A 56338-nucleotide genomic window follows, 5' to 3' on the forward strand; every position below is an offset into this window, starting at 1 on the left:
TTCTAGTGACTTTGCTCACGATTGCAGCTTCTCATGCTCGTCAAGGGTGGGGAAGTGGTGCTGATGGCTCGGTCCGGTCCGAGTCTCGCCAATAAAGTAAGCAAGCCCACGCCACCCCGGATTGGCGTTCTGGCGCGGAATCCGGCATACTTATTGAGTTGTTCAAGTGCTTTTTCGAGTCCCGACCGAGATAATGCTCGGTGCAGGGTCCAAGCTAAAGCCCAAACATAACCTTCCTTCGCATCATAGGTGTGGGTACGTGCGCGAATTATCCGCGACACGCCCGACCGCGGGGGTCGGAGCTTCGGTGGATTGAGGAACCCGGAATTATCCGGATTCAGTTCATTGGGAGCGTGGCTGTGAGTGCCACATATGAACCAGGAAAAGTAAACAGCGTTTACGTCAACAGCATTGCTCCTACAGGATGCTTCGTTACAGGAAAGAGAGTCACGACGCCATGGCGGGACAAAAAATCCGCATCCGGCTGAAGTCATATGACCACGAGGTTATTGATGTTTCAGCCCGGAAGATCGTTGAGACGGTCACGCGCGCAGGCGCAACGGTAGTCGGCCCGGTGCCGCTGCCCACCGAGAAGAACATTTACTGCGTAATTCGTTCTCCTCACAAGTACAAGGACAGCCGCGAGCACTTTGAAATGCGCACGCACAAGCGTCTTATCGACATCATTGATCCCACGCCTAAGGCTGTTGATTCGCTCATGCGTCTCGACCTGCCGGCCGACGTGAACATCGAAATCAAACTGTAGGGAGGTGCTGAGAAACTATGACCGCGACCCGAAACACTAAGGGCATCCTGGGCACGAAGCTCGGCATGACCCAGGTCTGGGACGAGAACAACTTGCTTGTTCCCGTAACCGTCGTCCAGGCCGACTCCAACGTCATCACCCAGCTGCGTAACGCAGAGGTAGATGGCTATGTAGCGATCCAGATCGGCTACGGCCAGATCGATCCTCGTAAGGTAACCAAGCCCTTGGCTGGTCACTTCGCAAAGGCAGGCGTCACGCCTCGCCGCCACGTCGTCGAGCTGCGCACCGCAGACGCTGACACCTACACCCTCGGCCAGGAGCTCTCCGTTGAGATCTTCGAAGCCGGCCAGAAGGTCGACGTCGTCGGCACTTCAAAGGGTAAGGGCTTCGCCGGTGTCATGAAGCGTCACGGCTTCAAGGGTGCTCCGGCTTCGCACGGTGCACACAAGAACCACCGCAAGCCCGGTTCCATCGGTGGCGCGTCCACTCCTGGCCGCGTTTTCAAGGGTATGCGCATGGCAGGCCGTATGGGTGCCGAGCGCGTAACCACCATGAACCTCACGGTTCACGGTGTTGACGCCGAGAAGTCGCTGCTGCTGATCAAGGGTGCCGTCCCCGGCGCCCGCGGCCAGGTCGTATTCGTACGCGCCGCCGTGAAGGGAGCATAAGTAAATGACTACTGTCAAAGTAGATCTGCCCGCAGAGATCTTCGACGTACAGACCAACGTGCCGCTGTTGCACCAGGTTGTCGTAGCTCAGCTCGCTGCCGCCCGCCAGGGTACCCACAAGACCAAGACCCGCGCCGAAGTTTCTGGTGCAGGCCGTAAGCCGCATGCACAGAAGGGTACAGGTCGCGCCCGTCAGGGTTCCATCCGTGCTCCTCACATGACCGGTGGTGGCGTTGTCCACGGTCCGACCCCTCGCGATTACAGCCAGCGTACGCCCAAGAAGATGAAGGCTGCAGCTTTGCGCGGCGCCCTCTCTGACCGCGCACGCAACGGCCGTATCCACGTAATCTCTGAATTGGTTTCCGGCACCACGCCGTCCACCAAGGCTGCAAAGGCTGTTTTGGCCGCCGTTACAACGCGCAAGAACTTGCTCGTTGTCATCGAGCGCGCCAACGACGCCACTGCACTGAGCGTACGTAACATCACCGACCTTCACGTTCTGTACGTTGACCAGCTCAACACTTACGACGTGCTTGTTTCTGATGACATCGTCTTCACCAAGGCTGCCTACGACGTTTTCGTCTCAGGCCGTGCCGCTGCTGAGGCTTTCGCTTCCAGCATGTTGCTGGTTGAAGACGTGGTTTCCGAAGATGCTGAAGATGACGCCGAAGGCACCATCAAGGGCAACAAGGACTCCATGAAGTACCACGTGCCTGGTTCACGCTGGTACGACGCCACTGTGGCCGAGGTTTGGTTCTCAACGGTTGAGGAAGCCAAGGCCGCTGGCTTTGTTCCCGCCGGTGGCGAAGCTGCCCAGACTATTCAGGAGGACGCCAAGTGAGCGCCGTCACCATCAAGGATCCGCGCGACGTAGTGCTTGCACCCGTCGTCTCGGAAAAGAGCTACGGCTTGATCGACGAAGGTAAGTACACCTTCTTGGTCGACCCCCGCTCAAACAAGACCGAGATCAAGTTGGCCGTGGAGAAAATTTTCTCCGTCAAGGTCGACACGATCAACACCATCAACCGTGCCGGTAAGCGCAAGCGCACCAAGTTCGGATGGGGACAGCGTAAGAGCACCAAGCGCGCAATTGTCTCCCTCCGCGAGGGCACGATCGACATCTTCGGCGGTCCGCTTTCATAAGCGGAGACCACTTTAACGAGGAAATATACTATGGGAATCCGTAAATACAAGCCGACAACCCCGGGCCGTCGTGGCTCGAGCGTTGCCGACTTCACAGAAATCACGCGGTCGACTCCAGAGAAGTCTCTGGTTCGTCCCCTGCCCAAAAAGGGTGGCCGTAACAACACTGGTCGTATCACGACTCGTCACAAGGGTGGTGGCCACAAGCGCCAGTACCGCCTGATTGACTTCCGTCGTCACGACAAGGATGGCGTAAACGCTCGCGTTGCTGAGATCGAATACGATCCCAACCGCACCGCTCGCATTGCCCTCCTGCACTACGTTGATGGCACCAAGCGTTACATCATCGCCCCGAACAAGCTCAGCCAGGGAGACTTCGTAGAAGCCGGCCCCGAAGCTGACATCAAGCCTGGTAACAACCTTCCGTTGCGCAACATCCCCGTGGGTACTGTTATCCACGCTGTGGAGCTGCGTCCCGGTGGCGGTGCCAAGATGGCTCGTTCGGCTGGTGCCTCGGTTCAGCTCGTCGCCAAGGAAGGCAAGTTCGCCCAGCTGCGTCTGCCCTCCGGCGAAATCCGCAACGTTGATGCGCGCTGCCGCGCGACCATCGGCGAAGTTGGTAACGCTGAGCAGTCCAACATCAACTGGGGTAAGGCTGGCCGTATGCGCTGGAAGGGCGTACGCCCGACCGTCCGCGGTGTTGTCATGAACCCGGTCGATCACCCTCATGGTGGTGGTGAAGGTAAGACTTCCGGTGGACGTCACCCGGTTAACCCGAACGGTAAGCGTGAAGGCCGTACCCGCCGTCCCAACAAAGAGAGCGACAAGCTGATTGTTCGTCGCCGCCGTACTGGCAAGAACAAGCGATAGGAGCCTGGAGACATGCCACGTAGCCTGAAGAAGGGTCCCTTCGTTGACCAGCACCTCTTTGTAAAGGTAGCTCGGGAGAACGAAAATGGAACCAAGAACGTAATTAAGACCTGGTCCCGCCGCTCGATGATCGTCCCCGATATGTTGGGTCACACGATCGCCGTGCACGATGGTCGCAAGCACATCCCCGTGTTTGTAACCGAGTCGATGGTCGGGCACAAGCTCGGCGAATTCGCCCTCACGCGGACATTCCGCGGCCATGTCAAGGACGACCGTAAGGGCAAGCGCCGCTAGGCGCCTGCATTTACGGCTAAGACGAGAGAGAGATAGCAATGGAAGCCAAGGCAAGTGCGCGTCATCTGCGCGTAACGCCTATGAAGGCCCGGCGCGTCGTCAACCTGATTCGTGGCAAGCAGGCGAATGAGGCATTGGCGATTTTGAAGTTTGCCCCCCAGGCAGCTTCGGAGCCGGTATTCAAGGTAGTCCAGTCCGCAGTGGCTAACGCCCGCGTTCTGGCAGATCGCGACAGCATCGCGTTCAACGAAAACGATCTGTACATCAGCGAAATCTTCGTTGATGAAGGCCCCACCATGAAGCGGTTCCAGCCGCGAGCACAGGGCCGTGCATTCCAGATCAAGAAGCGCACCAGCCACGTCACCGTGGTTGTCGCTACCCCCGTGAAAGAGGAGGCTCGCTAAGTGGGACAGAAAGTAAACCCGCACGGTTTCCGTCTCGGGATCACCACGGACCACCGTTCACACTGGTTCGCGGACAGCAACAAGCCCGGTCAGCGCTACAAGGACTTCGTAAAAGAAGACATCCAGATCCGCGCACTCATGTCCACGGGCATGGACCGAGCTGGCATTTCCAAGGTTGAGATCGAGCGCACCCGTGACCGTGTACGTGTGGATATCCACACCGCACGCCCCGGTATTGTCATCGGTCGTCGTGGAGCAGAAGCAGACCGCATCCGCGGCGAGCTTGAAAAGCTCACCGGCAAGCAGGTTCAGCTGAACATCTTGGAAGTCAAGAACCCGGAAGCTGACGCTCAGCTCGTTGCCCAGGGCATCGCAGAGCAGCTGACTTCTCGTGTGGCTTTCCGCCGTGCGATGAAGAAGGCCATGCAGTCCGCACAGCGTACCGGCAGCGTCAAGGGCATCCGTGTCGCTTGTGCTGGTCGCTTGGGTGGCGCTGAAATGTCACGCACCGAGTTCTACCGCGAAGGTCGTGTGCCCCTGCACACCCTGCGTGCCAACATCGATTACGGCTTCTTCGAAGCCAAGACCGTGTTCGGCCGCATTGGTGTCAAGGTCTGGATCTACAAGGGCGATGTCACGTCTAAGGAACTGGCTGCTCAGGCAGCTGCTGCTCCTGCACGTGGCCGTGGCCCGCGCCGTGACGGCGATGACCGCGGAAACCGCGGCCCTCGCGCCGGTGGCGACCGTCGTCGTAACGACCGTCCTGAGCGGACCGAGGCTGCTGCCGCGGTTGAGGCTCCTGTAGCTGCTGCTCCCGCAGTAGAAGGAGGAGAGGCTTAAATGCTTATCCCACGTCGAGTAAAGCACCGCAAGCAGCACCACCCGGGTCGTTCCGGGCAGGCTACTGGCGGCACCACGGTTTCGTTTGGTGAGTGGGGCATTCAGGCTCTTTCGCCGGCCTACGTAACCAACCGTCAGATCGAGTCCGCTCGTATCGCCATGACTCGTCACATCAAGCGTGGCGGAAAGGTGTGGATCAACATCTACCCTGACCGTCCCTTGACGAAGAAGCCTGCCGAAACCCGCATGGGTTCCGGTAAGGGTTCGCCCGAGTGGTGGATTGCAAATGTCAAGCCGGGTCGTGTTCTCTTCGAACTCTCCGGTGTATCAGAAGAGGTAGCACGCGAGGCATTGCGCCTGGCAATCCACAAGCTGCCGTTGAAAGCACGCATCGTGCGTCGCGAAGGTGGTGAGTAGAGATGTCAATTGGTTCCAAGGAACTTGCCCCTGCACAGCTTGATGGGTTCGACAATGCACGTCTTGTTGAAGAACTCCGTAAGGCTAAGGAAGAACTGTTCAACTTGCGCTTCCAGTCGGCTACCGGCCAGCTGGAAGGCCACGGTCGCCTGCGCGTTGTAAAGCGCGACATCGCCCGTATCTACACAGTGCTGCGTGAGCGCGAGCTGGGCATTCGCCCGGACGTCGTTGCTGCAGCACCTGTGGAGAAGGCCTCCAAGAAGGCTGACAAGGAAGCCAAGAAGGCCTCCAAGAAGGCTGAAACATCTGAGGAGGACGCCAAGTGAGCGATTCTGTAAACAACACCGAAACTGGCGCGGAGACTGTTGTCCGTAACGAGCGTAAGAAACTGCGCGGTTACGTTGTCTCCGACAAGATGGATAAGACCATCGTTGTTGAGGTTGAAGACCGCGTAAAGCATGCTCTTTACGGCAAGGTTCTTCGCCGCAACAAGAAGATCAAGGCTCACGATGAAGAGAACAGCGCCGGCATCGGCGACCTGGTCGTCATCAGCGAGACTCGCCCGCTCTCCGCAACCAAGCGTTTCCGCCTGGTTGAGATCGTAGAGAAGGCTAAGTAAATATTTCTCGCACTTGTGCGTGATTGATTACTAAAACGTTGGGCCCGTTGCCACTTGTGGCGGCGGGCCCAACGTCGTTTAAGCAGCACCTGCGGGTGTGAATCCTTCATCAAATTCTGTTAAGCAGTACCGGTGGGTGTCACGGCAATTTACCCACCGGTGCTGCTTAATGAGTTAAGAGATTCGTGATGGCCGACGGCGTTGCTTCCGACGTGCTGAGGCCGGCAGCGGAATGGCCAGCCCCGGAGGTGTGCGCGAGGTAACGAATTTGGTAGGACGACTGCGTAAGGTATGGTATCGGCGTCGTGCTAGGATTGTTTATTGCTGCGCTTTTTCTGTGCAACCGTTTACGGTCGCGGCAGTTAAGTGCGCAATTTACTCGTAAATGTCTCGTGCCACTTCAAACTGCCTTCCAGAGCGTGAAAATATTCACGCACATAACTGGAGTGGAAAGTGCAGTTGGCATGAAACGTTTAGGCGTGTTTTGGCAAAATCCAGGCACGTCGAGAGACATCCCGAACTATACGTTCCGCAAGGCTTATCCATAGATAGATTATGGCCAAGAACCGGCGCGACGAACAGGAGAAACTAGTGATTCAGCAGGAGTCGCGGCTTAAGATCGCTGACAACACGGGGGCCAAGGAAATCTTGACCATCCGCGTTCTCGGTGGATCTGGGCGCCGCTACGCAGGCATCGGTGACACCATTGTCGCCACCGTCAAGGATGCAATTCCCGGCGGTAACGTTAAGAAGGGTGACGTCGTCAAGGCTGTCATCGTTCGTACCAAGAAGGAACGCCGCCGTGCGGATGGTTCCTACATCAAGTTCGATGAGAATGCAGCTGTCATTCTCAAAGCTGACGGGGACCCCCGCGGTACCCGTATCTTCGGCCCGGTTGGCCGTGAACTTCGTGACAAGAAGTTCATGAAGATCATCTCGTTGGCTCCGGAGGTGCTGTAACTTATGGCAAAGATCAAGAAGGGTGACCTGGTTCAGGTCATCACAGGCGCTAAGGCTGAACGTGGCGGCGACCGTGGCAAGCAGGGCAAGGTCCTGAAGGTCTACACCGATACCAACCGCGTGTTGGTCGAGGGTGTAAACCGCGTCACCAAGCACACCAAGGCTGGTCAGACCGAACGTGGCACCACAACTGGTGGCATTGAGACGGTTGAAGCACCTATTCACATCTCCAACGTTGCTGTAGTGGATCCGTCCACGAAGAAGCCGACCCGCGTTGGCTACCGCATCGAAACCGTTGAGCGCGATGGCCGCGAACGTCAAGTACGTATTCGCTTCGCCAAGACCTCGGGGAAGGATCTGGCATGAGCGCCGCAGTTGCAGAGAATGCACCCAAGATCACACCTCGCCTGAAAGCCCGCTATGCAGCGGAAATCAAGGCTGGTCTGGTTGAGGAGTTCAAGTACTCAAACGTTAACCAGGTTCCGCGCTTGGTCAAGGTTGTTGTCAACATGGGTGTTGGAGATGCCGCTAAGGACTCCAAGCTCATCGACCACGCCGTCCGTGACCTCACCGCCATCACCGGTCAGAAGCCTCAGGTAACTAAGGCTCGCAAGTCGATCGCACAGTTCAAGCTGCGCGAAGGCATGCCGATCGGTTGCCACGCAACTCTGCGTGGAGATCGCATGTGGGAATTCCTGGACCGCTTGGTCACGCTGGCTTTGCCCCGTATCCGCGACTTCCGCGGCCTCAGTGGCAAGCAGTTTGACGGCAACGGTAACTACACCTTCGGTCTGACCGAACAGGTTATGTTCCACGAGATCGACCAGGATTCCATTGACCGCCCCCGCGGTATGGACATCACTGTCGTGACCACAGCCAAGACCGATAACGAAGGCCGCGCGCTGCTTAAGGCACTTGGCTTCCCGTTTAAATCCGAAGATAAATAATCTACGTAAAAGGTCCGTTCTGCGGGTCCACAGCGCTGAAATCTGATTTTCACGCTCTGGTACTACGCGAAGGAAACCGTTACGAGGAAGGGCAAGCGCCCAAATGACAATGACAGATCCTGTCGCAGACATGCTTACGCGTCTGCGCAACGCAAACTCGGCACACCACGACACCGTGTCCATGCCGTTTAGCAAGCTTAAAGGCCACATCGCCGACATCCTCAAGGCACAGGGTTACATCTCTGCCTGGAAGGTTGAAGACGCTGAGGTTGGCAAGAAGCTGACCATCGACTTGAAGTACGGCCCCGCACGTGAGCGTTCAATCGCTGGCCTGCGCCGTATCTCCAAGCCCGGACTGCGCGTTTACGCAAAGTCCACGAACCTCCCCAACGTTTTGGGTGGTTTGGGTGTCGCTATCCTGTCGACGTCTTCAGGTCTGCTGACCGACCGTCAGGCTGCCAAGAAGGGCGTGGGTGGGGAAGTCCTCGCCTACGTCTGGTAGTAGAGAGAGAAGGGAAAGAACTTATGTCACGTATTGGACGTCTCCCCATCTCCGTGCCTGCCGGCGTTGAGGTCAAGATTGAAGACAGCCTTGTTTCCGTCAAGGGCCCGAAGGGTACGCTGGATCTCACGATCGCCAGCCCCATCACGGCAGCCCTCGAAGAAAACACCATCACGGTTAGCCGCCCCAACGATGAGCGCAACTCGCGTTCACTCCACGGCCTTACCCGTACCCTCATTGACAACCTGATCATCGGTGTCACTGCAGGCTACGAGAAGAAGCTGGAAATCGTTGGTACCGGTTACCGCGTAGTTGCCAAGGGCAAGGACCTTGAGTTCGCTCTCGGCTTCAGCCACCCGGTCCTCATTGAGGCCCCGGAAGGCATCACACTGGCCGTAGAGAGCCCCACAAAGCTCTCCGTGTCAGGTATTAGCAAGCAGCAGGTGGGCGAAGTTGCTGCCAACATCCGCAAGCTGCGCAAGCCCGACCCGTACAAGGGTAAGGGCGTTCGCTACGCTGGCGAGATCATCCGCCGCAAGGTCGGAAAGGCTGGTAAGTAACCATGGCACTATCCATTCGAGGAAAGTCCAAGGCCGCAGCACGCGGCCGTCGTCACCTGCGAGTCCGCAAGCGCGTCAGCGGAACCACTGTGCGTCCGCGCCTGGTCGTCAACCGTTCAGCTCGCCACGTATTTGTTCAGGTCATCGATGACACTCAGGGTCTGACCCTGGTATCGGCATCGACCCTGGAAGCAGACATGCGCGCATTTGACGGTGACAAGACCGCCAAGGCAAAGCGCATTGGTGAGCTCGTTGCCGAGCGCGCCAAGGCTGCAGGCATCGAAGCTGTTGTCTTCGACCGTGGCGGTAACCGCTACCACGGCCGCGTTGCAGCTATCGCTGACGGCGCACGTGAAGGCGGTCTGGCACTGTGACCGAGAACATCAACAAGGAGAACACTGTGTCAGAAGCAACTGCAGCTGACGGTGCAACCGCGAAGACTGAAACTGCTGCAGGCGCTGATAGCGCCCGTGGCCGTGGCGGTCGCGACGGTGCTCGTGGAGGCCGCGAAGGCGGTCGCGACGGCGGCCGTGGCCGTGGCGGTCGTGACGGTGGACGTGAGGCTGAAAAGAGCCAGTTCATCGAGCGCGTTGTCAACATCAACCGCGTTGCCAAGGTTGTCAAGGGTGGTCGTCGCTTCAGCTTCACCGCTCTGGTAATCGTCGGTGACGGCAACGGTTTGGTTGGCGTCGGCTACGGCAAGGCCAAGGAAGTTCCCGCAGCTATTGCCAAGGGTGTTGAAGAAGCTAAGAAGTCCTTCTTCCGCGTTCCCATGATTGGCAAGACCATTCCGCACCGCGTACAGGGTGAAGCCGCTGCCGGCGTCGTTCTGTTGCGTCCGGCTGCTGCTGGTACCGGAGTTATTGCCGGTGGCCCGGTTCGCGCGATCCTGGAATGCGTTGGCATCCATGACGTGCTGTCCAAGTCACTCGGTTCCTCAAACGCCATCAACATTGTTCACGCAACTGTTGCTGCTTTGAAGGGCCTGGAAGATCCCAAGGCTGTTGCGGCTCGCCGTGGCTTGCCTTTGGACGAAGTTGCTCCGGCTGTGCTGTTGCGCAACATGCAAAAGGCAGGTCTGTAATGACTACACCGAAGAATGTTCAGGTTTCCGAGAACAAGCTGGAAATCACTCAGGTTAGGGGCGTCGTTGGCGCCAAGCAGTTCCAGAAGGACACCCTTCGTTCACTCGGCCTCAAGCGCATCGGTCACACTGTTGTCCGCACCGCTGATGCAGTGACCGTTGGTATGGTCAACACGGTTCCGCACCTGATCAAGGTTGAGGAGACGAAGTAAAGTGGCTGAGAAGACTACTGAAACTGCTGAAAAGCAGAACGCACTGAAGGTCCACCACCTGCGTCCCGCACCTGGCGCCAAGACGGCTAAAACCCGTGTTGGCCGTGGTGAAGGATCCAAGGGTAAGACCGCAGGTCGCGGTACCAAGGGTACCAAGGCTCGCTACCAGGTTAAGGCTGGCTTTGCCGGTGGCCAGTTGCCGCTGCACATGCGCCTGCCGAAGCTGCGTGGCTTCAAGAACCCGTTCCGCGTTGAGTTCCAGGTTGTAAACCTGGACAAGCTGAACGAGCTCTTCCCCGAAGGTGGCGTTGTCACCGTCGAGGCACTCGTTGAGAAGGGCGCCGTTCGCAAGAACCAGCCCGTGAAGGTGCTTGGCACCGGTGACCTGACCGTCAAGGTTGAGGTTACCGCCCACGCATTCTCTTCCAGCGCAGTTGAGAAAATCGCCGCCGCAGGTGGAACCACCACTGAACTCTAAACAGTTCATAAATGCGCGCATTTAGCGACTAGACTCTTGGTGAGCGGAGCTCCGGTTCCGCTCACCAGGGGTCTTTCGTTTTATGTAGAATGTTTCGGAAAGCTTGGACAATCCAAGAATGTTATCCGTCACAGTTCCGGTGCGACCTGAATCACCACTAGAATTATTCCTTGTGCTTCATTTGAGAAGCCAACTTCATTACTAGACATCAGGAGGACGCTTGCTTACCGCATTTGGCCGCGCCTTTCGCACGCCTGATCTGCGACGCAAGTTGTTGTTCACGCTGGGAATTATTGCCATCTTCCGCATGGGTGCTTTCATCCCATCGCCCGGAATTGATTACCGAAATGTCCAACAGTGCGTGAACGCTGCTGACACGAGCCAGGGTATTTACCAACTGGTCAACTTGTTCAGCGGTGGCGCCTTGCTTCAGGTTTCCATCTTCGCGTTGGGGATCATGCCGTACATTACGGCCAGCATCATTGTTCAACTCCTGCGTGTTGTGATCCCTCGCTTCCAGGAACTGCACCTTGAAGGTGCTCAGGGCCAGGCCAAGATGACGCAGTACACGCGTTACCTGACCATCGCCTTGGGCCTGCTGAACGCCACCACCTTGGTAACCCTTGCCCGCTCCGGCCAACTCTTTGCCGGGTGTGGCGCTGCAGGTTCCGACGGTGCGCTAATCCCGAACGATAACCTCATTACGATCCTGCTACTTGTCATCACTTTGACGGCCGGTTCCGGCTTGATCATGTGGATGGGTGAGCTCGTAACCGAGAAGGGTGTCGGCAACGGCATGTCCTTGCTGATCTTCACGGCCATCGCCGCGCAGTTCCCCACCTCACTCGGTGCCATCTTGAAGACGCAGGGCTGGGGCACGTTCCTGGTTGTCCTAGCTATTGGTTTGGTTGTTGTTGCCTTGGTTGTCTTTGTTGAACAGTCACAGCGCCGTGTTCCGGTTCAGTACGCCAAGCGCATGGTGGGTCGCCGCACGATGGGCGGCACCAGCACCTACATCCCGATCAAGGTGAACATGGCCGGTGTTATTCCGGTTATTTTCGCCTCCTCGATGCTGTACCTGCCAGCGCTGCTGGCACAGTTCGCCACACCGGCAAACAGCACCGACATCCCTGGCTGGGTCGAATGGATCAACAACTACCTCACCCGTGGAGATCACCCGATCTACATGCTGATGTACTTCCTGTTGACCATTGGATTCACCTACTTCTACGTCGCGATCACCTTCAACCCTGAAGAGGTCTCCGACAACATGAAGAAGTACGGCGGCTTCATTCCCGGCATCCGTGCCGGACGCCCCACCCAGGATTACTTGCAGTACGTTATTTCGCGCATCACCTTGCCGGGCGCGTTCTACCTGGCTTTTGTCGCCTTGATTCCTCTCATCGCCCTGGTCCTAGTTGGGGCAAACCAGAACTTCCCGTTCGGTGGTACCTCGATCTTGATTATTGTGGGTGTTGGTTTGGAGACGGTCAAGCAGATTGATGCGCAACTCCAGCAGCGCCACTATGAAGGGTTATTGCGATGACAAGAATGCTGATCATTGGACCTCCCGGGTCGGGCAAGGGTACACAGGCAGAACGAATCGTTGGTGAGTTGGGAATTGTCGCCATCTCCACCGGTGACATCTTCCGTGCCAACGTCAAGGGTGAAACCCCCTTGGGCCTTGAAGCCAAGCAGTACATGGACAACGGTGACTTTGTTCCGGACAGCGTCACGAACAGGATGGTTCGGGATCGCCTCGCCCAGAGCGATGTGGCTGACGGCTTCCTGTTGGACGGCTACCCGCGCACCTCGCCTCAGGTCGATGAATTGGATGACATCTTGGCCAGCGCTGGCGCCAGCATGGATATTGTTGTTCAGCTGACGGCCGACGATGAAGAACTCGTCAAGCGCTTGTTGGGCCGGGCCTTGGAAACAGGCCGCAGCGATGACACGGAAGCTGTTATCCGCCACCGCCTTGATCTGTACCGTGAACAAACTGAGGTTGTAGTGTCCCGCTATGCGGAGCGCGGCATTTTGGCCAAGGTTGACGGGCTCGGCGAGATGGATGATGTGACCGCCCGGGTCATGGAAGCCATCAAGAACGTCAAAACCGCCTAAGTCAAGGCAAATGCATTTTCCAACGGCACAGTAGTTGCCTGGTTGTGAAGGAGGGCTCCTTCCCGCATTTCGGGGAGGGGCCCTTGTTCATTTCCTTATTGAAAGGATTCTTCATGGCGTTCGGCCAGCAGAAGATTGAATACAAGACCATCGATCAAATGCGCATCATGCGCCGCAGCGGGCTCATCCTTGATGCTGCGCTGAACACCACCATCGCAGCGGTTTCCCCTGGCGTCACCACGGGTGACCTCGATGCCATCTTCGCTGCCGAGCTCAAGAAGGCCGGGGCCACCTCCAACTTCCTTGGCTACTACGATTTCCCCGCGACGATCTGCACCTCGGTGAATGAAGAGGTTGTTCACGGCATCCCCGGTTCGCGCGTTCTCAAAGCAGGTGACCTCGTCTCCATCGACGGCGGAGCCATCATTGAGGGCTGGCACTCCGACTCCGCACGCAGCGTGATTGTCGGCGGACCCTCTGCTGAGGACCCGGCCGATCGCCGCCTGAGCGACATCACGGAGGAATGCATGTGGGCCGGCATCGCTGCCATGGCCAACGGCAAGTACGTTGGCGACATTGGCGATGCCATCGATGAGTATGTGACCTCCCAGCCCGGCAAAGAACTAGGCATCCTCGAGGATTACGTTGGCCACGGCATCGGATCCGCCATGCACATGCCGCCGGACGTCTTGAACTACTCGTCCAAGCACCGGGGCCCCAAGCTCAAGGCGGGCATGTGCCTGGCCATCGAGCCCATGCTGGTTCGTGGTGGACTGGAGACCATCACCCTCCAGGATGATTGGACAGTTGTCACCGCAGATAAGGCCCGCGCAGCTCACTGGGAACACTCTGTAGCCTTCCACGCCAAGGGTATTTTTGTTCTTACCGCGGCCGACGGCGGTGCGTCGCGCCTTGCGCCGTACGGCGTGGTCCCGGTGGAGATCTAGCAGAACCCTTCCCCGCTGGCCCGCAGCTAATGGCTGGAATCGTCGATTTCGCGACGATTCCAGCCATTAGCTGCGGGCCAGTTGTGTTTGGAGGGACTATTTAAGCGGTGTTTGCCTCGTGTCCACCTTGACGCCACCAGAACGCGCATTGCACTCCGTAACTTGGTCACTGAAGCCGAAGGGGCGCACGCCGAGACGCGCAGCCAGCCCCTCTGAGATCAATCCTGAGGACTGCAAAATATGCGTATCTATGCCCACCGCGGAGTGTCTGCCCACCTGCCCGAAAATACGCTGGCCGCATTTTCCCGCGCCATCGATTTGGGTGTTGATGGCATTGAATTGGACGTCCATCTCTCCGCAGACCAGATTCCCGTCGTGATCCATGACGATACCGCGGATCGCACGACCAACGGCACCGGCAGTATCGCGGAATTCACGGCCCGCCAGCTTGGCCTGCTGGATGCTGGCAGCGGCCAGTACGTACCTACCCTTGCCCAGGTCCTGAAGCTGGCCGCCGGCAAGGTACGGGTCAACATCGAACTTAAGGATGCAGCCGCAACCGGGCCCGTGGCAGATGTTGTCGCCGGGATCACCGGGCTCGATTGGTTCGCCTCATCGGCAGACTGGAGCGCCTTGGCCGAATTGGGGCGTAAGGTTCCCGGTGCGAAGGTTTACCCGCTTTGCATTGGCAAGATTGAGAAGCTCCGCGCCCTGCTGCCCGAAGACGCTACAGGGGAAGAATTCGCCGGCCGTGGACTCGCCGACGCCATCACGTTTGCGCTCAACAACGGTGGCGAGGGTGTCTCCATCTGGGAGGGCGGGTTGGACCGGGAAGATATCGAAACCATCCACGACGCTGGCCTCCAAGCCTGGGTCTGGACCGTCAATGACGCTGAGCGTACACGCGAGCTTCATGACATGGGTGCCGACGGAATCTGCACGGACGATCCGGCGCTGATCCAGACGGTCAGCCGCGACGCTGAAGCTCCTGTCACAGCGGGTCGCTAGACCGTGTCGCAACTGTCAGCCCCTGCCTTGGTGTCGGAATCCGGCGGCAAGGCAGGGAATAAGCCGGGCGGAACCCATAGCCATGGTGATGGCTCGATAGTCATGCGCAAGCGCCGTACCCCGTGGAAATCCTGGCTGCTCTTCTTGCTATTTGCGGGACCCAACGTGGCCCTGTTGGTCATTTTTACCTACAAGCCGCTTGTCCAGTCTCTGCAGTATTCGCTGCTGCAATGGAACATTGGCTCCGCCACGGCGCGTTTTATCGGTCTTGACAACTACATCAACTGGTTCACGGATCCAACCACTGCCAACGTGGTCAAGGTGACTGTCATCTTTACCCTGGTCACGGTGGTGGGTGGCATGGTGCTGGGCCTGTCGCTAGCCCTGCTGCTGAACCGCAAGCTCCGCGGTACGGGCATGGCCCGGACGGTAGTTGTCGCGCCCTATGTCCTGTCTGGGGTCGCCGTCGGACTTCTGTGGCTTTTTGTCTTTGACCCGAACTTCGGTGTTCTAGGGGCTGTCCTGAAGGGGATCGGGCTAGGCTCCCCGGATTGGTACAACGATCCGGCGTGGGCGCTGCCCATGATCATCATCGTCTACCTGTGGAAAAACGTCGGCTATGTGGCCCTGATCTACTTAGCCGCCCTGCAGGCCGTTCCGAAGGATCTTGTTGAGGCCGCCACGCTTGATGGCGCCGGTCCCTTTGCCTCGTTCCGCAACGTGGTGCTCCCACTGCTGGGTCCCACCACCTTCTTCCTCTCCGTCACCACCTTGCTGAGCTCGTTGCAGTCCTTCGACATCATTCAGGCCATGACCAAGGGCGGGCCATTGGAAGGCACCACCACCATGATGTACCAGATCTACCAGGAGGGTTTTGCGACCGGCCGTGCCGGGTACTCCTCGGCGATCGCCACTGTCCTGTTCTTTGTGCTGCTGGTCATTACGGCAGTACAGATGTTGTTCATTCAAAAGAAGGTTCACTACTGATGAGCCTAGATACGGGAAAGAAAGCCGCAGTGAAGCCCCAAGAAATAGCTCCGATGACCGACGGTGCGCAGCACCGGAAATCGGTGCCGGCCGCCCCAAGGAGCGGTTGGGCCAAGCCCCGCATCGGTGGCTACGTCATGATGGCAGTTGCCGTAGCGGCCATGATCCTTCCCCTGGTGTGGATGATGTTGGCCAGCTTCAAGCAGCGCGATGAGATCTACACGGTTCCCATCCAGTGGCTGCCGGAATCGTTTGCGCTGTCCAACTATTTTGCTGCCCTGGCAGCCGTGCCGTTTGGCAACTTCTTCATCAATTCGACGATCACTACAGTTGTTGGCGCCACCCTGAAGATCTCACTGGGGCTAACTACCGCCTATGCAGTGGTGTTCTTGGAGTTCCCCTTCAAGAAATTTGTGTTTGGGCTGGTGGTCTTTGCGCTGCTGGTGCCCCAGCAGATCGTCATCATCCCCAACTACACCTTGGTCTCCGATCTCGGCTGGATCAATACCTATCAAGGGCTGATCCTGCCGGGGCTGGCCAGCGCCTTCGGCACCTTCTTGTTCCGTCAACACTTTCTGACGTTGCCCATTTCCATCCTGGAAGCTGCCGCCCTTGACGGTGCCAGCCACTGGACCCGTCTATGGAAGTTCGTCGTGCCGATCTCGGCACCCACCATTGCGGCGGTGGCCCTGGTCTCGATCGTTTCCGAGTGGAACGAATACCTCTGGCCCCTGCTGGTGGTCGACAAGGCCGAGATGATGACACTGCCCGTGGGCCTGACGCTTTTGCAAAACAACGACGGCGTGACCAACTGGGGCGTACTCATGGCCGGAACTGTACTAATCACCGTTCCCGTGTTGATCGTCTTCTTCCTGCTCCAGCGCCGCATCGTCACCGGGCTAACCTCCGGTGCAGTGACCGGCTGACCTTTCACCCCTAGCTTTCTAACTCTTCACCTGTGCACCGCACCGCTGGGCCCGTTCGCCCGGCGGCAACCATCCAAGGAGAACTGAATGTCTGCTTCACCGTTTGCAAACCTTAACCGTCGACAGCTGCTCCAACTGGCCGCCCTTGTGGGCGGTTCGGTGACCCTGGCGGCCTGCGGGGGACCCGCCGTCGGCGAGGCCGGGGGCGCGGCAACCGAGAATGCCACCGACTGGGCCGCCATCACTCCGGCCAAGGAGATTACCTGGTGGTCCAACCACCCGGGTGCCTCAAAGGACATTGAATCCGAGATTATCAAGCGCTTCACGGCCGAGAGCGGCATCAAGGTCAACCTTGTCACCGCAGGTGCCAACTACGACGAGGTGGCCCAGAAATTCCAGGCGGCCTCGGGCTCCACCAACGTCCCGGACTTGGTCATCGCCAGCGATGTCTGGTGGTTCCGCTACATGATCAACGGCCAGATCCTGCCGATCGACCAGCTGGCAAAGCACCTGGACTTCGGCACGGACGATTTCAACACCACGCTGTACAACGATTACGAGTTCACGGATTCACACTGGGCCGTCCCGTATGCCCGTTCAACACCGCTGTTCTACTACAACAAGTCCGTGTGGGAGAAGGCCGGCCTTCCCGACCGCGCACCCAAGACCTGGGCAGAATTCGATGAGTGGGCACCGAAGATCCAGTCCGCCGGCGGTGTCACGCCGCTTGGTTTGGGCAAGGGCACCTCGTGGACGGCATGGTGGTTCTGCAACATGCTGTGGGGAGCAGGTGGCGCCTACTCCAAGGACTGGACCATGACACTGGATACGCCCGAAGCCCTTGAAGCGGCCAAGTACCTCCAGACGATCGTCTACGAGAACAAGAGCGCAGCCGTCACGGCCAAGGATCAGGTTGCCGATTTCGGTGCAGGGCTCACGGGTTGCACGATTGGTTCCACAGGTTCCCTCAGCGGTCTCCTCGAGGCGTCCAAGTTCGAGGTCGGCACGGGGTTCCTGCCTGAGGGCGCAAAGGGCGCTGCCTGCCCCACCGGCGGCACCGGCCTGGCCATCCCGGCAGGCAAGACCCCCGAGCAGCAGTTGGCGGCCGGTATGTTCCTGAAGTTCTTGACGAACGCCGAGAACACGGCCTACTTCTCCTCCAACACCGGGTACATGCCTGTCCGTACCTCGGCACTGGAAGGCGAGACCATGAAATCCGTCTACGCCAAGACCCCGCAGTTCCGCACCGCCGTCGACCAGCTGGCCGGCACCCGTGTCCAGGACTGGGGCCGCGTGTTTGTTCCTAACGGTGACAAGGACCTGACCACGGCACTCGAGAAGATCATGCTGCAAAAGGGCGATCCGGCCGAGGCCTTCGCCACGGCGTCGGCCTCGATTACGAAGTCGTACGAAGAGAACGTCAAGCCCTACCTCTAGACACTCCCTACCTCTAGTTGGATAAAAACGCTTGTCCCATGAATCAGCGCGACTCATGGGACAAGCGTTTCTTCGTTGTGGCGCTGGTGCCCTGCCCACGCAGCCGACATAATCAGGGGAAGACTCACCGGAGTATGTAGGGAGAACTACCAATGCCACGCACCGTCACACACGGAGCCATCACGGACGTGCCCGGGATCCGGGTGGGTCATGCCCAGCGCATTGGCGGGGGCTGGCTGACAGGAGTAAGCGTGGTGGTGCCACCGGCGGGAACCATCGGCTCCGTAGACGTTCGTGGCGGAGGCCCGGGAACTCATGAAACTGACGCACTGGATCCCACCACGCTGGTGCCAACCGTCGACGCCGTGGTGCTGACCGGTGGGAGCGCGTATGGGCTGGCGGCCGCCGGTGGGGTGCAACGGTGGTGTGAGGAAAACGGCCGCGGCTTTCCGGTCCCCGGAGGCGTGGTGCCCATCGTGCCTGCCGCGGCGATCTTTGACCTGGGCCGGGGCGGGGACTTCACAGCGCGGCCCGACGCGGACCTGGGGTACGAGGCAGCACTCGCGGCCGCCTCCTCAACGGAAGGGGCCGACGTCGTACGCGGGAATGTTGGGGCAGGTACCGGAGCGGCCATCGGCGCAGGGCGTTTCAAGGGCGGCTTGGGAACCTCCTCGATCCGGCTGACCGGCGAGAACCGGCACATTGTGGTGGGAGCGCTGGCCGTGGTCAACGCGGCTGGGTTGCCGTGGCAGCCGGGCACACCAGCGCCCGCAGCGGGGGAGGGGCTAAACACGACCCTCGTAGTGGTGGCGACAAATGCGCGGCTCACGGTGGCCGAGGCGAAACGAACCTCGACGGCGGCGCACGCGGGAATGGCGAGGGCGCTGAACCCCGTTCACACCATGGCCGACGGCGACACGATCTTCACGCTGGCCACCGGGACGGGAGCGCTGGTTGTGAACCCGGATGTGCCTATCGGGGACATGATTGAGCTGCAAAGTGCGGCAGCGGAGGCGGTGCGCCTTGCCGTCGGTGACGGGATTGCCCACGCCGCAGCCGTGACCACACCGGTGCGAACCTGGCTGCCGTTTCCCGGACCGCAGGAGTCAATTTAACTTATTTGCAGATTTGCACTAGAGTAGGTTGTTGGTTGTCTTTGCCTGCCTTCCGGCGGGTCTATTGGGCAAACAATAATCAGTAGCAAATCGAACGCCGATCTGAAACGGTCCCTACAGGGGCTGACTATGTCGGCGCAACAAAGTTAGCGGAGGATATGGCCAAGAAAGACGGGGTCATTGAGATCGAGGGCGTTGTGACTGAAGCGCTGCCCAACGCGATGTTTCGTGTTGAGCTGACGAACAAGCACATCGTTCTTGCCCATATCTCAGGAAAAATGCGCCAGCACTACATTCGTATCCTTCCTGAGGACCGAGTTGTGGTGGAGCTGAGCCCGTACGACCTTACACGTGGTCGTATCGTCTACCGCTACAAATAACCACAACTGCAATCACGCAAAGGAATGCCATGAAGGTCAAGCCGAGCGTCAAGCAGATCTGCGATAAGTGCAAGGTGATTCGCCGTAACGGTCGAGTCATGGTGATCTGCGAGAACCCGCGCCACAAGCAGCGCCAGGGCTAATCCTTCCTCTCTGAGGCAGGAACCCGGGCTATTGCTCACGCAAGTAAATTAATAAGGCAGCACAAGTTGGACGAAGGCGAACGAAAGTTCGCAACCGGACAATGGACCCCTGGTCGGAGGCCAGGGCCGCATTCACAAAATGTGCGGGTGTACTGCCTACGACCTCCGGTTTACACATAGGAGATGCCAAATATGGCACGTCTCGCTGGCGTAGACCTTCCCCGCGAAAAGCGGCTGGAAGTAGCGCTTACATACATCTACGGCGTGGGCAAGACCCGTGCAAAGAATGTCCTGGCCGAAACGGGTATTTCCCCGGACGTCCGTGTCAAGGACCTTTCTGACGCTGAACTCGTTCAGTTGCGTGACAACATCGAGGGTAACTACAAGGTTGAGGGTGACCTTCGCCGCGAGGTTGCAGCCGACATTCGCCGCAAGGTTGAAATCGGTAGCTACCAGGGTATCCGCCACCGTCGTGGCATGCCCGTGCATGGCCAGCGCACGAAGACCAACGCACGTACCCGCAAGGGTCCGAAGCGCACCGTCGCAGGCAAGAAGAAGGCCGGCAAGTAAAACTCGCCAGCCGGATCGAAATATGCTCGAGAGCACTTTTCACCCATCTGGCAAGCGTGGGTTTTAGCTTATGCCGACCCCTCATTAAACTTTCGTAGGAGAATAAAATGCCCCCAAAGACTCGGGGCGCGGTTCGTAAGCCGCGTCGCAAGGATAAAAAGAATATTGCGCTGGGCCAGGCGCACATCAAGAGCACCTTTAACAACACCATCGTTTCCATCACGGATCCGAACGGTGCTGTCATCTCATGGGCTTCTGCCGGTGAGGTTGGCTTCAAGGGCTCGCGTAAGTCAACTCCGTACGCTGCACAGATGGCTGCTGAAGCAGCTGCCAAGCGCGCACAGGAGCACGGACTTCGCAAGGTTGACGTTTTCGTAAAGGGTCCGGGTTCGGGCCGCGAAACGGCTATCCGTTCACTGCAGGCTGCTGGACTTGAGGTTGGTTCCATCTCGGACGTAACCCCCAGCGCCCACAACGGCTGCCGTCCGCCCAAGCGCCGTCGCGTCTAACGAGAATTAGAGCAACAGAGTTGGCCTTCACTTCGGTGGGGGCCAACTCCGCCGCCGTTAACTCTCGTCAGCCGTCATTTCCACTACCTGTGTTGCGTCATATAGCGGATGCTCGCTGAAAGGAAACCCCAGTGCTCATTGCACAGCGCCCCACCCTATCTGAAGAAGTAGTTTCCGAAAACCGTTCACGGTTCGTTATCGAACCGCTGGAGCCAGGTTTCGGTTACACCCTGGGAAATTCCCTGCGTCGGACCTTGCTGTCCTCCATCCCTGGCGCTGCTGTCACCAGCATCCGCTTGGATGGCGTTCTGCACGAGTTCACCACGGTTCCCGGTGTTAAGGAAGATGTCACTGAGATCATCCTGAACATCAAGGGACTCTCCGTGTCTTCGGAGCATGACGAGCCCGTAGTCGCCTACCTGCGCAAGCAGGGCCCTGGCGTTGTTACGGCTGCCGACATTGCTCCTCCGGCCGGTGTGGAATTCCACAACCCTGACATGCACATTGCCACGCTGAACTCGAAGGGCAAGTTCGAACTCGAACTGACCATCGAGCGCGGTCGCGGCTATGTTTCGGCTGCTCAGAACAAGAACGTAGATCAGGAAATTGGCCGTATCCCGGTTGACTCCATCTACTCTCCCGTTCTGAAGGTTACTTTCCGCGTGGAAGCAACCCGTGTTGAACAGCGCACCGACTTTGACAAGCTCATTGTTGATGTTGAGACGAAGCAGGCCATCTCCCCGCGAGATGCCATCGCCTCCGCCGGCACCACGCTGGTTGAACTGTTCGGATTGGCTCGCGAGCTGAACACCGCGGCTGAAGGTATTGAGATTGGCCCGTCCCCGACGGATGCCGCTCTTGCCGCAGACATGGCCCTGCCGATCGAGGATCTGGACCTTACGGTCCGTTCCTACAACTGCCTCAAGCGTGAGGGCATCCACTCTGTGGGTGAACTCGTTGCTCGCTCCGAGGCTGACCTGATGGACATTCGTAACTTCGGTGCGAAGTCCATCGACGAGGTAAAGGCAAAGCTGGTTGAACTAGGTCTTGCCCTGAAGGATTCCCCTCCAGGATTCGATCTGGCCGCCCGCGCCGCAGCCCTTGACGAGAACGACGACGCATACAGCGACGACGAGCTCTAAGTTCGAACAACAATTTTTTTAGCCGGCCCTGTGGACACAATTGATGTGTCCGCAGCGGTTCGGCTGACACTTGAGGAGAAACACCATGCCTACACCCGCTAAGGGTCCCCGCCTCGGAGGCGGAGCGGCTCACGAGCGTTTGATGCTCGCGAACCTTTCCGCTTCGCTCTTTGAGCACAAGCGGATCACCACCACTTTGACCAAGGCCAAGCGCCTGAGCCCCTACGCAGAGCGACTGGTAACTTTCGCAAAGCGTGGCGACTTGTCTTCACGCCGCCGCGTTCTCGGCCTGATCAGCGACAAGGGCATTGTCCACGAGCTGTTCACCGACATCGCCAAGGCTGTGGAGAACCGCGACGGTGGCTACACCCGCATCACCAAGATCGGCAACCGTAAGGGCGACAACGCTCCCATGGCTGTCATCGAGCTCGTTCTGGAGCCGGTCAGCGCTAAGCAGGCCGTTGTGAAGGAAGCTACCGCTGCTGCCGCCAAGGCTGCCCCGGTTGAAGAAGCTCCGGTTGAAGAAGTTGTAGAGACCGAAGTTGTGGAAACCGAAGTTGTAGCTGACGAAGCTGCCGCTGAAGAGACCAAGTAAGGCTTAAGCGAAAGCTTTCGTTTTGCCAAGAAGGACCCGTCGCCCCTTGTGGGAGGCGGGTCCTTCTGCGTGCCCCACTACTTTTGTGCCCGGTAGAATTGGGGCCATGCACAACCCCACAATGACCCCTGAATACCGAGGCCTGATTCGGTCCCGTTTGGATATAGCGTACGACGGCGGATCCTACAGCGGGTGGGGAATCCAGCCAGTTGAGCGTACCGTCCAGGGCGTTATCGAGGAGGCCTTGGCCGTCATCGTTCGGCGTCCCGTCAGGCTCACCGTTGCGGGGCGCACGGACGCCGGCGTGCACGCGCGCGGGCAGGTGGCTCATTTTGACCTCACGCCTGAGGAATGGGACGGTTTGCGGCGAGGGCACGATGAGGTGCCCGAGGATTCGCTCAAGAGGCGCCTGAACGGGGCGCTCGGGATGGTCTTGCGGGAGCTACGCGGGACTGTGCAGATCGTGGATGCCTCGAGGGCTCCGGTGGGCTTTGATGCACGCTTCTCGGCCCTGTGGCGCCGCTACAGTTACCGCATTGCCGATGGCTCTACGTACAAGGATCCGCTCCAAAGAGCTCTGACGCTGTGGCACGAGCGTGATTTGGACGTGGCGCTGATGAATCAAGCTGCGGCGCCACTGCTCGGGCTCCAGGACTTTGCCGCTTTTGCCAAGCCGCGTGAAGGATCCACCACGGTGCGGACCCTGCAGCGCTTTGAATTTGTCCAAGATGATGACGGTGTGATTAACCTCAATATCCAGGCCGATGCGTTCTGCCACAACATGGTTCGGGCCCTGCTCGGAGCCTCCCTCAGGATAGGGGAGGGGCAAGAGCGTCCAGAATGGATGTTTGAGCGTTTAACGGCGGGAATCCGCGACGCAAAGTCCGTTTTGGCGGCCCCGCACCCCCTGATTCTGGAGGAAGTTCACTATCCTCATGAGACGGAAATGCATGACCGGGCCGTCCTGACCAGGACTCGGCGAGCCGTTCCGGAAGGCGTTTTCGACTGAACAAGGCGCTAGCCCAAGATCCTCGCTTTGACCCGGTGGCAGTATTAACGGTATCGTAGGTAGTCGTTGTGCGTGTCCTATCTCGATACCACGCGCCCGCTACAGGTCCGGTTGCAGGACTACCACTGAGCGGGCGTCATCGGGAAGTGTAAGGATGACTGGTGTTAGAGCCCTCACCTCTGTTCCGGTAAACGCATAGATAGCAGGTGTCAACCATCTGTGACACCACCTAAGAACAAGAAACGAAGGCAAAAACCGTGCGTACGTATACCCCGAAGCCCGGCGATATCAACCGTCAGTGGCACATCATTGATGCCAACGACGTTGTCTTGGGCCGTCTTGCCAGCCAGACCGCAACACTGCTGCGTGGAAAGCACAAGCCGACCTTCGCTCCCCATATGGATATGGGCGATTTCGTCATCATCATCAACGCCGAGAAGGTTGCCCTGACCGGCGCCAAGCTCGAACAGAAGCGCGCATACCGCCACTCGGGTTTCCCGGGCGGTCTGTCCAGCGTGAACTACGCAGAACTGTTGGAGAAAAACCCGGTTCGCGCAGTGGAGAAGGCCATCGCTGGCATGCTCCCCAAGACCAAGCTGGGCAACGCCCAGATCAGCAAGCTGAAGGTTTACCGCGGTGCTGAGCACCCGCACGCCGCTCAGCAGCCGCAGACGTTTGAAATCACCCAGGTCGCCCAGTAGTCCTGGCCACCAACCCAATATTTATCAAGGAGAATCGTGGCTCAGAATACTGAAGAGCTGAACGCCGAAGCCGTCGTGGCTGAGGAAGAAGTTTTGACTAGCTACACGAGCGAAAGCTCAGCTGCAGCAGATGCAGCACCCAAGAAGGAACGCCCGGCACTGACCGTTTCCGGCGCAGCTGTTGGCCGTCGCAAGCAGGCAATTGCCCGTGTTCGCGTCGTTCCCGGCACCGGCAAGTGGATTGTTAACGGCCGCGAGCTGGACAACTACTTCCCGAACAAGCTGCACCAGCAGGAAGTAAACGATCCGTTCCGCCTCCTGGACCTGGATGGAGCCTACGATGTTTGGGCTCGTATCCACGGTGGTGGCCCCTCAGGTCAGGCCGGCGCATTGCGTCTCGGTGTTTCTCGTTCCTTGAACGAGATCGACACTGAGAACAACCGTGCCATCCTGAAGAAGGCCGGCTTCTTGACTCGTGACTCACGCGTCATCGAGCGCAAGAAGGCTGGTCTCAAGAAGGCTCGTAAGGCTTCGCAGTACTCCAAGCGCTAAATCTTATTGCGCTTCACAGAAATCCCCGGTCGCCATGCGGCCGGGGATTTTTTGCGTCCCGGCACATAGACCCTCCTGCAGATCTGGGGGTGTATTTCGAAACCCTCCTGCAGATCGGGTGGGTTGATTCCGGAGGCTCTTGGCGTGCTTCATGGCGCCCCTTGCCCCTGAGGGCGGGAGCGTTGGCCGAAAGGATCGATTATCTGGTATCTGCAGGAGCGGATTTCTTGTCAGGGACGAGTTTCTCACCTCGATGATTTAGACTGAGTCAGATGTCAAGATTATTTGGAACAGACGGTGTCCGCGGTTTGGCCAATGGCCTGCTGACGGCTGAATTGGCTTTATCCCTTGCCCAGGCCGCTGCTGTGGTCCTCGGCCATGAGCAAATGAGCGAGGGAAAACGGCCGCGTGCGGTAGTTGCTCGCGACCCACGTGCCAGTGGTGAGTTCATCGCTGCTGCCGTGGTCGCGGGGCTGGCCAGTGCTGGCGTCGATGTCTACGACGCCGGCGTGTTGCCAACCCCTGCGGCCGCCTTCCTTATCGCCGACCTCGGTGCGGACTTTGGCGTGATGATCTCCGCCTCTCACAACCCCGCACCCGATAACGGCATTAAGTTCTTTGCCCGAGGCGGTATGAAGCTTCCTGACGAGGTTGAGGATGCCATCGAGCTGCAACTTCAGCAGGATGCTTTCCGACCCGTCGGCGTCGATGTGGGACGTATCCAACGCTTCTCGGACGCCGAGGACCGTTACATCGTTCACCTCTTGGGTACCTTGCCGAACCGCCTCGACGGATTGAAGATCGTCCTTGACTGCGCCCACGGTGCCGCCAGCGGATGCTCGCCTCAGGTGTTCACCGATGCGGGCGCTGAGTTGACTGTCATTGGTGCTGAGCCCGATGGCCTGAACATCAACGATGGTGTGGGTTCGACCCACCTTGGCCTGTTGCAGGAAACTGTTCTGGCGATGGGCGCCGATCTCGGCATTGCCCATGATGGGGATGCCGATCGCTGCCTCGCAGTGGATCACGAAGGCAATGTTATTGACGGGGACCAGATCATGGCCGTTCTGGCACTGGCTCAGAAGGCCGCCGGCGAACTCAAGGACAATGTTCTTGTTGCCACCGTGATGAGCAACCTCGGGTTGAAGATTGCCCTACGTGATGCAGGGATTACTATCCGTGAAACCGGTGTGGGCGATCGCTATGTCCTCGAAGAGATGCGCCGTGGCGACTACACCCTAGGCGGCGAGCAGTCCGGCCACGTGATCTTCTCGAAGTTTGCCACCACGGGCGACGGCGTGCTGACCGGCTTGCAGCTGGCGGCCCAGGTTGCCAAGACGGGCAAGTCCTTGAAGGAATTGGCTAGCGCCATGACCAAGCTGCCCCAGGTCATGATCAACGTTAAGAACGTAGACAAGGGCCGGGCCTCCACGGTTCCGGCCATCAACGCCGCCGTAGCCAAGGCTGAAGCTGAACTTGGCGATACCGGACGGGTCCTGCTGCGCCCCTCGGGAACCGAGGCCCTGGTCCGCGTCATGGTTGAAGCCGGCGACATCGAAACGGCCGAACGAATCTGTGATGATTTGGTGAGCGTTGTGAAGGCGGAACTTTCGCTCTAAAGGTTCTTAGCCTAGAAGCTTTTAGTTCCGAAACAATCCGCACAATCAAAAGGAGGCGGCAACCCCGGTGGGGTTGCCGCCTCCTTTGTTCAGTAGGACTTAGTGAAGTCCGCCGGTGGGGCGGGCGTTGAGTGAGTCGCGGATTTCGGTCAGCAGTTCAATCTGCGGATCTACGGGGGGTTCTTCTTCCGTGATGCCGAGCTTGGCATTGCGGCGAGCAATGACGTGGTTCATGGGTACAACAACTACGAAGTAGATAGTGGCAGCAACGATGAGGAAGTTGACCAAGACGGTGAGGAAGACACCGAACTTGATGTCAACACCGTTGATGGTGAGGAGCGCAAAGCTATCGAAGTTGGCGGAACCGAACAAAGCTGCGATAAGCGGCATCAGAATGTTTTCAACGAGGGAGTTTACTACTGCCCCGAAGGCTGCACCGATGACGACGGCGACGGCAAGGTCAACGACATTGCCCTTCATTATGAAATCTCTGAATCCCTTTAACATGCCACCAAGTTACCGCACTCCATGGCAATCCGCGTGTATTACGAAAAACTTTTTTGTAGTCCTATTTGTAGCCCGGAGCGTCCGGAACTCCCAAATATTTCTCGTAGCTGGAGATACCCAGCACTTTCATGTCCTGCGCAACGGCAATCCCGACGTACCGTAAATGCCAGGGCTCGGCCAGATACCCGGTGACTGATTCGTCGCCCGGCAGGTACCGCACAAGGAAACCGAAGTCGCTGCCGTGGGCTGCAACCCACTGTGCGGCCGCGGCGTCTGCGAAACAGCTATTGAAGTCACATGCAGTGCCGGCATCCGCATCTCCAATGTCCAGGCCCAACCCGGTCTGATGCTCAGAGAATCCGGGGCGGGCCGATGTTGAGTCTGCTGCGGCCTCACCCTTGCCAGCCACGTAACCGTTGTAGACGGAAACCTGAGTTTCGTAGGAACGGTAGCTGCTCATGACGGTGATCCGGATGCCTTGGGCGGCTGCGGCGGCAAATAGCCGTTCCGTTGCGGTGGCCGCCTCGGCGCGCAGCAGCACGGGTTCACTGGATCCGGAGAGTACTGCGGGCGTCACAAGATCACTCGGCGAATAGTTGGCGGGCACCAATGGGCGTTGTTTGTTGACGAGCACCAGTGGGCTGTTGGGGTTGGCGATGTTCCGCAGCGCATTGTCTGTGGGGGCAAGGCCGTCGGTGGCGAACAACTTCTGAATGGGCGAGCCCGCGGCGGCGCCGGCAACCTTGAGGGCTGGGGCTGGGGCTGTGGTCGACGGCGGAATCGGCGCGGCGGTGAGACCCGACGCCGAGAGCGTCCCCGCTGCACTGGATGGCGGCTGGGTGGTGCCTTCCGTGGGCGCGGCGGCACCGGGCGTGGGCACCTGGGAGGGGGCCGGCGTCGTACTGGAGGAAGAAGTAGGCGCGGCAGCCATAGGGGACGGCGCATCAGTCGCGGGAGTGACAGAAAGGGCCCCTCCGAAGACCAGCGCGGCTCCGATCGCGGAGATCACGATGCCGCCCGGTCGGGGCCACGACAGCTCACGACGAAGGCGGCCGGCAGGCGTCTGCCGGGGACGTCGCGTCTGGTGGAAGCCCACAACCGGCACTAGACCTTCCTCAGTAGCATCCGTTTGATGGAATGATCGGCGTCCTTGGTGAGCACCAACTGGGCGCGGCCACGGGTGGGCAGCACGTTCTGGACCAGGTTGGGCTCGTTGATGCTCTTCCAGATCTTGTCGGCGGTGGCGGTTGCCTCCGCGTCTGACAAGTCTGCATAGCGCCGGAAGTATGAATCGGGATCGGCGAACGCGCTGGTGCGCAGGGACCTGAACCGTTCGATGTACCACTGCTCAATATGGCTGGTCTTGGCATCGACATAGATGGAAAAATCGAAGAAGTCGCTGACGGCCAAGCCGGAACGCCCATCACTGCGGGGCCGTGCCGCAGCCAGGACATTCAAACCCTCAACGATCAATACGTCGGGGCGGCGAACCACAACTTCCTTGTCCGGCAGGATGTCATACGTGAGGTGGGAGTACATGGGGGCGCGGACTTCCTCGGCGCCGCTCTTGATGGCACTGACGAAGCGTAGAAGGGCGCGGCGATCATAGGACTCCGGGAAGCCCTTGCGGGTCATGAGTCCGCGGCGTTCAAGTTCGGCGTTGGGGTAAAGGAAGCCGTCGGTGGTGACAAGCTCCACATTGGGAGTGTCCGGCCAGCGGCACAGCATCTCCTTGAGTACGCGAGCCGTTGTGGACTTGCCCACAGCAACGGAGCCTGCAACACCAATGACAAACGGGGTGCGGGTGCCACGCTCGCCGAGGAATGTGGTGGTGGCGTTGTGGAGGTGTTCGGCCGCGCCGACATACAGATTCAGGAGCCGTGAGAGTGGTAAATAGACGTCGTGAATTTCCCGCATGTTCAGCTGATCGCCCAAGCCGCGGAGGCGCTGAACGTCCTCTTCGTTGAGCGGCTGCTCGATTTTGTTGGCAAGGCGAGACCATGTCTGGCGGTCCAATTCCACAAAAGGGGAGGCGCTGACGCTGTTGCCGGACTCGGTTCTTTGAGCTGTCACACCTGCAATTCTGCCTTGTTTGGGGTTGAGTGGGAAACGGGCCTACGGAGCACCCCGGAATTCTTGACACATTTTCAGGGATAAACGCCATAAGGAGGTAGAACGTCCTGCGAACTCGTAGGGGCATATGATTGTTTTTTATGTGTGGAATTGTGGGATACGCCGGCGCTGCCCCGGCTCAAGGAACAAGTTCGTCGGCCAATCAGCGAGCCCTTGAGGTTCTGATTGAAGGTCTGCGCCGCCTGGAATACCGCGGATACGACTCCGCAGGTGTCGCCGTCGTGGGGGCCGCTGGCCTCCAGATGCGCAAGAAGAGTGGCAAGCTTGCCATGCTCTTGGAAGAACTGGAGAGCAACCCGCTCCCGGATGCCTACAGCGGCATTGGCCACACTCGTTGGGCCACGCATGGTGGACCCACCGACGCCAACGCGCACCCGCACCTTGTTGACGGCGGAGACTTGGCCGTTGTTCACAACGGCATCATCGAAAATTACGCATCACTGAAGTCCGAGCTAGTGGCCCGCGGGCACAGCTTCAAGTCTGAAACCGACACCGAGGTCGCCGCAACTCTCCTGGGTGATATCTACCGGGGATTCGCTGACAATGGATCGTCCACAGGCCGGCTGTCTCAGGCCATGCAGCAGGTTGCACAGCGCCTTGAAGGTGCCTTCACGCTGGTCGCAACGCACGCCGACGAGCCGGGCGTCGTCGTGGCTGCCCGCCGCAACTCTCCTCTCGTTGTGGGATTGGGCGACGGCGAGAACTTCCTCGGCTCGGATGTTTCCGGATTTATCGATTACACCCGCCGGGCCGTGGAACTGGGACAGGACCAAGTTGTCACCATCACGGCCGACAACGTGGAGATCACCGATTTCCATGGCGTACCGGGCGAGGGTCGCGAATACCTTGTCGACTGGGATGCTGCCGCAGCCGAGAAGGGCGGTTACCCGTCCTTCATGGAAAAGGAAATCAACGACCAGCCCGAGGCTGTTGCTAAGACCCTGCTGGGGCGTAGCGATGAAGCTGGCAACCTGACGCTCAATGAGCTGCGTGTTGACCCGGCCGTGCTAAAAAACATTAACCGCATCATCGTTCTCGCCTGCGGCACCTCTGCCTATGCTGGCCAGGTGGCCCGCTACGCCATTGAGCACTGGTGCAGGATCCCCACCGAGGTGGAGCTCTCCCATGAGTTCCGGTACCGGGATCCCATTGTTGATGAGAACACCCTGATTGTTTCCATCTCCCAGTCCGGTGAAACCATGGACACCTTGATGGCCGTGCGGTACGCGCGAGAGCAGGGCGCCAAGACGGTCGCCATCTGCAATACCAATGGTTCAACCATCCCGCGCGAATCGGACGCCGTGCTGTACACGCACGCCGGACCCGAGATTGCGGTCGCCTCCACCAAGGCCTTCCTGGCGCAGATCACCGCCGCCTACCTGCTGGGCCTGTATTTGGCACAGTTGCGCGGAAACCTGTTCCAGGGCCAGATCAAGGACATTCTGGCCGAATTGGCCAAGACACCGGCGAAGATCGCTACTGTTCTGGAGAACGCCGAACAGATCAGGGAACTGGCTCGCAGCATGGCCGATACCCGCAGCGTGTTGTTCCTTGGCCGCCATGTTGGTTACCCCGTGGCCATGGAAGGTGCCTTGAAGCTCAAGGAACTGGCCTACATTCATGCCGAAGGATTCGCAGCTGGCGAGCTCAAGCACGGGCCGATCGCACTGATTGAAGAGGGGCAGCCGGTTATTGTTGTGCTTCCCTCACCTCGAGGACGCCACTCACTGCACTCCAAGGTTGTCTCAAACATCCAGGAAGTTCGGGCTCGCGGTGCTAAGACCATCGTTATTGCCGAAGAAGGCGACGAATCCGCGCAGGCCTACGCCGAGCACGTGTTCTACGTTCCTCAGACAAGCACGTTGTTGGCACCACTGTTGACAACGGTTCCCCTGCAGATCTTCGCCCTCGAGCTTGCCTCGGCCAAGGGCTTTGACGTAGATCAGCCCCGCAACCTGGCGAAGTCGGTCACGGTCGAGTAGATAGGGTTGGTTCATGATCATTGGTATTGGCGTGGACGTTGTAGACATTGAGCGGTTTGGCCGCCAGCTGGAGAGGACTCCGGGACTGCTTGACCGGCTCTTTGTGCCAGCAGAACGTGGGCTGAACACGCGGTCGCTGGCCGCACGCTTCGCCGCCAAGGAGTCCGTGGCGAAGGCGCTCGGTGCCCCGGCCGGCATGAATTGGCAGGACTGCTGGATTGGCCTTGACGAAAACGGACCCACGATCAACGTCAAGGGCACCGTTGCTGCCGTGGCCAAGTCCAAGGGAATCAAGCACTGGCACGTTTCCATGACCCACGACGGCGGTATTTCCACAGCCATGGTGATCGCAGAAAGCTGACATGCGCCACGCCTACCAGGCATCGGCCGTCCGGGCCGCTGAGCAACCGTTCCTTGCCGCTGGGCAGGGGCCGATACTCATGCGCACGGCTGCGCACGGGCTCGGGATGGGCGTGGCGTCTGTTCTAAAGTCACAGGGCCGCCGGATCTACGGTGCACGAGTGGCCATTCTTGTTGGTTCGGGCAACAACGGCGGCGACGCCTTGTACGCGGGCGCCTGGCTGGCCACACACGGTGCACGTACGACGGCGCTGCTCGCCGGTTCCCGGACCCACCCCGACGCCCTGACTGCTTTTGAGAAAGCCGGCGGCCGGTGCCTTGCACTGACTGCCGACACCGGCGCGGCGGAGTTCCTCACTGAGGCTAGGGCGTCCGGCGTCGTTATTGACGGGCTGCTGGGGACGGGGAGCAGCGGTGGCCTTCGGGAACCGGTGGCGACCGTGGTGGAAAAGCTGGAGCAGCTGTCTGGGATGCGGCGGCCCTTGGTGGTTGCCTGCGATCTCCCCAGCGGTGTTGATGCTACGACCGGGGAGGTACACGGGCCGGTGCTGCGTGCCGATCTTACGGTGACTTTTGGTGCGTACAAGTCAGGGTTATTGAGCTCGCCAGCCGAGCAGCTGTGCGGTGCGGTAAAACTTGTAGACCTCGGGATCGGTGATCTCCTGGGCCCGAAAGACGTGAGCCGGCTTGACGACGGAGATCTGGCTGCGCTGCTGCCGAATCCGCTGGCGGCGGATCACAAGTACACCCGTGGGGTGGCAGGAATTATTGCCGGGTCCGCCCAATATCCCGGGGCAGGCCTGCTGGCCGCGGCCGCGGCTTCGGCATGCGGGCCGGGAATGGTCCGGTATCTGGGTCCGGCGCAGGTGGCGGCGGCCCTGCACGTGCGCAATCCTGAGGTGGTGTGTTCGGAAGATTCTCCTCAGGACGTGCGGGTTCAAGCATGGCTGGTCGGACCCGGAATTGACGGAGATGACGCTCAGTACGAACGTGCCCGTGAGGCGATTGCTGCCAGCTGTGCGGCGGCCATCCCCGTGGTGGTTGACGCTGCCGCACTGGCCCTCGTGGAACCGTCCGCCGACGGCGGGAACGCGCACCTTGTCCTTACCCCGCACGCAGGCGAGCTTTCGGCCTTGTTGGCGCGTTGCGGCGTGGTGCTAAGCCGCTCCAAGATAGAGGCCTCACCTCTCGCTGCGGCCCGTACGACGGCGGCGTTGTTTGGCGCCGTGGTGCTGCTGAAAGGCCCAACCACCGTGGTGGCAGACAGTACCGGTGCCGTGTACACACAGGCCAATGGGACGCCACGGCTGGCCACGGCAGGAAGCGGTGACACCTTGGCGGGCATCCTCGTGGCGCTGCTGGCCATGCGTGGCACAGCGACACTCACGGTCACCGCGGCACTCGCAGCAGCCCTGCACGGTGAACTGGCCCGTTGTGAGCTGACCCGTGACGACGCTGGCGTGCCCGCCGCGCACAACCCCTCAGAAACTTTGAATGCAGGGATGCTGGCAGCAAGAATTCCAGCGGTCTGGGCGAAGCTCTCCACACCACCCACTAGCGCAGCATAAGGGGAACCATGGAAATCTGGCCGGGACGGGACCACCCACTGGGTGCCCACGCGGATGGCAACGGCACCAACTTCGCCTTGTTCAGCGATGGTGCGGCGGCGGTGACGTTGTGTCTTTTCGACCAGCAAGGCAAGGAAACCCTGTTGCCGCTGACCGAGGTGGACGGCTACGTGTGGCATGGCTACGTCCCGGGCGTTGGCCCGGGCCAACGATACGGCTACCGGGTGGAAGGGCCCTGGGATCCAGCCAACGGGCTCCGTTTCAACGCCGCCAAGCTGCTCCTTGACCCATATACCAAGGCGGTTGACGGGGCGATCACGTGGGGCCAGCCGGTCTTTGCCTACAACCTCGGTGATCCACTGGTGCGCAATGACGAAGACTCTGCGGCCAGCACCTACAGAAGTGTGGTGGTGGATGACAGCTTTGACTGGCAGGATGCGGACGGCCGCCCCGATGCGAAACTCGATATTCCCTACTACCAGAGCGTCATCTATGAGGCCCATGTCAAGGGCCTGACGGCCCTCCACCACGACGTGCCCGAGGAGCAGCGCGGCAGCTACGCCGCCTTGGCGCACCCGTCCGTCGTCGAGCATCTAAAGAAGCTCGGTGTCACAGCGGTGGAGCTTATGCCGATCCACCAATTTGTGCAGGACGAAAGGCTCGAGCAGCAGGGTCTGCGAAATTATTGGGGCTACAACACGATCGGTTTCTTTGCGCCGCACAACGAATACGCGGCCAGCTCCGATCCCTGCGACCATGTCCGTGAGTTCAAGTCCATGGTGAAGGAACTGCACCGCAACGGGCTGGAAGTCATCTTGGACGTGGTTTACAACCACACGGCCGAAGGCAGCAACCTTGGTCCCACGCTTTCCTTCCGGGGCATCGATAACGACGCGTACTACCGGCTCCAAGAGGGCAATAAAGAGCTCAACATCGATTACACGGGCACCGGAAATTCCTTCAACGTCAGGCAGCCCCATTCGCTGCAGTTGATCATGGATTCGCTGCGCTACTGGGTCACAGAAATGCATGTTGACGGTTTTCGCTTTGATCTGGCGGCCACGCTGGCCCGGGAGTTTTTCGACGTGGACAAGCTCTCCTCGTTCTTTGAAATGGTGCAGCAAGACCCTGTTGTCTCTCGGGTCAAGCTCATCGCCGAGCCGTGGGATCTTGGCCCCGGCGGCTACCAGGTAGGCAACTTCCCGCCGCAGTGGACCGAATGGAACGGAAAATTCCGCGACACCGTCCGCGATTTTTGGCGGGGAGAACCGTCAACGCTGAGCGAATTTGCGTCACGGCTAACCGGTTCCTCGGACCTGTACGGGAATTCGGGCCGTCGCCCCGTGGCCTCGATCAACTTCGTGACCGCCCACGACGGGTTCACGTTGGCGGACCTGGTGAGCTTTAACGACAAGCACAATGAGGCCAACGGCGAGGAGAACCGCGATGGTGAATCCCACAACCGTTCCTGGAACCACGGTATGGAAGGGCCAACTTCTGATCCTGCCATCGCGGAACTGAGGGCACGCGCCCAACGGAACTTCCTCACCACGCTCATGCTCTCCCAAGGCGTGCCCATGATCCTCCATGGCGATGAACTGGGCCGAACGCAGCATGGCAACAACAATGCCTACGCCCAGGATTCGCCGCTCACGTGGATCGACTGGGAAGCAGCCGACGATGGCCTGACCGACTTCGTCTCCCAGCTGGGACGATTGCGGGAGGCGCACCCGGTGTTTCGCCGTCGTCGGTTCTTCGATGGGCGTCCTGTCGAGCGCGGGGACGACGGCGCACTGCCGGACATTGTGTGGCTGCGCTCAGACGGGGCCACCATGACGGCCGGCGATTGGGACAGCGGATTGGGGCGCTGCATCGGCGTGTTCCTCAATGGTGCAGGCATCCCCGACTGCGACGAAAAGGGCAGGGAAGTGGTTGACGATTGCTTCCTGATGCTCTTTAACAGCGGAGACGCCGCGGTGGACTTCGCCCTGCCAACCGGGGACTACGCGACACGATGGGTGGTGGAAGTAGACACCGGCGCCACCTTGTCCGGTGAGTTCTCCGCGGGGGCAACGGTGCAGCTGGTAGCGCGCTCCGTACTCGTGTTACGCGCCCCGGACCGGAATTAGATAAATCTCACACCATTGCTGGCAAGATGGTTGGTATGACTTTTCACGCCGCGGAAAACCGCTACGAAACCATGCCCTACCGCCGAGTTGGCCGCAGTGGATTGAAGCTGCCCGCCATCTCGCTGGGGTTGTGGCATAACTTTGGGGATGACAAGGGCTTCGAGGTGCAGCGTGACATCCTCCGCCGCGCCTTTGACCTAGGTGTCACACACTTCGATCTGGCCAATAACTATGGTCCGCCCGCCGGAAGTGCCGAAACAAATTTTGGCCGCCACTTCAAGGATGATTTCACCGCGCACCGCAACGAACTGGTGATCTCCACTAAGGCCGGCTACGACATGTGGCCCGGCCCGTACGGTGAGTGGGGATCACGGAAGTACCTGCTCAACAGCCTCGACGATTCGCTTAAGCGCATGGGCTTGGACTACGTTGACATCTTCTACAGTCACCGCCCGGATCCGGAAACCCCCATGGAGGAAACCATGGGCGCACTGGATCACGCCGTCCGCTCCGGCAAGGCCCTGTACGCCGGCATTTCCTCGTACACCCCGGCTCAAACCCTTGAAGCCGCGCGGATTTTGAAGGAAATGGGCACGCCGCTGCTCATCCACCAGCCCTCGTATTCCATCCTGAACCGTTGGACCGAGGACGGGGAGCCGAACCTTTATGAAACGCTCGACGCCGTCGGGGCGGGTTCCATTGCCTTCTCGCCGCTGGCACAGGGCGTACTCACCGACCGCTACCTCAAGGGTGTCCCGGCGGATTCCCGCGCCGCCAAGGAGCGCTTCCTCCACGGCAGCGATCTGACCGAGGAAAAGATGGGCCGCGTGCGGGCCCTGAATGACTTGGCCGCCGAACGTGGACAGTCACTGGCGCAGATGGCCATTGCCTGGATCCTGCGTGAACGGGCCGAGAGCAGCCCCGTCACCTCCGCACTGATCGGCGCCTCAAGCGTCAGTCAGCTGGAGAACAACGTGGCCGCCATTAACAACCTCGTGTTCAGCGAAGGTGAGCTGCGCGCCATTGACGGGTACGCCGTCGAGCCTGCCGTCTAAAGCTCGCTCCCAAGCCTGATTTGGGCCGTTAAATAGGCTGTAAAGGCCACCCGTTGTGCCCGCCTAGCGCACTCGTAGCGCACAACGGGTGGCTTCACAAGGCAGGGCATTGTCTCCCCAATGGAACAAAACCGGGCTCCCGGGTGTTGACTATTATGGTTAGGGCGCCGTAGGGGCGTCAGATCCGGCCAAGCAGCCGTCGTGTCTTTATGTCAACCGTGAAGTCGTGCGTCGACCCATCACCGCAGAGTGAGCGCCGGATCCGTGTGAGTTTTATGAAGGAGTTCCGTGTCCAATCATCCTATTCGGGTTGCCATTGTCGGTGTAGGCAACTGTGCCTCATCACTGGTCCAGGGCGTCCAGTACTACCATGATGCAGACCCGACCGTGAAGGTTCCGGGCCTGATGCATGTTGAGTTCGGCAAGTACCACGTGAACGACGTGCAGTTTGTTGCTGCGTTCGACGTTGACAGCAAAAAGGTGGGCCTTGACCTCTCCGACGCCATCGGCGCCAGCGAGAACAACACCATCAAGCTGGCCGACGTTCCGAACCTGAACGTTCCGGTCCTGCGCGGGCACACGCTCGACGGCTTGGGTAAGTACTACCGCGAGACCATCGTTGAATCCGACGCCGAGCCCGTTGACATTGTTGCAACGTTGAAGGCCGCCAAGGTTGACGTCCTCGTTTGCTACCTGCCCGTTGGCTCAGATGCTGCCGCGAAGTTCTACGCCCAGTGCGCCATCGACGCCGGCGTCGCCTTCGTTAACGCTTTGCCCGTCTTCATTGCCGGCACGAAGGAGTGGGCCGACAAGTTCACCGCTGCCGGTGTGCCGATCGTTGGCGATGACATCAAGAGCCAGATCGGTGCAACCATCACGCACCGCGTCATGGCCAAGTTGTTCGAAGACCGCGGCGTTGTTCTGGACCGCACCTACCAGCTTAACGTTGGTGGCAACATGGACTTCAAGAACATGCTCGAGCGTGAGCGCTTGGAATCCAAGAAGATCTCCAAGACCCAGGCCGTCACCTCCAACACCTCCGCTGTGCTTAGCGAGGACGACGTCCACATTGGCCCGTCGGACTACGTTGCCTGGCTGGATGACCGCAAGTGGGCATTCGTCCGCCTCGAAGGCCGTAACTTCGGTGACGCTCCCGTGTCCCTGGAATACAAGCTCGAAGTATGGGATTCCCCCAACTCGGCAGGTGTGATCATCGACGCCATCCGCGCGGCAAAGATCGCCCTGGACCGCGGCATTGGTGGACCTATCCTCTCGGCTTCCAGCTACTTCATGAAGTCCCCGCCGGAGCAGTACGCCGACGATATCGCGCACGAGAAGGTAGAAGCCTTCATCCGAGGCGACATCTAGCCTCTCCTTCTCTTCCCGACGCGGCATCACTTTCCGGCGGTTTTCTGCCGACGCCGCATCACTTTAGGGCGATAGCTTGCGGGACACTTCCTCTCGAGGGAGTGTCCCGCAGCTTTTTAACCTGTTGGAAATTTCCTATTTCTAGCCTTCGAATCCGGAAGCATGCTTAGGATCTAGCCACGCTTGGTGCAGCGCCATCCGCAGGCGCTGGACCGCGCTGTGAAAACCGTCCGCCAGATCCTCCTGGGTAAAGATCAGCACGGCCCAACCAGCATTGTCGAAGGCCTTGTCCCGGCGCCTATCACTGAACTGCTGCAACTCGTCCAGGTGATGGGCGCCGTCGTACTGCATGGCGATGCGCCGAGCGCGGTAGCCGGCGTCAGCAGATGGCCCGCCTTTGCGCCCCCAGAGGGTGAGTTGAAGTTCTGGCTCCGGCAAACCAGCCTCGGATATGGCCAGGCGCAAAAGCGTCTCGGGTGCCGAATCTGCCCCGACGCGCATGAGCACAAGGGCGTCGCGGGCCCGCACAATTCCTTGGAGATTACGGTGTCGACCGGCCATAGCGTTGAGGGATTTGAGGGTGGCGTAGGGTTCGCTGCGGCCCTCGAACTCGGCTCTGGGAATGCGAATGAGTTGGTCTCCCATGCAGATGAGATCAGGCAAGGGAAGAATACGGGCCAGATCGAGCCAGGTGCGCGAGCGAGTGCTGATCTTCAGTTCGTCTGTGGCTTCGACTTCGCCGCTTAGAGCTGTCACATTGTGGCTGACAATACCTTTTCGACGTAACTGCGGGAGTCGGCGGGGCTTACTGAGGTGAAGCTCATCCGAATCTGCCAGCCACGGCGGCAGAATTAGCCCGTGGAGCCGGGCGGCCGTGGAATGCGAAATCCAAGCACCAGGCGAAGCCGCTGAGAGCACCCGGGCTGCATCCCGTAGATTAAATTCCCATCCATCCGGCCTGTAAATCCCATGGCTAACGTTTATTTGCTGGCTGCTCTTGAGCTGGTCCGGGGTTAGGCCCGAGGCGAGACCTTCACGGTACGTAAAGGGCACCTCGGGGAGATGTAAAGCGTCGCTGGGCTCCATGGATTAATTGTGGCCTAGAGCGGACGCATGCCGCAGAAGTTATCCACAGGTAGGGAACGCCGTCCGGCCCCCACAAAATTGTGGAGGCCGGAAGGTGGTGCGGCGTTGGGGTTAGGGGGCGAGCCAGAGGGTTGTTTCGGCCCCGATTGTTGCTCCCGTCCCCGTTCCTTTGCTTGCTCCCACTGCTCCTTGACCAGCGGCGCTCTCGCCGGAGCTGAGGACCACCTTGGACAGGTCGACGCCGGATGGCAGCGCCGCGGGGGAGCCGCCAAAGTTGGTGATCACCTGCCAGCCGTTCGGGCGGCGGTAGTGCACCACTCCGGCCGCCGGTTGACTGAGCCATTCCAGTGTTTCTTCGGCTTGCAACTTGCTGCGCCACGACAACGCGGAACGGTACATCTCCAGGGTTGAGCCGGACTCACCGTCCTGTGCCGTCGCCGCCAGAGAACCGAACCATTCGGGCTGCGGCAGCCACGGGGTGCCGCCAAAACCAAAGTTGGGCTCAACAGCGGACCACGGCAGCGGCACGCGGCAACCGTCGCGGCCCTTGACGGTATTCAACGTGCGGAACCAGGTGGGGTCCTGCAGCGAAGTCGCGGGCAGGTCGGCGACCTCAAAGAGGCCCAGTTCCTCGCCCTGGTACAGGTAGGCGGAGCCCGGCAAGCCCAGCATGAACAGCGTCGCCGCCCGTGCCCGACGCAAACCGCGCGCCAGATCCAGCGCGGGGACGGCGCCGTCGGCCAGCAGCCACGCCTCGAGGTCTTCCCGGGTGCTGCCGTCCGGCAAGGCATACCGCGAGGGGTGGCGGACCACGTCGTGGTTGGAGAACACCCAGGTGGAGGACGCGCCTGAGGCAACAGCCTCGGAGAGGCACTTCTCGGCGATGGAACGGAACTCCACGGCCGAAAATGGTGCCTGCAGCAGGTCGAAGTTGAATGCTTGGCCTAGTTCGGTGGGGCGGGCATACTTCAAGCGTCGGTCGGTGAACGGGACCCAGGCCTCAGCCACGGCAGCCTTGGGCGGGTTGTATTCGTTGAGTACGGAACGCCAGCCTTCGAAGATTTCGTGGACGGCGTCGCGGTCAAAGAGCGGATCGCTGCCATCGTCGACGAGGATGTCAAGGGCCGGCTTCGAGCGCAGCGGCAGCGACATGTCCTTGACCAGGGCATGCGCCACATCGATGCGGAAACCGTCAACACCGCGGTCGGACCAGAACCGCAACGTGGCGTGGAAGTCCTCGCGGACCTCCGGGTTGTCCCAGTTGAAATCGGGCTGCTCGGTGGCGAACAGGTGCAGGTACCACTGCCCCAAGGAACCGGCATTCGGTCCGGCCTGCTCAACGACCCGTGTCCAAGCACCCCCGCCAAAGTGGGAGGGCCAATCGGACGGCGGCAGTGCGCCGTCGTCCCCCAACCCGTCAAGGAAGTGGTAGCGCGCCCGCTCGGGGGAGCCCGGCGCGGCGGCCAGCGCGGCCTTGAACCACTCGTGCTGGTTGGAGCTGTGGTTGGGCACCACATCCACGATCACGCGGATATCTGCGGCGTGCGCGGCGGCCACCATGGCATCGAAATCGTCCAGGGAGCCGAGGCGGGGATCAACGTTGCGGTAATCGTCGACGTCGTATCCGCCGTCGGCCAGCGCGGACGGATAGAACGGGCTCAGCCAGATCGCGTCGATCCCCAGGGCAGAAAGGTAGCCCATGCGGGAGGTGATGCCGGGCAGATCGCCCATGCCGTCACCGTTGGAATCGGCGAAACTGCGCGGGTAGATCTGGTAGACGGCGGCTTGGCGCCACCAGAGTGAATCGGTTGCAGGAGTAGGCATTATTTGACGGATCCTCTCATGACGCCGGAGATAACCCAGCGCTGGGCGAATAGGTAGACCAAGAGCAACGGTGCCATAGCCATGAGGTACGAGGCAAAAGCCGTTGTGTAATCGGTGTTGAACTGGCTTTGGAAGACGAACTGGACCAGGGGCAGCGTGCGCGTGGTGGGATCGGAGAGGATCACCAGCGGCAGCATGAAGTCATTCCACGCCCACAGGCACGTCAGGATGCCCACGGTGGCGTTGATGGGTGTCAATACCGGGAAGATGACCTTGCGGAACGTTGTCCACACGCTCGCCCCGTCCATGATGGCGGCCTCTTCCAGCTCTGCGGGGATGGATTTGATGAATGCCGTGTAGACGAAGATATTAAAGCTGAGGCCGTAGACCGTGTACAGCAGGAACAAGCCCACTGGGTTGTCCAAACTGAGGAGCGCCATTTGCTTGGTCACCGGCAGCATGATGATGGGGAATGGCACAAAGAGGGCTGCGATGAAGAAGTAGTACAGCGCCTTGAAGAACGGGCGGTGCATGTTCCGGGCGATCGCGTAGGCCACGAGGGAGTTGGTCAGGATGGTCAAGATCACGGCGGCCACAGTGACGATCCCTGAGATCAGCAGGGCGTTGGGGAAGTTGGTCAGTGTCCACGCGTTGGAGAAATTCTCCAGATGAATGCTGGTGGGAAGGGCCAGCGCGTTGCCGTTGAGCTGCTCGGAGGATTTCAGCGCGGTGACGATCGTGAAGTACAGCGGGATCAGGATAGTCAGCGACAGCACCGCCACCAGGACGGTCAGGGGCACGTTGACGGAGGAACGACGCCGGAGCTTGGCCGGGGTGCCTGAGTCCAGAACTGTGGGGCTTTGGGTGAGTGTGCTCATGAGAAGTCAGCCTCCTTGCGCGAGAGAACGCGCAGCTGCAGTAGGGCCAGGACAACGATGACCACCAGGTACACCACTGAGTTGGCCATTTGGTAACCGTATTCGCCGCCTTGGAAGCCGCCGCGGTAGATGACCATGGACACCGATTCGGTGGAGGTGCCGGGACCGCCGTTGGTCAGGGCAACGATCTGGTCGAAGACTTGGAGCTGACCCTTCAAGGCCAACACCATGTTGATGGTGAAGAAGCCGGAGATGAGCGGGAAGGTGATGGACCAAAACTGGCGCCACGGTGAGGCTCCGTCAAGGCTGGCGGCCTCGTAGAGTTCACCGGGAACTGTCTGCAGCCCGGCCAAGTAGATGATGACGCTGAAGGCGATGGACTGCCACGCGGTGACACCCACGATGCCCAGCCAGGCCAGATCGGGGTTTGTCAGGATGGAGGTGGACAGCCACTCGATGCCCAGTGCCTGACCGATGAGCGGCAGGTTGTTGGACAGCAGGTAGTTGAAGACGTAAGCAACAATCAGCACCGAGAGGATGTTGGGGATAAAGAAGATGCCGCGGAAGGCCGTCTGGTACTTGATCTTGGCGTTGAGCAGGATGGCAATGAACAAGGCGCCCACATTGACCACAATGGTGGCCGTGACGGCAAAGATGAGTGTGAAGACATAAGAATTCAGGATCCTGTCATCTTTGAACAGGTTCACGTAGTTGGACAATCCCACAAAATTCCACTCACCGTAGCCGGCGTAATTGGTGAAACTAAAGAAGATGCCGGTCAGAGTGGGGACAGTGTGCAGGATGACAAACAGCACGAGGGCTGGAATGACCATCCAGTAAAAAGTCTTGCTGATCCGTGATGGTCGACGGCGCTGGAGGCCGGCGGAGGTGCGGGGCCTCAAAGCCTTGGCCGTGGAGGTGGTCATGGTTTAGTCCCCTTTCTTGGTAATGGTGCGGGCGGCGACCTTTTCGAATTCGTGATCCATGCGGTTCAGGAACTCGGGTTGCTTGCGGTCAAGGATGAATTGCTGCAAAAGCGGTGCCAGCGGGATGCTGGGCGGCACGTGGTGATCGAAGTAGCCGATGACCTTGCCCTCCGCGAAGAGTCCCTGCATGCCGGCCAGTGCCGGATCGGTGCTCGGGGCCGCGTCGGTGACAGGGGTTAGCGAGGACTGGGCCGCCGCGTAGTAGTCAAGGACCTCCGGGGTCATGAGGTATTCAACGAACTTTTGGGCCTCGGCGGGGTGCTTGGTGTCCTTGCCGATCGCCAGCGTGACGTCGACGCCGGAGACCAGGGTGTTCTTGGCCGGATCGTTTGTTGTGGGGTACGGGAAAGAAGCGATCTTCGCATCCGGGTTCGCCGCGCGGATGGCCGGAATGGCGAAGCTGCCCTGCAGATACATGGCTGATTCACCGGCACCGAAGGCTGCGTTGCCGTCGTTGTAGCCGGCGCCATCGGCTCCCGGCTGGGCGTAGCTGAACAGTTTCGCCAGTTTCGTGGCGGCTTCGGAGCCGTCATGTTCGAAACCAAACTCGCCGCTGGCTGGCGTCCAGTTAGCCGAGCGGACGTCGTCGAAGAAGTCGGCGGGCATGAGATTTCCAGCCAAATTCACATAGGACGGCTGTATGGTCCAGGCATCCTTCAAGGTCATGTAGAACGGGTTGACGCCGTTGGCCTTGAAGGTGTCGGCGGCCGCGATGAACTCATCCCAAGTGGTGGGAACGGCGACACCATATTTGGTAAAGATCTCCGGGTTGTACAGGACTCCGCTGGCGTTGTTGGCAAACGGCAGCCCGTTCGTCTCGGCGCCGTGGCAGGTGCCCAGACCGTTCAAAATATCCTGCACAGAGGAGTTGACCCGGGGCGCCGACGGAAGCTCAGAAAGGTCGGCGAAGACGCAGGCGGAGGCCAGGTCGCCAAAGTTGCCGTTGCCGTTCAGGGTCAGAACGTCTGGCGTTTTGTTCTTGACCAGCAAGGTGCGGATGGCCGTATCCGGATCGGGAACGTTGTTGACGACGATGTCGATGTTCGGGTTTGCCGCCTCAAAATCGTCGACGATCTTGGTGAACTGAGCCACGGCCTCTGGCTTGAACTGGAAGAAATCGAGCTTGACGCGACCGTCATCGGCGGCGCCGCAGCCGCTCAGCCCCAGTGAAACAGTAAGGGCAAGGACGACGACGGCGCTTGCCACCGCTGTGCCAGGCGCTTTTGGGCGCGCTGTAGCTAGGTGTTGTATTGCTTTCATGCGAACTCCTTAGATGGCCCGGGCAGAATCGGCGTCGACCCTGGTGAGCATGATGAGCACGGATTGCTCGGGGAAGAGTACGGGGGACTGGATGCCCACAGAGCCCAGGACGGCGCCCGGAAGGACGGTCTCGTGCAGCGGCCAGGCAAGGGGCGATTGCCCATTGCCCACCTCGTCATCGAGCGGGTGAGATAGGGCAACCCTGTAGCGGCCTTCAGGAGCAAGGCCCGGAAGGGTGATCCGGCCGGAGGGGTAGGTGGTTGAGGCTGTTCGCTGGGTCAGCGCAAAGATGGCCCGCCCGCCGTCGTCCGAGACGACACCGCGCACATCCAGGGCCGGGTCCGGCACATCGGCGTGCACGCTGATGCCCGTGTGGAACAGTTCGCGGTTCTCCTTGTGGAACTGTACCCAGCTGGCCAATTCTGCCGTTTGTGCGTCGCTGATGTCGGCGATGTTCCATTCAATGCCAAAGTGGCCAAAGATGGCTGTGCGGGCCATGAAACCAAGGCTGTGCTGGCGGCGAGTGGAGTGCGACTTTGGGCCACCAATGTGGGCGCCCATGAGTTCATACGGCACCAGCAGCGAGGTGTTGGCCTGGTTGTCCAGACGTTCCATGGGGTCGATGCAATCGCTGGTCCAGATCCGGTCGGTGTAGTTAAGGATGCCCAAATCCACGCGGGCACCACCGGAGGCGCAGCTTTCAATCTCCAGCTCCGGGTGGCGGGTCTTCAAGTTTGCTAACAGCCGGTACAGGGCCAGTGTTGATTCACGGACGGCGGCATTGCCGGTGCGGGCATCGGAGGCGTCGAGCAGATCGCGATTGTGGTCCCACTTGATATAGCTGATGGGGTATTCGCTGAGGATGGCGTCAATGCTGGCCAGAAGGTAGTCGAAGCAGTCCGGATGGGCCAAATTCAAGACCTGTTGCTGCCTAGCGCTGACGGGCCAACGGCTAGGGGTGTGCAGGATCCAGTCGGGGTGGTTGCGAGCCAGATCGCTGTCAGGGTTGACCATCTCGGGCTCGAACCACAATCCAAACTCCATCCCGAGTCCGCGGACGTGATCGATGATGGGGCTCAAACCATCGGCCCAAACAGCCGGATCAACAAACCAGTCGCCCAGACCTGCGGTATCGTCACGGCGGCCAAGGAACCAGCCGTCGTCGAGCACAAAGCGCTCCACGCCAACAGCTGCCGCCTTGTCGGCGAGGTTCTTCAGCGTGGTGAGGTCGTGGTTGAAGTACACAGCCTCCCACGTGTTGAGCGTGACGGGGCGGGGGCGGCGAGGGTGCTGGGTGCGCGCCCGCAGATCCTGATGGAAGCGTGCCGAGAGTTCATCCAGGCCGTGGCCCCAGGAACCGAGGGACCAGGGTGTGGTGTGACTTTCCCCTGGTGCCAGCACTACCTCGCCTGGCAGCAGCAACTCTCCTGCCGTCAGGAAGCTGTCGCTGGTGATGGTGCGTTCGGCGGTGAGCCTGTGATTTCCGCTCCAGGCAGTGTGCACGCCGTGGACCAGACCGCTGCGGTAGCCAAAGCTGTCAGTTCCAGCCAGCATGAGCAGCGAGGCATCGGCGCCGGGGCGGCCGCGGCGGCTCTCCCGTACATGGGCTCCAACGGTCAAGGGCCGGCGCTGCGCCGTGCGTTCCTTCAAATGCCTGCCGGTTGAATCCTGAACAGTGGTGGCTGTGGTGGGCAGCGGGAAAACAGTGGTGAGGTGGTGCACCTGGTAGTCCGAGGTGCCCATGTTAGTCAGGGTGTGACGCTGCTCCAGGACACCGGCCCCGGTCAGCGACAATTCCGTAATGAGGCGAAGTCCGCCGGCGGGGTCCTCGGCGACGATCGTGGCTGATGTGGAGTCGAAGAGGGTGGACGTTGTGCTCAGTGCACTGGCCCAGGCACCGGTTGCGCGCTGCCCTATGAGCGCGGGGGATCCCTGCCAGCCAAATACTTCCTGTGGCAGAAGGTTCAAACGCGCCGGGGCATCAATGCCGCCGGAGACACGTTGCGGGCGGGCTGCCACGGCCAAGGACTCCAGCTCCGCAGCGGAGAGGATTCCGGTGGAAGGGCCCCAATGAATGATGGACGGTGTGCCAGCGGTGGTCAGGTCAACGATGACCGAGGTGCCGCCGCGATGCAGTTGCAGGTGCGCGGGAGTTGAGGGGGTTGTTGTGCTCATATAATAGTTTTACCGCAAAACTAATTACTGTGTCAAGAGTCACTCTATGTGGCGAATTCGGCCAATTCTTTCGCCTGTCGACTGGAATTAGACTCAATCTGCAATAAACTAAGCGGTATGAACACCGTCTCCCCGCTACCAGCCCTGCATGCAGAGAAGCGCGAAAATCCGGACGCGCTCGCAGATTCGGCGCTGGAATTGGCCCGTTTGGTACTTGTTCGTGGCCCTATATCCCGCGGAGAGTTGGCCAAGGAACTCAAGCTGAGCGTGGCCAGCCTGACCCGGTTGGGCAAGCCACTCCTTGATGCTGGCCTTCTGGTTGAGGGGGCCATCGTTGCCGATGGAACGGTGGGCAGGCCTGTCCGCTTGCTCGATGTTCGCAACGACAGCGCGTGGTTCGTGGGTGTCAAAGTTGCTGGCGATCTGCTGCAGGCTGTCTTGACGGACCTGCGGGCCACCATTCTGGCTGAGGCGACCCTGGCCATTACCGATACCTCAACCTCCACCGTGGTGGAGGGGATTGCGCAGTTGACCGAACAGCTCGGTGCCCACCTGGATGTACGCATTACTGGCGTTGGTGTCTCCTTGGGTGGGCAGGTCCGCCCCGACGGCGTAGTTCATCGCGCTCCGTTCCTCGGCTGGAAAGAGGTCCCGCTGGGAAACTTGCTTGCGGCACGTCTTGAATTACCGGTCGTGGTGGACAACGACGTCACCGCGCTTGTTGCCGCCGAGCAGTGGTTTGGGGCGGGGCGCGAGGTCGACGATTTCGCTGTGATCACCGTGGGCGCTGGCGTCGGATACGGCTTGGCCATCCGCAACCACGTCATTCGTACGGCAGATACAGGCTTGGGCCTCGGTGGGCACTTTCCACTGGATCCCAATGGGCCCATGTGCATGGACGGGCACCGGGGCTGCTCCACGGCCATGTTGTCCATTCCCAGCATCTGCCTGCAGATATCCGCCGCGCTGGGCCGGCCAGTTGATTACGAGCAGGCGCTGGAATTGGCCGAGGAAGGTAACCGCGCAGCAGTGGCTGTCCTCGAAGCGGCAGCGAAAGCGCTTGGCGTGCTGATAGCCGCAGCGGCGAACCTGACCATGGTTAACACGGTTGTGCTAGGCGGCGAGGGTCTCGCCTTGTTCACCACAAGGAAAGCGGCGGTGCTGGCCACCTTGGCAGCCGGGCGCGATCCGGAAGCAGAGCCTGTCACCGTCCGTGTTGCCTCGGCAGATTTCACCGAGTGGGCGCGTGGTGCAGCGGCCGTGGCCATTCAAGCGCAGGCGTTTGTCCTCTAAGCCTGCGGACTCGTCCCGGAATTTCTAGACTTCCCGAACTTCCAGGGTGGCAGGACACGCCATGGGCTAGCATGGCAGAAACGCAAGGAGACGGCCACGATGCCAAGGATTCATAGCCTGAGAAGTTCGGTCCACGCAGCGGGCTCGCGGCTTGCCGTGACGGTGCTGCTGTTCTCCGTTGTGGCGGTGGTTGCCGGGTGTACCCAGCAGCAGCCCGGCGGAGATGCCACCGGCACACCGCCCGTGACAGTAACGACCCCTCCAAGTATCCCGGCTGGAACCACAGCTCCGCCGGCTGGCACTGCGTCTCCCACCGGCACCGCGTCGCCCGCGGGTATAGACCTGACCATCACACTTACTGAATCGCCTGGGGCCGCACCCCGTACTTTCCGGCTCGTTGCCGACGGCTCGACGCCGGCCGCGGAGTCAACCTTGCCCGACTCCGCCGCGGCTCTGGCCGCCGTGGAGTTGCACGGACAAAAGATCTTCTTCGCCCTTCCGGATCCGGCGCGTATTTGCACCCAGCAATACGGCGGCCCGCAGATCGCCGTAGTCACCGGATGGTTCAACGGCCAGGAAGTCAACGCCGCGTTCAGCCGGACCGACGGTTGCGAAATTTCACGCTGGCAGGCCCTGGCCCCGCTGTTCGGCGCGTTGGCAGGCGGCACCGGCGCCGTCTAGCCCGGCGAAAGTCCCTGAACCAACGTCACGCTGAATTAACGTCCCACAGTACGACGGCGGCCATCCAGACTTGCTGGATGGCCGCCGTCGTACTGTGGGAAAGCTGGGTTAGCTCACCGATCCTTGGATGAGTGAATCGGACCGTTGCTCGGACACCTTGGCGTCCTCAGGGACAACCGCAACGCCAGCATCCGTGATGATCACCGAGACGAACGTTTCGGTGCCGGCGTCACCGAACGCAACCCGGCCCAGGTAGTTGCCCGGGGCGAGCCCGGTCCAGCTAAGGGTCACGTTGCCGGACTTGCCATTGGCCAACTTCAGCGGGTTCGGAGCCACGGAGGCATTGCCAACGTTGGCGCCAAGGATCGCCGCGTCAACGGTGGCCTTGACTGCGCCGCCATCGGTGCTGGAGTACAGGTTGGCGAGCACCCGGTAGGTGCCCGGAGCCGGGTTTGTCAGCGAGAAGGATTCGCTGGAAGAAGCCGTCCGCAGATCGTAGACCTGGCCCCGGGGGTTGAAAACGACCATGTCATAATCGGCGCCGGGATCGGCGGAAATAACCTGGAACTTGGCCAGTTCAGTGCCCGCCGGGACAACAACTTCCTTGAGGTAGTTGGAGGCGTTGGTGCCGATGGCCAACGGGCCAGGAGCCAACTCAACAGCGCTGGAATCGGCCTTTGACAGTCCGTTGAGGGTCAGTGCCACAGGGGCGCTGGTACCGGAAACAACCGGAATCTGGCCGCTGCCGGTGCCCTGATCGGAGCTAAAGGTGATCTCCGGCTGCACGAGGGCTGCCAGCGGGCGGACGGCTACCGGAGAGGTGACCGTGGCGCCGGCGCCCTGCCATGTCAGGCTTCCCATGGCGAATTCGCCGAGGGCTGCGGTGGCGTTTTCAAAGGTGACCTTGAAGGTGCGCTGCTGGCCGGCTTGGGAGAAGTTCAACACCGAAGGGGTGACCTTGACGTTGACTCCAGGAACGTTGGCCATTGCTCGGTACAAACCGGGCGTCAGTGCCGTGACGGTGCGGGTGACAGTAACCTTGCCAGCAAGGCTGCCGACAGCCAAGGACGCGAGGTTCATGTCCCGAGGTGCGGTGCTGCCAAGACCTGGCATGCCCAGATCGATTCCGGTGCCCTGAATGAACTTCAGGTATTCGGTGTCGCCTGCGTCGTACACCAGACCGGGTGTAAGGGCCTTGACGACAGAGGTTTGACCGGCGCCCGTTGCAAAGAGATCGGTGTTCTTGCTGCCATCTTCATTGACTACATCCGTGGCTGTTGTCATCATGGCCGACTTCACCATTGCCGGTGACCAGGTGGGGTTCTTGGCCAGCAGGAGTGCGCCGAAGCCGGCAACATGCGGTGCTGCCATGGACGTTCCGGACATCATGCCGAACTGGTCACCGCCGGTTGCGATGGGGGAAACTCCGGCAAGCACGGCAACACCGGGAGCGGCGACGTCGGGCTTGAGTAGATCCGAGTTCGTGGCAGTCAGCGGGCCGCGGGAGGAGAATCCGGCAACCTGGGGCTGCGGAGCCACCGGCAATCCTGTGGTGTCAGTGTCAACGAGTGAAACCAAAATATCCGGGTTGGCCGTGACCTTGTCCTTGATGAGCTGCGTTGCCGGCGGGTTCACGTGAACCGTGGGCACCGCGTGCAGGTCCACATCTTCGGAGGAGGATGAGACGTTGGTGAGGATCATGCCGACGCCGCCGGCACGCTTGACCTCAGCGCTCTTGGCCGTACGGTCAATCACGCCTCGGTCACACACAACAACCTTGCCGGCCACCTTCGCGGCATCAAGGGTGTTGGGCCCACACAGTTCGGGGTTGGCCGCACCCGCTGCGGCAGCAGTGGTCGCAAGGATCACGTGGCTCGCCGGAACGCTCTGTCCCATCATGCTGGCGCCGCGGAACTTGGTGCCATCGGAGAACTCTGCCGTGCCCTGAAGCTCAGAGGAGAAGGACGTGGCGGCTACCGTGGTCAACCACGGCGCACCGTGGTTGACGGTACTGGCCGTGGGGCCGGAGTTACCTGCGGAGGCCGCGACGAAGATTCCTGCCGAGGTTGCCGAGAGGAAAGCCAAGGAAACAGGGTCAGTGGTGGATGAGGTGCTGCCCGAGATGGAGTAGTTCAGCACGTCCACGCCGTCAAGGATGGCCTGGTTGATGGCAGCGACTGCGGAGGATGAGTAGCAACCGCCGGTGTCCGGATCGGTGTCTTCCCAGCAGATCTTGTAGACGGAGAGTTTTGCCGCCGGGGCGACGCCGCCGGTGATCCCCATGGCGCGATCGCCAATGGTGGCCGCAATGTTGGCGTTGCCAGCAGCTGTGCTGCCGGTGTGAGTACCATGGCTGGCAACGTCCACGGGGGAGAGGACCTCTTCCGGTGCGCGGTCACCGGGTGCAACGTAGTTCATGAAGTCATCGGCAAAGTAATGCGCGCTGAGGACCTTGGAATTGCAGGCGGTGCCATCAAAATCGGCGCCCGACTCGACACCCTTTTGGCATTCGCCCGAGAAGGTTTCGCCATTGGCCTTGAGCATGGCGATGTTGCCATCGTCATTGCGGTAGGGGACGCCTACCTGCGGCTCACCGGTCAGGGGCAACACCTCATTGCCGGCAAAGAAGGGGCTTGACGGCGTGTAGCCGGTGTCGATGATGCCAACAACAACGCCTTCACCCGCCTTGTCCTGTCCGCCAAACTTCGTGTTCCAGCTGCCGTCCTGACCGCTGAGCCCGAGGAAGTCCGTGCTGGAATAATCTGGTGCGTTCTCGGTGTCAGGGGCCACTGTTAGGACACTTGGGTCCTTGGCAAGGGCCAGTGCCTGATCTGCCGAAAGATCTGCGGAGAAACCGTTGAGGGCAGCCGTGAAGGTGCGCTTGACCGTGACGTTTTCCGTCTTGGCAACGGCGGCCTGCTTGGTCTCCAAGTGAGCCTTGTACTTCTGGACCTCGGGCCGCGAAGAGTCAAGCTTTTTCCCGGACTGTGGCTTGGTGGCACTCAGGCCGGCCGTGCCGCCGTCGTACATGGCGATGGGCTGTTCGGCGAGGACAACAATGTAGCGTCCGGCTTGGTAGTCAAGCGGATCAATGTCCGTCGCAGAGATACCGGGTGAGGCGGGCTGGCTCGGGTTGGCCGATGCTGGCAGTGCCCCCACTGTGACAAAAAGCAATGGAAGGCCGGCACAAAGTGCCACGGCCTTTCGCATTCCTGAGTTGCGAAAGAGAGTTCTTCCCGTTCGTTTCATGGCGCTGTGAACCTTTCGACAGGATCTCCGCCAGGCGTCTTACCTGACGGGTGCAACATGGCAGGCCGGCCGGCATCCAGAGTGATGATCTAGGGTGCAGTGAACCGTCGAAGCCAACTAAAACAGCCTACCGACCAGTAGGGTGTTTGTGAGCCGGAACACAACATGAAAATTGCGGACTGTCCAAATGGCTAGGGTACGGGCGCCAGGCGCGTGCGGGCGGACTTTGTTAGCAGCCGGGCGGGGCGATGTACTGGTATGTGAGGGCGAGATCGTAGCTCAGGACCGTGCGGGCGGCCGTCCGTTCCCAGCCAAAGGCTCCGGCAAACACGGAGGCGGCGCGCCCCATGTCGATGCGGGTCTCGCCAAAATCATGCAGGGACGCGATGGCTTCGGCCCACAGCCTTGGCGAACGGCCGTCAACGAGCAGGCCGGTGCGTCCGTCGCTGACAGCGCGGGGCAGGCCGCCAACATTGGTGGCGATGACAGGGGTGCCGCAGGCTTGCGCTTCCAGGGCTACCAAACCAAAAGACTCACTGGAGGACGGCACGGCCACGACACTCGCGCTGCGGTACCAATCGGCTAATTTCGCCGAGTCAACAGGCGGGTGGATGGTGGCGCTGGCGGACAATCCGGACTCGTTGATAAGTGTCTGGAGATCGTACCGGTCATTGCCGCTGCGGGAGCCAAGGAAAGAGAGCTGCAGATCAATGTCGGGGCGTTCCTCGCGCAGGATGGCGGCAGCCTTGACCAGCACGTGCGGTCCCTTGAGGCGCTGCATACGCCCGGCGAAAACTACGTGGAAGCGCCCCGGTGCGATGCCCAATTCCTTGCGGGACCGATCGCGGAATGCGGGTTTGAAGACCTTGAGGTCGACGCCGGGGGACACCACATCGATGCGCTGCTCGCAGCCGTCGTAGTGCCGTTCGAGCTCGGCGGCCTCGGCCGTGGTGTTTGCGATCAGGCGCGTTGCCGCGGCCACAATGTGCTGCTCACCATCTTCGCGGATGCCGGGCTCGGCCGTCTGCCCCTGCGGCAGATGGTGGTTCTTGACCCGGGCCATGGTGTGCATGGTGTGCACCATGGGCAGGTCAAGGCGCTTGGCAACCAGAAGCCCGGCCATGCCGGATACCCAGTAGTGCGAGTGGATGACGCGGACCGGTTCACCGGGAAGCGCTGCAACATGAGCGGCGACGGCGTCGGCCATCTCGGTGATCAGTTCCGGGAGAGCTTCCTTGGAAACCTTGGAAAAGGGGCCGGCCGTGATGTGGTGGACATTCACGAGAGGAGCCAACTTGACGTTCTCCGGCTGCGCGGCCGAGGTGCGCCGGGTGTAGATGTCAACGGCCACACCGGTGGCAGCCAGTTCCAGGGCGAGGTGCCGGACGTAGACGTTCATGCCGCCGGCGTCGCCTCCGCCAGGCTGATCGAGCGGGGACGTGTGGAGGGAGAGCATGGCGACACGCCGAATCTGATGCACGGCTACCTCCTTCAATGCTTTGGCTGGGCTGGTGGACCCCGCAATTCTCATGTGCTGTACGTGGATGCGCGCAGCCCATGTGTGCGGGAGCGCGTAAATACCTTGACCATCTTCCCACTGGAGGGGCCCGCATGCCATCCGCGGACCGACGGCGGACGTCGCGGAAGCCCGGCGTCGTGCCTTAGCGAAGGCAGCAAATGATGCCCGACGGCGGTTGGAGACGCCGCACTTTCGGCGCCACCACGCGCTGTGACCGGCTGCACTGACGCGCAGGGGCGGCATAAGTCCGAGAAAAAAGGCCTAAAATGGGCAGGTGAGCCCTTTCGTTGTGCCAGTTCCTGCCCCGAGTTACGGTCTTGAACGGCAAGCCATCATTGACCTGTCCGCGATCGCCAACAATATCCGTCATCTGCGTGCGCTTGCCGCGCCTGCCAAGTTCATGGCCGTGGTCAAGGCCGACGCCTACGGGCACGGCATGATTCAGGTGGCCCGCACGGCGGTGGCTGCCGGTGCGCAGTGGCTCGGAACAGCCCACGTCTCCGAGGGTCTTGCGCTCCGCGCGGCAGGGCTGGAGGCTCCAGTGCTGTCGTGGCTGCACACCCAGGACACCGATTTCACGGCCGCCGTCGCCAACGAGATTGATCTGGGTTGTTCGGGGTGGGAACTCGAGCGCATTGTTGCCGCCGCACGCGAACTCCAACGCCCGGCGCGGATCCACCTAAAAATTGATACCGGTTTGGGCCGCAACGGCTGCTCCCGTGAGAATTGGCCCGCGCTGGTTGCCGCTGCCCTGAAATATCAGGCGCAGGGCCTGTTACGCGTTGTTGGCGTGTTCAGCCACCTCGCCGTGGCGGATGAACCCCAGCGACCCGAAACTGATGAGCAGTTGGAACGGTTCCGCGAGGCCGTCGCGGTGGCCGAGGCCGCCGGCGCCCAGCTTGAGGTCCGGCACATCGCCAATACTCCGGCCACCCTGTCCCGCCCGGACTCCCATTTCGATATGGTCCGGGTAGGGCTTGGCATCTATGGGCTTTCGCCGTTTGAGGATCACAGCTCCGCCGAGCTGGGTCTGACTCCGGCCATGACCCTGCAAACCCAGATCGCACTGTGCAAGGACGTCCCGACGGGCCAGGGTGTCTCGTACGGGCTGAACTTCATTTCCGAGGCGGCCACAACCTTGGGCCTGGTTCCGGTCGGTTACGCGGACGGCATTCCGCGCATTGCCACGGGTGGCCCGGTCCGGGTCAACGGCGTGACCTACCCCGTGGTGGGCAGGATCGCCATGGATCAAATGGTCATTGATTTGGGCCCGGATGCGTGTGCAGCCTTCGACGGCGGTTCCGCACTTGGTGCCACAGCCGTGCTGTTTGGCAATGGGACCGACGGCGGACCCGTCGTTGAGCAATGGGCGGCGGCTGCAGGTACTGTCAACTATGAAATTGTGACCCGGATCAGCCCACGCGTCCCGCGCCGCTACGTGGGCGGGGCCGAATGAGCGTCTGGGAATTTGCCACGGGCACCGCTGAGCAAACGCAACAATTGGCAGGGAAGTTGGCCGCACTGCTGCGCGCCGGCGACCTGATCATCCTCAGCGGCGAACTTGGTGCCGGAAAGACAACCTTCACGCAGGGACTTGGCCGCAGCCTTGGCGTACGCGAAGGAATCATTTCACCAACATTTGTGCTGGTGCGCATCCATCCGAATATGCCCGACGGCCTCAACCCGGGCGGCCCGGATCTGGTCCACGTTGATGCCTACAGGCTGGGCACGCCTGGTGAAATCGATGACATCGACCTGGAAAACACCATGGACTCCTCGGTGACGGTGGTTGAGTGGGGTGTTGACAGGGTGGAACATCTGGCCGCCAGCCGCTTGGAAATCGAGCTGGTGCGGGCCGTGGGCGGCGCCAGACCGGCCCCTTCAGCCCCGACCGCTTCCGGCATCGCCAGCACCCTTGATGGCACTGACTTTTCCGCCAGCTTCGATGCTGACGAGGACGACGACGAACCCCGCACCTTGCGCTTGGTTGCCGTGGGGCCACGCTGGGAGGGCACCGACTTTTCGGTGCTCGGCCAGCTTGTGAACACAACAGAATAGATGAGAATTACGTGCGAATACTGACCATTGACACCTCGGCCGTTGCCAGCGCAGCCATCCTTGACTTTGATCCGCTGAATCCTGTGAAGACGACCGAGGTGCTGGCGAATTTTGCCACTGAGGACACCCGCAGTCACGCCGAGGTACTGGCGCCCGGAGTGAAGTCCCTGTTTGGTGACCCCGTCACCGAGGGCCCGGCGTTGGATGCCATTGTGGTGGGCACCGGTCCGGGGCCGTTCACCGGCCTGCGCTCCGGCATTGCCATGGCACGAACGCTCAGCTTCACGTGGGGCGTTCCGCTCTACGGCATGATGAGTCTTGACGCCCTGGCCCACCAGGTCTTTGACTCTCCTGAATACCGCGACGGCGTGGCCGTGGCTCCGCTTGCCGTGCGGGACTTTGTCATTGCCACCGATGCGCGGCGCAAGGAAGTGTATTGGGCAAAGTACAGCGCCGGTGCGCAACTGCTGGATGGACCGCATGTGGGCCCGGCGGATGACATCTTCGGCGTTCAGGTCTTTGGCGCCGGCGCGGGCCTCTACAAGGACGTGCTGACGGCCAATCGCTGCACCGTGTATGCGCCCTTTGCCCAGGCCCAGCCCACAGCACTTGACCTGGGACGGGCTGCTGCCCGAAAGGTCACGGCGGCCGGTTCCTTGGCAGGGGCAGGACTGCTGGATTCAACCCCGCTCTACCTCCGTGAATCCGATGCCAAGGTTCCCGGACCCCGGAAGCGGGCCCTCTCGTGACCGGCCCGATGGTGCCTGCCACGGCGAACAAGCAGCCCGCCGAGCTCCGCGATATGGTTGCCGCCGACATCGACTTCATCACTGCCCTGGACCTGCAACTCTTTGGCGTGGACTCCTGGCCACGCGAAATGTTTGTCGGTGAACTGGCCCAGCCAGAAACCCGGCGGTACATCATCGCGGAGCTGCCATCCGGCGTCGAACGCCAGCAGAATCAAATTGCGGGCTACGCCGGGCTGATGTGCGTGCCGCCCATCGGCGACATCCAGACCATCGGCGTGCTGCCGGAATTTGAGGGTCGCGGCATTGCCCGGGCCATGCTCGACGAGCTCATTGCCGAGGCCGGGCGCCGCGGCGCGGACGACATCATGCTGGAGGTCAGTTCCGCCAACCCGCGCGCGCAGAGGCTGTACAAGAGGTACGGATTTGAGCACATTCACACCCGGCGCAAGTATTACCGTGACGGCTCGGACGGGCTGATCATGCGCCTGCCGCTGGCTGGAGATGCCCCAACTACTACGATGAAGGACCCGTCATGAGCCAGGCCAACCCGCTGATTTTGGGGATTGAATCCTCCTGCGATGAAACCGGCGTGGGGCTGGTCCGTGGCACGGAACTGCTGACCAATACGGTGTCCTCGTCTATGGAGGAGCACGTCCGTTTTGGTGGTGTCATCCCGGAGATCGCCTCGCGCGCACACCTTGACGCTTTCGTGCCAACGCTGCAGCAGGCGCTGGCGGATGCCGGCGTGACGTTGGCTGATGTTGACGCCATCGCCGTGACGAGCGGGCCCGGGCTGGCCGGCGCGCTCATGGTGGGTGTCAGCGCAGCCAAGGCCCTGGCCCTGGCAACGGGCAAGCCGCTGTATGCCATCAACCATTTGGTGGCCCACGTGGGTGTTGGCTTGCTGGATGAATCCATCGCGGCCGTCACTCAGGGCGGACAACTGCCCGAAA

General features: G+C 60.5%; 61 protein-coding genes and 1 pseudogene (1 of these 62 running past the window's edge). 51 read left to right on the forward strand and 11 right to left on the reverse strand.

Annotation, left to right across the window (positions count from 1 at the left end; all coding sequences use genetic code 11):
- Positions 1 to 457: 457 nt before the first annotated feature.
- The 38 genes and pseudogenes from rpsJ (at position 458) to glmM (ending at position 26525) form a co-directional block, all read left to right on the forward strand.
- Positions 458 to 766: a 30S ribosomal protein S10 gene (gene rpsJ / locus ACP7B9_RS01090; protein WP_038464699.1), complete on the forward strand. Its 309-nt coding sequence runs from the start codon at positions 458 to 460 to the stop codon at positions 764 to 766.
- A gap of 17 nt (positions 767 to 783) precedes the next feature.
- On the forward strand, positions 784 to 1434 hold the full coding sequence (gene rplC, locus ACP7B9_RS01095) for a 50S ribosomal protein L3 (protein ID WP_425859974.1): 651 nt from the start codon (positions 784 to 786) through the stop codon (positions 1432 to 1434).
- 4 nt (positions 1435 to 1438) lie between these two features.
- Positions 1439 to 2038, forward strand: a pseudogene (gene rplD / locus ACP7B9_RS01100) (50S ribosomal protein L4); the annotation flags it as partial.
- A gap of 233 nt (positions 2039 to 2271) precedes the next feature.
- Positions 2272 to 2577, forward strand: coding sequence for a 50S ribosomal protein L23 (rplW, locus tag ACP7B9_RS01105; protein WP_044576426.1), 306 nt, complete (start codon positions 2272 to 2274; stop codon positions 2575 to 2577).
- A gap of 30 nt (positions 2578 to 2607) precedes the next feature.
- A complete protein-coding gene (gene rplB, locus ACP7B9_RS01110; RefSeq protein WP_110483669.1) occupies positions 2608 to 3447 on the forward strand; it encodes a 50S ribosomal protein L2 in 840 nt (279 codons plus the stop codon).
- A gap of 12 nt (positions 3448 to 3459) precedes the next feature.
- Positions 3460 to 3741, forward strand: a complete 282-nt coding sequence (gene rpsS, locus ACP7B9_RS01115; protein WP_038464689.1) for a 30S ribosomal protein S19 — start codon at positions 3460 to 3462, stop codon at positions 3739 to 3741.
- 38 nt (positions 3742 to 3779) lie between these two features.
- Complete coding sequence (rplV, locus tag ACP7B9_RS01120; protein WP_110483670.1) at positions 3780 to 4145, forward strand: 50S ribosomal protein L22; 366 nt, start codon at positions 3780 to 3782, stop codon at positions 4143 to 4145.
- Complete coding sequence (gene rpsC / locus ACP7B9_RS01125; RefSeq protein WP_380816472.1) at positions 4146 to 4985, forward strand: 30S ribosomal protein S3; 840 nt, start codon at positions 4146 to 4148, stop codon at positions 4983 to 4985.
- Positions 4986 to 5402 (forward strand): 50S ribosomal protein L16, encoded by a 417-nt coding sequence (gene rplP, locus ACP7B9_RS01130; protein WP_038464683.1) that lies wholly within the window; start codon positions 4986 to 4988, stop codon positions 5400 to 5402.
- 2 nt (positions 5403 to 5404) lie between these two features.
- Positions 5405 to 5728 (forward strand): 50S ribosomal protein L29, encoded by a 324-nt coding sequence (rpmC, locus tag ACP7B9_RS01135; protein ID WP_044576436.1) that lies wholly within the window; start codon positions 5405 to 5407, stop codon positions 5726 to 5728.
- Entirely contained in the window at positions 5725 to 6021 is a 297-nt protein-coding gene (gene rpsQ, locus ACP7B9_RS01140) for a 30S ribosomal protein S17 (protein ID WP_044576439.1), read from the forward strand. Before rpmC ends, rpsQ begins: the two co-directional genes overlap by 4 nt.
- 591 nt (positions 6022 to 6612) lie before the next feature.
- A complete protein-coding gene (gene rplN, locus ACP7B9_RS01145; protein ID WP_044576718.1) occupies positions 6613 to 6981 on the forward strand; it encodes a 50S ribosomal protein L14 in 369 nt (122 codons plus the stop codon).
- Positions 6982 to 6984: 3 nt separating this feature from the next.
- Positions 6985 to 7347, forward strand: a complete 363-nt coding sequence (gene rplX, locus ACP7B9_RS01150; RefSeq protein WP_425859978.1) for a 50S ribosomal protein L24 — start codon at positions 6985 to 6987, stop codon at positions 7345 to 7347.
- The gene (gene rplE, locus ACP7B9_RS01155) at positions 7344 to 7928 is read left to right on the forward strand and encodes a 50S ribosomal protein L5 (RefSeq protein WP_425859979.1); all 585 of its coding nucleotides are present in this window, start codon (positions 7344 to 7346) and stop codon (positions 7926 to 7928) included. The genes rplX and rplE overlap by 4 nt, the downstream gene beginning before the upstream one ends.
- 103 nt (positions 7929 to 8031) lie before the next feature.
- A complete protein-coding gene (gene rpsH, locus ACP7B9_RS01160) occupies positions 8032 to 8430 on the forward strand; it encodes a 30S ribosomal protein S8 (RefSeq protein WP_044576448.1) in 399 nt (132 codons plus the stop codon).
- Between the two features lie 23 nt (positions 8431 to 8453).
- Entirely contained in the window at positions 8454 to 8990 is a 537-nt protein-coding gene (gene rplF, locus ACP7B9_RS01165) for a 50S ribosomal protein L6 (protein ID WP_425859981.1), read from the forward strand.
- A 2-nt stretch (positions 8991 to 8992) separates the two neighbouring features.
- Positions 8993 to 9364 carry a 50S ribosomal protein L18 gene (gene rplR / locus ACP7B9_RS01170; RefSeq protein WP_425859982.1) on the forward strand — a complete coding sequence of 124 codons (372 nt, stop codon included), beginning with the start codon at positions 8993 to 8995 and terminating at the stop codon, positions 9362 to 9364.
- A gap of 26 nt (positions 9365 to 9390) precedes the next feature.
- Positions 9391 to 10074, forward strand: a complete 684-nt coding sequence (gene rpsE, locus ACP7B9_RS01175) for a 30S ribosomal protein S5 (RefSeq protein WP_425859983.1) — start codon at positions 9391 to 9393, stop codon at positions 10072 to 10074.
- Positions 10074 to 10286, forward strand: coding sequence for a 50S ribosomal protein L30 (rpmD, locus tag ACP7B9_RS01180; protein WP_425859984.1), 213 nt, complete (start codon positions 10074 to 10076; stop codon positions 10284 to 10286). The genes rpsE and rpmD overlap by 1 nt, the downstream gene beginning before the upstream one ends.
- Before the next feature lies 1 nt (position 10287).
- Positions 10288 to 10764: a 50S ribosomal protein L15 gene (gene rplO / locus ACP7B9_RS01185; RefSeq protein WP_425859985.1), complete on the forward strand. Its 477-nt coding sequence runs from the start codon at positions 10288 to 10290 to the stop codon at positions 10762 to 10764.
- Between the two features lie 220 nt (positions 10765 to 10984).
- Positions 10985 to 12310 (forward strand): preprotein translocase subunit SecY, encoded by a 1326-nt coding sequence (gene secY / locus ACP7B9_RS01190; protein ID WP_425859987.1) that lies wholly within the window; start codon positions 10985 to 10987, stop codon positions 12308 to 12310.
- A gap of 5 nt (positions 12311 to 12315) precedes the next feature.
- The gene (locus ACP7B9_RS01195; RefSeq protein ID WP_425860714.1) at positions 12316 to 12885 is read left to right on the forward strand and encodes an adenylate kinase; all 570 of its coding nucleotides are present in this window, start codon (positions 12316 to 12318) and stop codon (positions 12883 to 12885) included.
- 113 nt (positions 12886 to 12998) lie between these two features.
- A complete protein-coding gene (gene map, locus ACP7B9_RS01200) occupies positions 12999 to 13832 on the forward strand; it encodes a type I methionyl aminopeptidase (RefSeq protein WP_425859989.1) in 834 nt (277 codons plus the stop codon).
- Positions 13833 to 14072: 240 nt separating this feature from the next.
- Positions 14073 to 14840: a glycerophosphodiester phosphodiesterase gene (locus ACP7B9_RS01205; RefSeq protein ID WP_425859991.1), complete on the forward strand. Its 768-nt coding sequence runs from the start codon at positions 14073 to 14075 to the stop codon at positions 14838 to 14840.
- A gap of 3 nt (positions 14841 to 14843) precedes the next feature.
- Complete coding sequence (locus ACP7B9_RS01210; RefSeq protein WP_425859993.1) at positions 14844 to 15827, forward strand: carbohydrate ABC transporter permease; 984 nt, start codon at positions 14844 to 14846, stop codon at positions 15825 to 15827.
- On the forward strand, positions 15827 to 16753 hold the full coding sequence (locus tag ACP7B9_RS01215) for a carbohydrate ABC transporter permease (protein WP_425859995.1): 927 nt from the start codon (positions 15827 to 15829) through the stop codon (positions 16751 to 16753). Before ACP7B9_RS01210 ends, ACP7B9_RS01215 begins: the two co-directional genes overlap by 1 nt.
- A gap of 87 nt (positions 16754 to 16840) precedes the next feature.
- Positions 16841 to 18190, forward strand: a complete 1350-nt coding sequence (locus tag ACP7B9_RS01220) for an ABC transporter substrate-binding protein (RefSeq protein WP_425859997.1) — start codon at positions 16841 to 16843, stop codon at positions 18188 to 18190.
- Between the two features lie 152 nt (positions 18191 to 18342).
- Positions 18343 to 19305, forward strand: a complete 963-nt coding sequence (locus ACP7B9_RS01225; RefSeq protein ID WP_425859999.1) for a P1 family peptidase — start codon at positions 18343 to 18345, stop codon at positions 19303 to 19305.
- Positions 19306 to 19463: 158 nt separating this feature from the next.
- Positions 19464 to 19685, forward strand: coding sequence for a translation initiation factor IF-1 (gene infA / locus ACP7B9_RS01230; RefSeq protein WP_009358723.1), 222 nt, complete (start codon positions 19464 to 19466; stop codon positions 19683 to 19685).
- 29 nt (positions 19686 to 19714) lie between these two features.
- Positions 19715 to 19828 carry a 50S ribosomal protein L36 gene (gene rpmJ, locus ACP7B9_RS01235; RefSeq protein ID WP_011775570.1) on the forward strand — a complete coding sequence of 38 codons (114 nt, stop codon included), beginning with the start codon at positions 19715 to 19717 and terminating at the stop codon, positions 19826 to 19828.
- Positions 19829 to 20020: 192 nt separating this feature from the next.
- Positions 20021 to 20398, forward strand: coding sequence for a 30S ribosomal protein S13 (gene rpsM / locus ACP7B9_RS01240; RefSeq protein ID WP_044576485.1), 378 nt, complete (start codon positions 20021 to 20023; stop codon positions 20396 to 20398).
- A 107-nt stretch (positions 20399 to 20505) separates the two neighbouring features.
- The gene (rpsK, locus tag ACP7B9_RS01245) at positions 20506 to 20907 is read left to right on the forward strand and encodes a 30S ribosomal protein S11 (RefSeq protein WP_038464649.1); all 402 of its coding nucleotides are present in this window, start codon (positions 20506 to 20508) and stop codon (positions 20905 to 20907) included.
- A 131-nt stretch (positions 20908 to 21038) separates the two neighbouring features.
- Positions 21039 to 22049, forward strand: a complete 1011-nt coding sequence (locus ACP7B9_RS01250; protein WP_044576488.1) for a DNA-directed RNA polymerase subunit alpha — start codon at positions 21039 to 21041, stop codon at positions 22047 to 22049.
- A gap of 85 nt (positions 22050 to 22134) precedes the next feature.
- Entirely contained in the window at positions 22135 to 22644 is a 510-nt protein-coding gene (gene rplQ, locus ACP7B9_RS01255; protein WP_425860005.1) for a 50S ribosomal protein L17, read from the forward strand.
- A gap of 106 nt (positions 22645 to 22750) precedes the next feature.
- Positions 22751 to 23653 (forward strand): tRNA pseudouridine synthase A, encoded by a 903-nt coding sequence (locus ACP7B9_RS01260; RefSeq protein ID WP_425860007.1) that lies wholly within the window; start codon positions 22751 to 22753, stop codon positions 23651 to 23653.
- A 257-nt stretch (positions 23654 to 23910) separates the two neighbouring features.
- A complete protein-coding gene (gene rplM, locus ACP7B9_RS01265; protein ID WP_425860008.1) occupies positions 23911 to 24354 on the forward strand; it encodes a 50S ribosomal protein L13 in 444 nt (147 codons plus the stop codon).
- Positions 24355 to 24390: 36 nt separating this feature from the next.
- Positions 24391 to 24906, forward strand: a complete 516-nt coding sequence (rpsI, locus tag ACP7B9_RS01270) for a 30S ribosomal protein S9 (RefSeq protein WP_425860010.1) — start codon at positions 24391 to 24393, stop codon at positions 24904 to 24906.
- A 272-nt stretch (positions 24907 to 25178) separates the two neighbouring features.
- Complete coding sequence (gene glmM / locus ACP7B9_RS01275) at positions 25179 to 26525, forward strand: phosphoglucosamine mutase (protein WP_425860012.1); 1347 nt, start codon at positions 25179 to 25181, stop codon at positions 26523 to 26525.
- Positions 26526 to 26624: 99 nt separating this feature from the next.
- Here the strand turns inward: glmM and mscL are convergent, their stop codons facing one another.
- The 3 genes from mscL to coaA all read right to left on the reverse strand — a co-directional run bounded on the left by mscL (position 26625) and on the right by coaA (position 29105).
- Positions 26625 to 27032, reverse strand: coding sequence for a large conductance mechanosensitive channel protein MscL (gene mscL, locus ACP7B9_RS01280; protein WP_425860014.1), 408 nt, complete (start codon positions 27030 to 27032; stop codon positions 26625 to 26627).
- Positions 27033 to 27093: 61 nt separating this feature from the next.
- Positions 27094 to 28137 carry a D-alanyl-D-alanine carboxypeptidase family protein gene (locus tag ACP7B9_RS01285; protein ID WP_425860016.1) on the reverse strand — a complete coding sequence of 348 codons (1044 nt, stop codon included), beginning with the start codon at positions 28135 to 28137 and terminating at the stop codon, positions 27094 to 27096.
- Positions 28137 to 29105 (reverse strand): type I pantothenate kinase, encoded by a 969-nt coding sequence (gene coaA, locus ACP7B9_RS01290; RefSeq protein ID WP_425860018.1) that lies wholly within the window; start codon positions 29103 to 29105, stop codon positions 28137 to 28139. The genes ACP7B9_RS01285 and coaA overlap by 1 nt, the downstream gene beginning before the upstream one ends.
- Positions 29106 to 29245: 140 nt before the next feature.
- Between coaA and glmS the strand changes: the two genes are divergently transcribed.
- The 6 genes from glmS (at position 29246) to ACP7B9_RS01320 (ending at position 37627) form a co-directional block, all read left to right on the forward strand.
- The gene (glmS, locus tag ACP7B9_RS01295) at positions 29246 to 31147 is read left to right on the forward strand and encodes a glutamine--fructose-6-phosphate transaminase (isomerizing) (protein WP_425860020.1); all 1902 of its coding nucleotides are present in this window, start codon (positions 29246 to 29248) and stop codon (positions 31145 to 31147) included.
- Between the two features lie 13 nt (positions 31148 to 31160).
- Entirely contained in the window at positions 31161 to 31508 is a 348-nt protein-coding gene (locus tag ACP7B9_RS01300) for a holo-ACP synthase (RefSeq protein WP_425860022.1), read from the forward strand.
- Between the two features lies 1 nt (position 31509).
- Positions 31510 to 33075: an NAD(P)H-hydrate dehydratase gene (locus tag ACP7B9_RS01305; RefSeq protein WP_425860024.1), complete on the forward strand. Its 1566-nt coding sequence runs from the start codon at positions 31510 to 31512 to the stop codon at positions 33073 to 33075.
- 8 nt (positions 33076 to 33083) lie between these two features.
- Positions 33084 to 35204, forward strand: a complete 2121-nt coding sequence (glgX, locus tag ACP7B9_RS01310; protein WP_425860026.1) for a glycogen debranching protein GlgX — start codon at positions 33084 to 33086, stop codon at positions 35202 to 35204.
- Positions 35205 to 35239: 35 nt separating this feature from the next.
- Positions 35240 to 36259, forward strand: coding sequence for an L-glyceraldehyde 3-phosphate reductase (gene mgrA / locus ACP7B9_RS01315; RefSeq protein WP_425860028.1), 1020 nt, complete (start codon positions 35240 to 35242; stop codon positions 36257 to 36259).
- A 288-nt stretch (positions 36260 to 36547) separates the two neighbouring features.
- The gene (locus ACP7B9_RS01320) at positions 36548 to 37627 is read left to right on the forward strand and encodes an inositol-3-phosphate synthase (protein ID WP_425860030.1); all 1080 of its coding nucleotides are present in this window, start codon (positions 36548 to 36550) and stop codon (positions 37625 to 37627) included.
- 141 nt (positions 37628 to 37768) lie between these two features.
- Here the strand turns inward: ACP7B9_RS01320 and ACP7B9_RS01325 are convergent, their stop codons facing one another.
- The 6 genes from ACP7B9_RS01325 to ACP7B9_RS01350 form a co-directional block, all read right to left on the reverse strand.
- On the reverse strand, positions 37769 to 38713 hold the full coding sequence (locus ACP7B9_RS01325; RefSeq protein ID WP_425860032.1) for a hypothetical protein: 945 nt from the start codon (positions 38711 to 38713) through the stop codon (positions 37769 to 37771).
- 111 nt (positions 38714 to 38824) lie between these two features.
- Positions 38825 to 40537 carry a glycoside hydrolase family 13 protein gene (locus tag ACP7B9_RS01330; protein WP_425860034.1) on the reverse strand — a complete coding sequence of 571 codons (1713 nt, stop codon included), beginning with the start codon at positions 40535 to 40537 and terminating at the stop codon, positions 38825 to 38827.
- The gene (locus ACP7B9_RS01335; protein ID WP_425860036.1) at positions 40537 to 41415 is read right to left on the reverse strand and encodes a carbohydrate ABC transporter permease; all 879 of its coding nucleotides are present in this window, start codon (positions 41413 to 41415) and stop codon (positions 40537 to 40539) included. The genes ACP7B9_RS01330 and ACP7B9_RS01335 overlap by 1 nt, the downstream gene beginning before the upstream one ends.
- Complete coding sequence (locus ACP7B9_RS01340; protein ID WP_425860038.1) at positions 41412 to 42341, reverse strand: carbohydrate ABC transporter permease; 930 nt, start codon at positions 42339 to 42341, stop codon at positions 41412 to 41414. Before ACP7B9_RS01340 ends, ACP7B9_RS01335 begins: the two co-directional genes overlap by 4 nt.
- A 3-nt stretch (positions 42342 to 42344) precedes the next feature.
- Positions 42345 to 43661 (reverse strand): ABC transporter substrate-binding protein, encoded by a 1317-nt coding sequence (locus ACP7B9_RS01345; protein ID WP_425860039.1) that lies wholly within the window; start codon positions 43659 to 43661, stop codon positions 42345 to 42347.
- Between the two features lie 9 nt (positions 43662 to 43670).
- A complete protein-coding gene (locus ACP7B9_RS01350; protein ID WP_425860041.1) occupies positions 43671 to 45836 on the reverse strand; it encodes an alpha-galactosidase in 2166 nt (721 codons plus the stop codon).
- A 117-nt stretch (positions 45837 to 45953) separates the two neighbouring features.
- On the opposite strand from ACP7B9_RS01350, the gene ACP7B9_RS01355 reads away from it, so the two are divergent.
- Both ACP7B9_RS01355 and ACP7B9_RS01360 read left to right on the forward strand, forming a co-directional pair.
- Entirely contained in the window at positions 45954 to 47129 is a 1176-nt protein-coding gene (locus ACP7B9_RS01355) for an ROK family protein (protein ID WP_425860043.1), read from the forward strand.
- 99 nt (positions 47130 to 47228) lie between these two features.
- Positions 47229 to 47810, forward strand: a complete 582-nt coding sequence (locus ACP7B9_RS01360) for a hypothetical protein (RefSeq protein ID WP_425860044.1) — start codon at positions 47229 to 47231, stop codon at positions 47808 to 47810.
- Positions 47811 to 47918: 108 nt separating this feature from the next.
- Here the strand turns inward: ACP7B9_RS01360 and ACP7B9_RS01365 are convergent, their stop codons facing one another.
- Entirely contained in the window at positions 47919 to 51059 is a 3141-nt protein-coding gene (locus tag ACP7B9_RS01365) for a S8 family serine peptidase (RefSeq protein ID WP_425860046.1), read from the reverse strand.
- Between the two features lie 229 nt (positions 51060 to 51288).
- On the reverse strand, positions 51289 to 52539 hold the full coding sequence (gene mshA / locus ACP7B9_RS01370) for a D-inositol-3-phosphate glycosyltransferase (protein ID WP_425860048.1): 1251 nt from the start codon (positions 52537 to 52539) through the stop codon (positions 51289 to 51291).
- 313 nt (positions 52540 to 52852) lie between these two features.
- Between mshA and alr the strand changes: the two genes are divergently transcribed.
- The 5 genes in view from alr to tsaD are tightly spaced (at most 11 nt apart) and all read left to right on the forward strand, a layout consistent with a single transcriptional unit that may run on beyond the window.
- Positions 52853 to 54034: an alanine racemase gene (gene alr / locus ACP7B9_RS01375; RefSeq protein WP_425860050.1), complete on the forward strand. Its 1182-nt coding sequence runs from the start codon at positions 52853 to 52855 to the stop codon at positions 54032 to 54034.
- Positions 54031 to 54636 (forward strand): tRNA (adenosine(37)-N6)-threonylcarbamoyltransferase complex ATPase subunit type 1 TsaE, encoded by a 606-nt coding sequence (gene tsaE / locus ACP7B9_RS01380; protein WP_425860052.1) that lies wholly within the window; start codon positions 54031 to 54033, stop codon positions 54634 to 54636. Before alr ends, tsaE begins: the two co-directional genes overlap by 4 nt.
- 11 nt (positions 54637 to 54647) lie before the next feature.
- Complete coding sequence (gene tsaB / locus ACP7B9_RS01385) at positions 54648 to 55385, forward strand: tRNA (adenosine(37)-N6)-threonylcarbamoyltransferase complex dimerization subunit type 1 TsaB (RefSeq protein WP_425860054.1); 738 nt, start codon at positions 54648 to 54650, stop codon at positions 55383 to 55385.
- Positions 55382 to 55921 carry a ribosomal protein S18-alanine N-acetyltransferase gene (rimI, locus tag ACP7B9_RS01390; RefSeq protein ID WP_425860055.1) on the forward strand — a complete coding sequence of 180 codons (540 nt, stop codon included), beginning with the start codon at positions 55382 to 55384 and terminating at the stop codon, positions 55919 to 55921. Before tsaB ends, rimI begins: the two co-directional genes overlap by 4 nt.
- Positions 55918 to 56338 carry the start of a tRNA (adenosine(37)-N6)-threonylcarbamoyltransferase complex transferase subunit TsaD gene (tsaD, locus tag ACP7B9_RS01395; protein ID WP_425860057.1) on the forward strand. It continues 671 nt past the right edge of the window, so 421 of the gene's 1092 nt are visible here — the first part of the coding sequence; it begins with the start codon at positions 55918 to 55920; its stop codon lies off the right edge, out of view. The genes rimI and tsaD overlap by 4 nt, the downstream gene beginning before the upstream one ends.

It is taken from the genome of Arthrobacter sp. TWP1-1 (genome assembly GCF_049897845.1).
Lineage (GTDB): Bacteria > Actinomycetota > Actinomycetes > Actinomycetales > Micrococcaceae > Specibacter.

Bases quoted from the DNA above. Each gene is read 5' to 3' on its own strand.
- rpsJ (WP_038464699.1), top strand. From the start codon at position 458: ATGGCGGGACAAAAAATCCGCATCCGGCTGAAGTCATATGACCACGAG.
- rplC (WP_425859974.1), top strand. From the start codon at position 784: ATGACCGCGACCCGAAACACTAAGGGCATCCTGGGCACGAAGCTCGGC.
- rplB (WP_110483669.1), top strand. From the start codon at position 2,608: ATGGGAATCCGTAAATACAAGCCGACAACCCCGGGCCGTCGTGGCTCG.
- rpsS (WP_038464689.1), top strand. From the start codon at position 3,460: ATGCCACGTAGCCTGAAGAAGGGTCCCTTCGTTGACCAGCACCTCTTT.
- rplV (WP_110483670.1), top strand. From the start codon at position 3,780: ATGGAAGCCAAGGCAAGTGCGCGTCATCTGCGCGTAACGCCTATGAAG.
- rplP (WP_038464683.1), top strand. From the start codon at position 4,986: ATGCTTATCCCACGTCGAGTAAAGCACCGCAAGCAGCACCACCCGGGT.
- rpmC (WP_044576436.1), top strand. From the start codon at position 5,405: ATGTCAATTGGTTCCAAGGAACTTGCCCCTGCACAGCTTGATGGGTTC.
- rplX (WP_425859978.1), top strand. From the start codon at position 6,985: ATGGCAAAGATCAAGAAGGGTGACCTGGTTCAGGTCATCACAGGCGCT.
- rplE (WP_425859979.1), top strand. From the start codon at position 7,344: ATGAGCGCCGCAGTTGCAGAGAATGCACCCAAGATCACACCTCGCCTG.
- rpsH (WP_044576448.1), top strand. From the start codon at position 8,032: ATGACAATGACAGATCCTGTCGCAGACATGCTTACGCGTCTGCGCAAC.
- rplF (WP_425859981.1), top strand. From the start codon at position 8,454: ATGTCACGTATTGGACGTCTCCCCATCTCCGTGCCTGCCGGCGTTGAG.
- rplR (WP_425859982.1), top strand. From the start codon at position 8,993: ATGGCACTATCCATTCGAGGAAAGTCCAAGGCCGCAGCACGCGGCCGT.
- rpmD (WP_425859984.1), top strand. From the start codon at position 10,074: ATGACTACACCGAAGAATGTTCAGGTTTCCGAGAACAAGCTGGAAATC.
- ACP7B9_RS01195 (WP_425860714.1), top strand. From the start codon at position 12,316: ATGCTGATCATTGGACCTCCCGGGTCGGGCAAGGGTACACAGGCAGAA.
- map (WP_425859989.1), top strand. From the start codon at position 12,999: ATGGCGTTCGGCCAGCAGAAGATTGAATACAAGACCATCGATCAAATG.
- ACP7B9_RS01205 (WP_425859991.1), top strand. From the start codon at position 14,073: ATGCGTATCTATGCCCACCGCGGAGTGTCTGCCCACCTGCCCGAAAAT.
- ACP7B9_RS01215 (WP_425859995.1), top strand. From the start codon at position 15,827: ATGAGCCTAGATACGGGAAAGAAAGCCGCAGTGAAGCCCCAAGAAATA.
- ACP7B9_RS01220 (WP_425859997.1), top strand. From the start codon at position 16,841: ATGTCTGCTTCACCGTTTGCAAACCTTAACCGTCGACAGCTGCTCCAA.
- ACP7B9_RS01225 (WP_425859999.1), top strand. From the start codon at position 18,343: ATGCCACGCACCGTCACACACGGAGCCATCACGGACGTGCCCGGGATC.
- infA (WP_009358723.1), top strand. From the start codon at position 19,464: ATGGCCAAGAAAGACGGGGTCATTGAGATCGAGGGCGTTGTGACTGAA.
- rpmJ (WP_011775570.1), top strand. From the start codon at position 19,715: ATGAAGGTCAAGCCGAGCGTCAAGCAGATCTGCGATAAGTGCAAGGTG.
- rpsM (WP_044576485.1), top strand. From the start codon at position 20,021: ATGGCACGTCTCGCTGGCGTAGACCTTCCCCGCGAAAAGCGGCTGGAA.
- rpsK (WP_038464649.1), top strand. From the start codon at position 20,506: ATGCCCCCAAAGACTCGGGGCGCGGTTCGTAAGCCGCGTCGCAAGGAT.
- rplQ (WP_425860005.1), top strand. From the start codon at position 22,135: ATGCCTACACCCGCTAAGGGTCCCCGCCTCGGAGGCGGAGCGGCTCAC.
- ACP7B9_RS01260 (WP_425860007.1), top strand. From the start codon at position 22,751: ATGCACAACCCCACAATGACCCCTGAATACCGAGGCCTGATTCGGTCC.
- glmM (WP_425860012.1), top strand. From the start codon at position 25,179: ATGTCAAGATTATTTGGAACAGACGGTGTCCGCGGTTTGGCCAATGGC.
- mscL (WP_425860014.1), bottom strand. From the start codon at position 27,032: ATGTTAAAGGGATTCAGAGATTTCATAATGAAGGGCAATGTCGTTGAC.
- glmS (WP_425860020.1), top strand. From the start codon at position 29,246: ATGTGTGGAATTGTGGGATACGCCGGCGCTGCCCCGGCTCAAGGAACA.
- ACP7B9_RS01300 (WP_425860022.1), top strand. From the start codon at position 31,161: ATGATCATTGGTATTGGCGTGGACGTTGTAGACATTGAGCGGTTTGGC.
- ACP7B9_RS01305 (WP_425860024.1), top strand. From the start codon at position 31,510: ATGCGCCACGCCTACCAGGCATCGGCCGTCCGGGCCGCTGAGCAACCG.
- glgX (WP_425860026.1), top strand. From the start codon at position 33,084: ATGGAAATCTGGCCGGGACGGGACCACCCACTGGGTGCCCACGCGGAT.
- mgrA (WP_425860028.1), top strand. From the start codon at position 35,240: ATGACTTTTCACGCCGCGGAAAACCGCTACGAAACCATGCCCTACCGC.
- ACP7B9_RS01325 (WP_425860032.1), bottom strand. From the start codon at position 38,713: ATGGAGCCCAGCGACGCTTTACATCTCCCCGAGGTGCCCTTTACGTAC.
- ACP7B9_RS01330 (WP_425860034.1), bottom strand. From the start codon at position 40,537: ATGCCTACTCCTGCAACCGATTCACTCTGGTGGCGCCAAGCCGCCGTC.
- ACP7B9_RS01335 (WP_425860036.1), bottom strand. From the start codon at position 41,415: ATGAGCACACTCACCCAAAGCCCCACAGTTCTGGACTCAGGCACCCCG.
- ACP7B9_RS01340 (WP_425860038.1), bottom strand. From the start codon at position 42,341: ATGACCACCTCCACGGCCAAGGCTTTGAGGCCCCGCACCTCCGCCGGC.
- ACP7B9_RS01345 (WP_425860039.1), bottom strand. From the start codon at position 43,661: ATGAAAGCAATACAACACCTAGCTACAGCGCGCCCAAAAGCGCCTGGC.
- ACP7B9_RS01350 (WP_425860041.1), bottom strand. From the start codon at position 45,836: ATGAGCACAACAACCCCCTCAACTCCCGCGCACCTGCAACTGCATCGC.
- ACP7B9_RS01355 (WP_425860043.1), top strand. From the start codon at position 45,954: ATGAACACCGTCTCCCCGCTACCAGCCCTGCATGCAGAGAAGCGCGAA.
- ACP7B9_RS01360 (WP_425860044.1), top strand. From the start codon at position 47,229: ATGCCAAGGATTCATAGCCTGAGAAGTTCGGTCCACGCAGCGGGCTCG.
- ACP7B9_RS01365 (WP_425860046.1), bottom strand. From the start codon at position 51,059: ATGAAACGAACGGGAAGAACTCTCTTTCGCAACTCAGGAATGCGAAAG.
- tsaE (WP_425860052.1), top strand. From the start codon at position 54,031: ATGAGCGTCTGGGAATTTGCCACGGGCACCGCTGAGCAAACGCAACAA.